General features: G+C 67.4%; 55 protein-coding genes (2 of these 55 running past the window's edge). 35 read left to right on the plus strand and 20 right to left on the minus strand.

What is annotated here, in order from left to right; all coding sequences use genetic code 11:
• Both FHS55_RS14355 and FHS55_RS14360 read right to left on the minus strand, forming a co-directional pair.
• Positions 1-761 carry the 5' end (the start) of a patatin-like phospholipase family protein gene (locus FHS55_RS14355; RefSeq protein WP_281379632.1) on the minus strand. The gene continues 904 nt to the left of window position 1, outside the view, so only the first 761 of its 1665 coding nucleotides appear in the window; the start codon lies at positions 759-761; the stop codon falls past the left edge of the window.
• A 21-nt stretch (positions 762-782) separates the two neighbouring features.
• Entirely contained in the window at positions 783-1562 is a 780-nt protein-coding gene (locus FHS55_RS14360) for a 3-hydroxybutyrate dehydrogenase (RefSeq protein ID WP_183190457.1), read from the minus strand.
• A gap of 183 nt (positions 1563-1745) precedes the next feature.
• On the opposite strand from FHS55_RS14360, the gene FHS55_RS14365 reads away from it, so the two are divergent.
• The 6 genes from FHS55_RS14365 to FHS55_RS14390 all read left to right on the plus strand — a co-directional run bounded on the left by FHS55_RS14365 (position 1746) and on the right by FHS55_RS14390 (position 7123).
• The gene (locus FHS55_RS14365) at positions 1746-2324 is read left to right on the plus strand and encodes a Fur family transcriptional regulator (protein ID WP_183190458.1); all 579 of its coding nucleotides are present in this window, start codon (positions 1746-1748) and stop codon (positions 2322-2324) included.
• A gap of 130 nt (positions 2325-2454) precedes the next feature.
• Positions 2455-3753, plus strand: coding sequence for a flavodoxin-dependent (E)-4-hydroxy-3-methylbut-2-enyl-diphosphate synthase (ispG, locus tag FHS55_RS14370; RefSeq protein WP_183190459.1), 1299 nt, complete (start codon positions 2455-2457; stop codon positions 3751-3753).
• A gap of 27 nt (positions 3754-3780) precedes the next feature.
• Positions 3781-4179 (plus strand): rhodanese-like domain-containing protein, encoded by a 399-nt coding sequence (locus FHS55_RS14375; RefSeq protein WP_183190668.1) that lies wholly within the window; start codon positions 3781-3783, stop codon positions 4177-4179.
• Between the two features lie 129 nt (positions 4180-4308).
• Complete coding sequence (locus tag FHS55_RS14380; RefSeq protein WP_183190460.1) at positions 4309-5346, plus strand: aspartate-semialdehyde dehydrogenase; 1038 nt, start codon at positions 4309-4311, stop codon at positions 5344-5346.
• Between the two features lie 182 nt (positions 5347-5528).
• The gene (locus tag FHS55_RS14385; protein ID WP_246340162.1) at positions 5529-6164 is read left to right on the plus strand and encodes a DUF1007 family protein; all 636 of its coding nucleotides are present in this window, start codon (positions 5529-5531) and stop codon (positions 6162-6164) included.
• Positions 6161-7123 carry a nickel/cobalt transporter gene (locus FHS55_RS14390; protein WP_343056155.1) on the plus strand — a complete coding sequence of 321 codons (963 nt, stop codon included), beginning with the start codon at positions 6161-6163 and terminating at the stop codon, positions 7121-7123. The genes FHS55_RS14385 and FHS55_RS14390 overlap by 4 nt, the downstream gene beginning before the upstream one ends.
• Before the next feature lie 20 nt (positions 7124-7143).
• On the opposite strand, the gene FHS55_RS14395 is transcribed toward FHS55_RS14390, so the two are convergent.
• Together FHS55_RS14395 and FHS55_RS14400 are read right to left on the minus strand one after the other, a co-directional pair.
• Positions 7144-7884 carry an acetoacetate decarboxylase gene (locus FHS55_RS14395; RefSeq protein WP_183190462.1) on the minus strand — a complete coding sequence of 247 codons (741 nt, stop codon included), beginning with the start codon at positions 7882-7884 and terminating at the stop codon, positions 7144-7146.
• An 83-nt stretch (positions 7885-7967) separates the two neighbouring features.
• The gene (locus FHS55_RS14400) at positions 7968-8963 is read right to left on the minus strand and encodes a WD40 repeat domain-containing protein (protein WP_183190463.1); all 996 of its coding nucleotides are present in this window, start codon (positions 8961-8963) and stop codon (positions 7968-7970) included.
• A 141-nt stretch (positions 8964-9104) separates the two neighbouring features.
• On the opposite strand from FHS55_RS14400, the gene FHS55_RS14405 reads away from it, so the two are divergent.
• Complete coding sequence (locus FHS55_RS14405) at positions 9105-9980, plus strand: bifunctional helix-turn-helix transcriptional regulator/GNAT family N-acetyltransferase (RefSeq protein WP_183190464.1); 876 nt, start codon at positions 9105-9107, stop codon at positions 9978-9980.
• Between the two features lie 52 nt (positions 9981-10032).
• Here the strand turns inward: FHS55_RS14405 and FHS55_RS14410 are convergent, their stop codons facing one another.
• The 5 genes from FHS55_RS14410 to FHS55_RS14430 all read right to left on the minus strand — a co-directional run bounded on the left by FHS55_RS14410 (position 10033) and on the right by FHS55_RS14430 (position 14232).
• A complete protein-coding gene (locus FHS55_RS14410; RefSeq protein WP_183190465.1) occupies positions 10033-11022 on the minus strand; it encodes a CobW family GTP-binding protein in 990 nt (329 codons plus the stop codon).
• Positions 11023-11166: 144 nt separating this feature from the next.
• A complete protein-coding gene (locus FHS55_RS14415; protein ID WP_183190466.1) occupies positions 11167-12186 on the minus strand; it encodes a metal ABC transporter substrate-binding protein in 1020 nt (339 codons plus the stop codon).
• Positions 12187-12204: 18 nt separating this feature from the next.
• Complete coding sequence (locus FHS55_RS14420) at positions 12205-13074, minus strand: metal ABC transporter permease (RefSeq protein ID WP_183190467.1); 870 nt, start codon at positions 13072-13074, stop codon at positions 12205-12207.
• Positions 13071-13829: a zinc ABC transporter ATP-binding protein AztA gene (gene aztA, locus FHS55_RS14425; RefSeq protein WP_183190468.1), complete on the minus strand. Its 759-nt coding sequence runs from the start codon at positions 13827-13829 to the stop codon at positions 13071-13073. The genes FHS55_RS14420 and aztA overlap by 4 nt, the downstream gene beginning before the upstream one ends.
• A gap of 46 nt (positions 13830-13875) precedes the next feature.
• Positions 13876-14232 (minus strand): hypothetical protein, encoded by a 357-nt coding sequence (locus FHS55_RS14430; protein ID WP_183190469.1) that lies wholly within the window; start codon positions 14230-14232, stop codon positions 13876-13878.
• 256 nt (positions 14233-14488) lie between these two features.
• On the opposite strand from FHS55_RS14430, the gene ppa reads away from it, so the two are divergent.
• Together ppa and FHS55_RS14440 are read left to right on the plus strand one after the other, a co-directional pair.
• Positions 14489-15016 (plus strand): inorganic diphosphatase, encoded by a 528-nt coding sequence (gene ppa, locus FHS55_RS14435; RefSeq protein WP_183190470.1) that lies wholly within the window; start codon positions 14489-14491, stop codon positions 15014-15016.
• Between the two features lie 117 nt (positions 15017-15133).
• Positions 15134-15853, plus strand: coding sequence for a phosphoribosyltransferase (locus FHS55_RS14440; protein ID WP_183190471.1), 720 nt, complete (start codon positions 15134-15136; stop codon positions 15851-15853).
• Between the two features lie 6 nt (positions 15854-15859).
• Here FHS55_RS14440 and FHS55_RS14445 read toward each other — a convergent pair whose 3' ends face one another.
• Genes FHS55_RS14445 through FHS55_RS14455 form a run of 3 tightly spaced genes read right to left on the minus strand, consistent with a single transcriptional unit; the run spans position 15860 to position 18145 of the window.
• A complete protein-coding gene (locus tag FHS55_RS14445; protein ID WP_183190670.1) occupies positions 15860-16900 on the minus strand; it encodes an Ldh family oxidoreductase in 1041 nt (346 codons plus the stop codon).
• A complete protein-coding gene (locus FHS55_RS14450) occupies positions 16900-17718 on the minus strand; it encodes a creatininase family protein (RefSeq protein ID WP_183190472.1) in 819 nt (272 codons plus the stop codon). The genes FHS55_RS14445 and FHS55_RS14450 overlap by 1 nt, the downstream gene beginning before the upstream one ends.
• Before the next feature lie 37 nt (positions 17719-17755).
• Positions 17756-18145, minus strand: a complete 390-nt coding sequence (locus FHS55_RS14455; protein ID WP_183190473.1) for a RidA family protein — start codon at positions 18143-18145, stop codon at positions 17756-17758.
• Positions 18146-18268: 123 nt separating this feature from the next.
• Here FHS55_RS14455 and FHS55_RS14460 point away from each other — a divergent pair, with 123 nt between their 5' ends.
• From FHS55_RS14460 to FHS55_RS14500, 9 genes are all read left to right on the plus strand, one after another.
• Positions 18269-19285, plus strand: a complete 1017-nt coding sequence (locus FHS55_RS14460; protein WP_183190474.1) for an ABC transporter substrate-binding protein — start codon at positions 18269-18271, stop codon at positions 19283-19285.
• A gap of 140 nt (positions 19286-19425) precedes the next feature.
• Positions 19426-20253: an ABC transporter ATP-binding protein gene (locus tag FHS55_RS14465; protein ID WP_183190475.1), complete on the plus strand. Its 828-nt coding sequence runs from the start codon at positions 19426-19428 to the stop codon at positions 20251-20253.
• Positions 20254-20279: 26 nt separating this feature from the next.
• Positions 20280-21059: an ABC transporter permease gene (locus FHS55_RS14470; RefSeq protein WP_183190476.1), complete on the plus strand. Its 780-nt coding sequence runs from the start codon at positions 20280-20282 to the stop codon at positions 21057-21059.
• A gap of 4 nt (positions 21060-21063) precedes the next feature.
• A complete protein-coding gene (locus FHS55_RS14475) occupies positions 21064-22395 on the plus strand; it encodes a cytosine deaminase (RefSeq protein ID WP_183190477.1) in 1332 nt (443 codons plus the stop codon).
• Between the two features lie 26 nt (positions 22396-22421).
• Positions 22422-23837 carry an FAD-binding oxidoreductase gene (locus FHS55_RS14480; RefSeq protein WP_183190478.1) on the plus strand — a complete coding sequence of 472 codons (1416 nt, stop codon included), beginning with the start codon at positions 22422-22424 and terminating at the stop codon, positions 23835-23837.
• A 5-nt stretch (positions 23838-23842) separates the two neighbouring features.
• Positions 23843-24436 (plus strand): NAD(P)H-dependent oxidoreductase, encoded by a 594-nt coding sequence (locus FHS55_RS14485; protein ID WP_183190479.1) that lies wholly within the window; start codon positions 23843-23845, stop codon positions 24434-24436.
• Positions 24437-24554: 118 nt separating this feature from the next.
• Positions 24555-25052 (plus strand): MarR family winged helix-turn-helix transcriptional regulator, encoded by a 498-nt coding sequence (locus tag FHS55_RS14490; RefSeq protein ID WP_183190671.1) that lies wholly within the window; start codon positions 24555-24557, stop codon positions 25050-25052.
• 89 nt (positions 25053-25141) lie between these two features.
• Complete coding sequence (locus FHS55_RS14495) at positions 25142-26125, plus strand: 2-hydroxyacid dehydrogenase (RefSeq protein WP_183190480.1); 984 nt, start codon at positions 25142-25144, stop codon at positions 26123-26125.
• A gap of 11 nt (positions 26126-26136) precedes the next feature.
• Positions 26137-26931 (plus strand): protease inhibitor Inh/omp19 family protein, encoded by a 795-nt coding sequence (locus FHS55_RS14500; protein WP_183190481.1) that lies wholly within the window; start codon positions 26137-26139, stop codon positions 26929-26931.
• Between the two features lie 32 nt (positions 26932-26963).
• Here FHS55_RS14500 and FHS55_RS14505 read toward each other — a convergent pair whose 3' ends face one another.
• The 4 genes from FHS55_RS14505 to FHS55_RS14520 all read right to left on the minus strand — a co-directional run bounded on the left by FHS55_RS14505 (position 26964) and on the right by FHS55_RS14520 (position 30983).
• The gene (locus tag FHS55_RS14505; RefSeq protein WP_183190482.1) at positions 26964-27902 is read right to left on the minus strand and encodes a DMT family transporter; all 939 of its coding nucleotides are present in this window, start codon (positions 27900-27902) and stop codon (positions 26964-26966) included.
• Positions 27903-28038: 136 nt separating this feature from the next.
• Positions 28039-28803 carry a RadC family protein gene (gene radC / locus FHS55_RS14510; protein WP_183190483.1) on the minus strand — a complete coding sequence of 255 codons (765 nt, stop codon included), beginning with the start codon at positions 28801-28803 and terminating at the stop codon, positions 28039-28041.
• Positions 28804-28819: 16 nt separating this feature from the next.
• A complete protein-coding gene (gene map / locus FHS55_RS14515) occupies positions 28820-29650 on the minus strand; it encodes a type I methionyl aminopeptidase (RefSeq protein ID WP_183190672.1) in 831 nt (276 codons plus the stop codon).
• Positions 29651-29810: 160 nt separating this feature from the next.
• Complete coding sequence (locus tag FHS55_RS14520; protein ID WP_183190484.1) at positions 29811-30983, minus strand: GNAT family N-acetyltransferase; 1173 nt, start codon at positions 30981-30983, stop codon at positions 29811-29813.
• Positions 30984-31118: 135 nt separating this feature from the next.
• Here FHS55_RS14520 and FHS55_RS14525 point away from each other — a divergent pair, with 135 nt between their 5' ends.
• From FHS55_RS14525 to FHS55_RS14545, 5 genes are all read left to right on the plus strand, one after another.
• Entirely contained in the window at positions 31119-32324 is a 1206-nt protein-coding gene (locus FHS55_RS14525) for a pyridoxal phosphate-dependent aminotransferase (protein ID WP_183190485.1), read from the plus strand.
• 78 nt (positions 32325-32402) lie between these two features.
• Positions 32403-33071, plus strand: a complete 669-nt coding sequence (locus tag FHS55_RS14530) for a lysozyme inhibitor LprI family protein (protein WP_183190486.1) — start codon at positions 32403-32405, stop codon at positions 33069-33071.
• 163 nt (positions 33072-33234) lie between these two features.
• Positions 33235-33996 carry an SDR family NAD(P)-dependent oxidoreductase gene (locus FHS55_RS14535; RefSeq protein WP_183190487.1) on the plus strand — a complete coding sequence of 254 codons (762 nt, stop codon included), beginning with the start codon at positions 33235-33237 and terminating at the stop codon, positions 33994-33996.
• Positions 33997-34171: 175 nt separating this feature from the next.
• A complete protein-coding gene (locus FHS55_RS14540) occupies positions 34172-35080 on the plus strand; it encodes a sugar kinase (protein WP_183190488.1) in 909 nt (302 codons plus the stop codon).
• Positions 35081-35230: 150 nt separating this feature from the next.
• The gene (locus tag FHS55_RS14545) at positions 35231-36118 is read left to right on the plus strand and encodes a cation diffusion facilitator family transporter (RefSeq protein ID WP_183190489.1); all 888 of its coding nucleotides are present in this window, start codon (positions 35231-35233) and stop codon (positions 36116-36118) included.
• 70 nt (positions 36119-36188) lie between these two features.
• Here FHS55_RS14545 and FHS55_RS14550 read toward each other — a convergent pair whose 3' ends face one another.
• Positions 36189-37421: a lytic murein transglycosylase gene (locus FHS55_RS14550; RefSeq protein ID WP_183190490.1), complete on the minus strand. Its 1233-nt coding sequence runs from the start codon at positions 37419-37421 to the stop codon at positions 36189-36191.
• Between the two features lie 120 nt (positions 37422-37541).
• Here FHS55_RS14550 and FHS55_RS14555 point away from each other — a divergent pair, with 120 nt between their 5' ends.
• Together FHS55_RS14555 and FHS55_RS14560 are read left to right on the plus strand one after the other, a co-directional pair.
• Positions 37542-38246, plus strand: coding sequence for a DJ-1/PfpI family protein (locus FHS55_RS14555; RefSeq protein ID WP_183190491.1), 705 nt, complete (start codon positions 37542-37544; stop codon positions 38244-38246).
• On the plus strand, positions 38243-38677 hold the full coding sequence (locus FHS55_RS14560; protein WP_183190492.1) for an NUDIX hydrolase: 435 nt from the start codon (positions 38243-38245) through the stop codon (positions 38675-38677). The genes FHS55_RS14555 and FHS55_RS14560 overlap by 4 nt, the downstream gene beginning before the upstream one ends.
• A gap of 94 nt (positions 38678-38771) precedes the next feature.
• Here FHS55_RS14560 and oxlT (FHS55_RS14565) read toward each other — a convergent pair whose 3' ends face one another.
• On the minus strand, positions 38772-40109 hold the full coding sequence (oxlT, locus tag FHS55_RS14565; protein WP_484477012.1) for an oxalate/formate MFS antiporter: 1338 nt from the start codon (positions 40107-40109) through the stop codon (positions 38772-38774).
• Between the two features lie 665 nt (positions 40110-40774).
• Positions 40775-42076: an oxalate/formate MFS antiporter gene (oxlT, locus tag FHS55_RS14570; protein WP_183190493.1), complete on the minus strand. Its 1302-nt coding sequence runs from the start codon at positions 42074-42076 to the stop codon at positions 40775-40777.
• Between the two features lie 536 nt (positions 42077-42612).
• On the opposite strand from oxlT (FHS55_RS14570), the gene FHS55_RS14575 reads away from it, so the two are divergent.
• The 6 genes from FHS55_RS14575 (at position 42613) to frc (FHS55_RS14600) (ending at position 49708) form a co-directional block, all read left to right on the plus strand.
• Positions 42613-43314: an FCD domain-containing protein gene (locus FHS55_RS14575; RefSeq protein ID WP_183190494.1), complete on the plus strand. Its 702-nt coding sequence runs from the start codon at positions 42613-42615 to the stop codon at positions 43312-43314.
• Positions 43315-43849: 535 nt separating this feature from the next.
• Positions 43850-44575: a GntR family transcriptional regulator gene (locus FHS55_RS14580; RefSeq protein WP_183190495.1), complete on the plus strand. Its 726-nt coding sequence runs from the start codon at positions 43850-43852 to the stop codon at positions 44573-44575.
• A gap of 43 nt (positions 44576-44618) precedes the next feature.
• Positions 44619-46358 carry an oxalyl-CoA decarboxylase gene (gene oxc, locus FHS55_RS14585; RefSeq protein ID WP_183190496.1) on the plus strand — a complete coding sequence of 580 codons (1740 nt, stop codon included), beginning with the start codon at positions 44619-44621 and terminating at the stop codon, positions 46356-46358.
• 102 nt (positions 46359-46460) lie between these two features.
• Positions 46461-47738: a formyl-CoA transferase gene (gene frc, locus FHS55_RS14590; protein WP_183190497.1), complete on the plus strand. Its 1278-nt coding sequence runs from the start codon at positions 46461-46463 to the stop codon at positions 47736-47738.
• 97 nt (positions 47739-47835) lie between these two features.
• The gene (locus FHS55_RS14595) at positions 47836-48276 is read left to right on the plus strand and encodes a PAS domain S-box protein (RefSeq protein ID WP_183190498.1); all 441 of its coding nucleotides are present in this window, start codon (positions 47836-47838) and stop codon (positions 48274-48276) included.
• A gap of 181 nt (positions 48277-48457) precedes the next feature.
• Positions 48458-49708, plus strand: coding sequence for a formyl-CoA transferase (frc, locus tag FHS55_RS14600; protein ID WP_183190499.1), 1251 nt, complete (start codon positions 48458-48460; stop codon positions 49706-49708).
• Positions 49709-50150: 442 nt separating this feature from the next.
• Here frc (FHS55_RS14600) and FHS55_RS14605 read toward each other — a convergent pair whose 3' ends face one another.
• Complete coding sequence (locus tag FHS55_RS14605) at positions 50151-50972, minus strand: IclR family transcriptional regulator (RefSeq protein ID WP_183190500.1); 822 nt, start codon at positions 50970-50972, stop codon at positions 50151-50153.
• A gap of 368 nt (positions 50973-51340) precedes the next feature.
• Here FHS55_RS14605 and gcl point away from each other — a divergent pair, with 368 nt between their 5' ends.
• The 4 genes from gcl to FHS55_RS14625 all read left to right on the plus strand — a co-directional run.
• A complete protein-coding gene (gene gcl / locus FHS55_RS14610) occupies positions 51341-53107 on the plus strand; it encodes a glyoxylate carboligase (protein ID WP_183190501.1) in 1767 nt (588 codons plus the stop codon).
• 199 nt (positions 53108-53306) lie between these two features.
• Positions 53307-54092, plus strand: a complete 786-nt coding sequence (hyi, locus tag FHS55_RS14615) for a hydroxypyruvate isomerase (protein ID WP_183190502.1) — start codon at positions 53307-53309, stop codon at positions 54090-54092.
• A 77-nt stretch (positions 54093-54169) separates the two neighbouring features.
• Positions 54170-55060: a 2-hydroxy-3-oxopropionate reductase gene (locus FHS55_RS14620; RefSeq protein WP_183190503.1), complete on the plus strand. Its 891-nt coding sequence runs from the start codon at positions 54170-54172 to the stop codon at positions 55058-55060.
• Between the two features lie 371 nt (positions 55061-55431).
• A protein-coding gene (locus FHS55_RS14625) for a 2-dehydropantoate 2-reductase (RefSeq protein ID WP_183190504.1) crosses the window boundary here: on the plus strand, positions 55432-55745 show its 5' end (the start). 664 nt of this gene lie beyond the right edge of the window; 314 of the gene's 978 nt are visible here — the first part of the coding sequence; the start codon lies at positions 55432-55434; its stop codon lies off the right edge, out of view.

Raw genomic sequence — 55745 nt, forward strand, 5'->3', positions numbered from 1 at the left:
CCGGCGCTGGTGCCGGAAATCCCCTCGACGACGATGCGCCCATCTTCCAGCAGCCGGTCGAGCACGCCCCAGGTGAAGGCGCCATGCGCGCCCCCGCCTTGCAGCCCCAGATTGATCGGCTTGAGCTGCGGTCCCTTGGCGCCGGACGCCGCCTTGGCCTCGGCCGCGGGGCCGGGCGTGTGCCGGACCTCGCCCTTGCCGGTCGGGGTCGCCAGCGCCGCGGCGACGGTTTCGACCGGCGGGCTCGCCGCCTTCGCGGCCCTGCGGGCGGCGGGCTTGCCGGTAGCGGGCTTGCGGGCAGCTGGCTTGCTCTCGGCCGGCGCGCTTGTCGCAGGCGCTGTCTTGGTCCGCGCATTCTTGGCGGGCGCCGTAGCGAGGGGCGCGGGCTCTTCCGTCGCGGTGGCCACGGCGGCGGCCGGCTCCACGCCCTCCCCGGAGGACGCGGGGTCGGCAACCACCGTTTTCGCGGTGGGCCGACGCCCCCGCCGAGGCGCGGGTGTCGCCACGGGCTCGGGAGACGCGGCGACCGGCGCGTCGGCCGCCGGCTCACGCGGCACGGCCTCCCCGGAACCCGCCTCCAGCGCACCGGCCTCGACCGGCGCCGTCACCTCCGGTGTGACCGGCGCCAGCGCGGGCGGCTCGGCGGCCAGCTCGCGGGTGGCGGCGGTCTGCGTCGCCGGGCTGGCGACGCTGTCGGCGGGAGAGTCGGCGGCGGCTTTGGCGCGGCCGCGCCGTACCGGCTTCTTCGGGGTTTCGGCCATGCGGCGTCTCCGTTCCCAGGCTTATTCGGCGACCCAGCCGCCGTCGATCTGCTGCAGCGAGCCGGTGATCGACCGGGCACTGTCACCGGCGAGGAACACGGCCAGCGCCGCCACCTGATCGACCGTCACGAATTCCTTGGTCGGCTGCTCGGCCAGCAGGAAGTCCTTCACCTGCTCCTCGGTGATGCCGCGCGCCTTGGCGGTATCGGGGATCTGCTTCTCCACCAGCGGGGTCCAGACATAGCCGGGGCAGATGGCATTGACGGTGATGCCGAAGGTGGCGGTCTCCAGCGCCACGGTCTTGGTCAGGCCGGCAATGCCGTGCTTGGCCGAGACATAGGCCGACTTGAACGGCGAGGCGACCAGCGCATGCGCCGAGGCGGTGTTGATGATGCGGCCCCATTTGCGCGCCTTCATGCCCGGCACCGCCGCCTTGATGGCGTGGAAGGCGGCGGACAGGTTGAGCGCGATGATGAGGTCCCACTTGTCGTCCGGGAAGTCCTCGACCGGCGAAACGTGCTGCACGCCGGCATTGTTCACCAGGATATCGACGGAGCCGAGCGTGTCCTCGGCGAACTTCACCAGGCCCGCGCATTCCGAGCCCTTGGTGAGGTCGGCGGCGGAATAGATCGCCTTGACGCCGAATTCGCTCTCGATGCCGGCACGTTCCTTCTCGATCGCCGCCGCATCGCCGAAGCCGTTCAGCGTGACATTCACGCCTTCCGCAGCGAGCGCGCGGGCGATGGCGAGGCCGATCCCGCTGGTGGAGCCGGTGACGACGGCGTTCTTACCCTTAAGCATCGAAGGCGCTCCTGCACATGTGTCGAGGCCGGCCGAGCCCCCCGGGCCTCGCGCCATGCCATTGGAATTCCCACATCAACTAGGCTAGCACGGTCGCATGGCGTGCAAAGCTTTTATCGCGGTGCATCACATGGATGCGCCCGCGTGGTTTTCGCATCCCTAGCCGCAGGTTAAGATGACGGTATGACACCTTCCCGCGACCCCCCTCGTCCGCACCCCTCGGGGCATGACGGCCACCACGACCACGACCATGGCGCCTGCGTCGCCGTCGCGCTGGCGCGGGCGGAGGCGAGCTGCGGCGAGCGCGGCGCGCGCCTTACCCCGCTGCGGCGCCGCGTGCTGGAGGGCCTTGCCGACAGCCATGTGCCGCTTGGCGCCTATGAACTGGTCGAACGGCTCGGCAGCACGGGCGACAAGCCGCCGCCCATGTCGGTCTACCGCGCGCTCGACTTCCTGGTCGCGGAAGGGCTCGCCCATCGCATCGAGAGCCGCAACGCCTATATCGCCTGTGGAAGCACCCACGGCGCCGATGACGTGATCGTGTTCCTCATCTGCGAGAGTTGCGGGCTGACCTCCGAGGTCGCGTCGCACGCCATCGGGCGCGACCTGGCCTGGGCTGCGCGCGCCGCCGGCTTCGCGCCGCGCGCCTCGGTGATCGAGATTCCCGGCACCTGCGCGCGCTGCCGAGCCACGGCGGCGGCGGGGATCGAGCCCCCCGCCGGGCAACAGGCATCGGAACCCGCCCCGGAATCGGCCCGTTGACGCGGCCGGGCACCCGGCTTAACCCGATGAAGCTGCGGGGCGCGGCGCCGATGGCGCGGGAGCGCAGGACCGATCGCCGCGCTGCAGCCAGATGCTCGCCCGCAAGATGCTCGCCGCCGAGAGATCCCGCATGGATGCCCTGACCGCCGCCCCCATCGTCGCCCCCGGACTGGAAGCCGCCGGCCCCGCGCCGCGCCGGCAGACCATCGCCGTGCGCGTGGGCAACGTCACCGTCGGCGGCGGTGCGCCGGTGGTCGTGCAGTCCATGACCAATACCGACACGGCGGATGCGGAGGGCACCGCCCGGCAGATCGCCCAGCTCGCCCGTGCGGGTTCGGAGATCGTGCGCATCACGGTGGACCGCGAGGAAGCCGCCGCGGCGGTGCCCGCGATCAAGGAGCGCCTGCTCCGACAAGGGCTCGACACCCCCATCGTCGGCGACTTCCACTATAATGGCCATCTGCTGCTGTCGAAGTTCCCGAACTGCGCGGCCGCGCTCGACAAATACCGCATCAACCCCGGCAATGTCGGCTTCGGCCAGAAGCGCGACCGGCACTTCGCCACCATCGTCGAACTGGCGATCAAGCACGACAAGCCGGTGCGCATCGGCGCCAACTGGGGCTCGCTCGACGACGACCTGCTCACCGCGCTGATGGACGCCAACGCGAAGCTTCCGCAGCCGGCGAATGCCCGCGCCGTGACGCGCGAGGCGCTGGTGCGCTCGGCGCTGCTGTCCGCCGCGCTGGCCGAGGAGATCGGCCTGCCCAGGACCAAGATCATCCTCTCCGCCAAGGTCTCGGCGGTGCAGGACCTGATCACCGTCTATGCCGAGCTGGCGCGGCGTGCCGACTATGCGCTGCATCTGGGCCTCACCGAGGCCGGGATGGGCACCAAGGGCGTGGTGGCCTCCGCCGCCTCCATGGGCGTGCTGTTGCAGCAGGGCATAGGCGACACCATTCGCGTCTCGCTCACCCCGGAGCCCGGCGGCGACCGCACCCGCGAGGTGACGGTGGCGCAGGAAATGCTGCAGACCATGGGCCTGCGCACCTTCGTGCCGCTGGTGGCCGCCTGCCCCGGCTGCGGGCGCACCACTTCCACCACGTTCCAGGAACTCGCCTTCGAGGTGCAGGACTTCATCCGCACCTCCATGCCGGAGTGGAAGAAGCGCTATCCCGGCGTGGAGACGCTCAACGTCGCGGTCATGGGCTGCATCGTCAACGGGCCGGGTGAGTCGAAGCACGCCGATATCGGTATCTCGCTGCCCGGCACCGGCGAATTCCCCACCGCCCCGGTCTATCTCGACGGCAAGAAGGCGATGACCCTGCGCGGCCCGAGTCTGCGCGAGGACTTCAAGAAGATCGTCGAGGACTATGTGGCGAAGCGTTTTGGCGTGGGCCGGCCGGCGGCCGGAGCCGATGCGGCGGAATAGGCAGCGCCTCGGGAGGGAGTGGCGATGATGAAGAAGGGCTACAAGCAGCTTCTCGCCGAAGCGGAGGCCGAGATCACGGCGATCGACGTGCCACAGGCTCAGGCCCTGCAGGGCCGGGACGACGTGGTATTCGTCGATCTGCGCGACCCGCGCGAGCGCGAGCGCGACGGTTCGATCCCGGGGGCATTCTCCTGCCCGCGGGGCATGCTGGAATTCTGGCTCGATCCGGAAAGCCCCTATGCCAAGCCGATTTTCCAGCAGGACAAGCGCTTCGTGTTCTTCTGCGCCAGCGGCTGGCGTTCCGCCCTCGCCACCCGCACCGCGCAGGAGATGGGTCTGGCGGATATATGCCACCTTGCCGGCGGCTTCAGCGCCTGGAAAACGGCGGGCGGCGCGGTGGAGCCTCTGGCGGGCACGCGCCCTTAGCACACGCCCTTCGCACGCAGCGCCGCAACCGTTCGCCGGCACCCGCGCACATTGCGTTGCGACGCCTTATCGCGTAAAAGCCCGCGCTCGCCCGAGCCTGTGAATGGCAGGGCCTTCAGGAGAATGATCATGGGCTACAAGGTCGCCGTCGTCGGTGCCACAGGCAATGTGGGCCGCGAAATGCTCGACATCCTCGCCGAACGGGGCTTCCCCGCCGATGAGGTGGTCGCGCTCGCTTCCCGCCGTTCGGTCGGGACGGAGGTTTCCTTCGGCGACAAGACGCTCAAGATCAAAGCTCTCGAGAATTACGACTTCTCCGACACCGACATCTGCCTGATGTCGGCCGGCGGCGACGTGTCCAAGGAATGGTCGCCCAAGATCGGCCGTCAGGGCTGCGTGGTGATCGATAATTCCTCGGCCTTCCGTTACGACAGTGACGTGCCGCTGATCGTGCCGGAAGTGAATGCCGACGCGGTGAAGGGCTTCACCAAGAAGAACATCATCGCCAACCCGAACTGCTCGACCGCCCAGCTCGTCGTGGCCCTCAAGCCGCTGCACGATCTGGCGACGATCAAGCGCGTGGTGGTGGCGACCTATCAGTCCGTCTCCGGCGCCGGCAAGGATGCCATGGACGAGCTGTTCTCGCAGACCCGTGCGGTGTTCGTCTCGGACCCGGTGGAAGCGAAGAAGTTCCCCAAGCGCATCGCCTTCAACGTCATTCCTCACATCGACGTCTTCATGGAAGACGGCTACACGAAGGAGGAATGGAAGGTGATGGTGGAGACCAAGAAGATCCTGGATCCCAAGATCAAGCTCACCTGCACCGCCGTCCGCGTGCCCGTGTTCATCTCGCACTCGGAAGCCGTGAACGTCGAGTTCGAGAAGCCGATCACCGTCGAGGAAGCCACCGAGGCGCTGCGCGCGGCGCCGGGCGTGCTGGTGGTCGACAAGCGCGAGCCCGGCGGCTACATCACGCCCTATGAGGCGGCCGGCGAGGACGCCACCTATGTCTCGCGCATCCGCGAGGACGCGACGGTGGAAAACGGCCTCTCCTTCTGGTGCGTGTCGGACAACCTGCGCAAGGGCGCCGCGCTCAACGCGGTGCAGATCGCCGAAGTGCTGGTGAACCGCAAGCTGCTGCTGCCGAAGTCCCAGAAGGCGGCGTGAGCCGGCTTCCGCTGTCTCCTGCGAGGCGGCGCGAGCCATCGCTCGACCGGCGAAGCACCGGAACGTGATGCATCTTTGACGGCCGCCTTCGGGCGGCCGTTGTCGTTTCACGAATAGCTGTCACCTTTCCGCCGAACTGCACCGCCACGAATCCCTCAATGCGATCTGCTTCGGTGACACGGATGCTCAAACGATTTCTGGCGGCGGCCTTCGCCCTCGCCGCCCTGATGGGCCCGGCCCTCGCCCATCCCCATGTCTGGGTAAGCGTGCAATCCCGCCTCGATTACGCGCCCGACGGCACGCTCACCGGCATCCGCCACGACTGGACCTTCGATGAAAGCTTCTCCAGCTACGCGCTGCAGGGGCTCGACAACGGGCCGGACGGCAAGCCGACCGAGAAGACCCTCACGGAACTGGCCCAGGTGAACATCGATTCCCTCAAGGAATTCGACTATTTCACCTACCCCAAGCGCGGCAAGGATGCGCTTTCCCTGCTGCCGCCGAAAGACTATTCGCTTACCTATGACGGTACGTCGCTGACGCTTCACTTCACCCTGCCCTTCGCCCAGCCGGTGGCGAAGAAGGGGACAATGACGCTGGACGTCTACGACCCCACCTATTTCGTCGCCTTCCAGCTGGCCGACACCGATCCGATCAAGCTCGCGGGCGCGGCGGGCGGCTGTACGCTCACCCTGCATCGGCCCGACCCGGCGGCGGTCAACACCACCAACCTGACCGAGGGCTTCTTCAACGCCCTCACCACGGCGAGCAATTACGGCTCGCAATTCGCCAACCGCGTCACGGTGAGCTGCTCGTGAACCGCCGGCTCCTCCTGTCGGCCCTCGCCCTGGTCATGGGCGCCGCCGCGCTTCACCCGGCCCTGGCGCAGAGCCCGTTCGGCGTCGGCGCCCCCTCCCCTCCGGGCGATGTCGGTGGCATTGCCGGCTTCATCCTGGCCAAGCAGGCGGAATTCTACCGGCTGCTCACCAGCGCGGTGCGCCAGTCCCGGCAGGATGGCCACGCGCTCGCCCTGCTGGGGGGCATCTCCTTCGCCTATGGCATTTTCCACGCCGCCGGCCCCGGCCATGGCAAGGCGGTGATTTCCTCCTATCTCCTGGCCAACGAGGCGACGCTGAAACGCGGCATCGGCCTCGCCTTCGCCAGCGCCTTCGCGCAGGCGCTGACCGCCATCCTGGTGGCCGGCATTTTCGCGGTGGTGCTCGGCGCCACGGCGGCGACCATGAGCCGCGCGGTCTATCTCATCGAGCTGACTGCCTATGCGCTGATCGTGCTGATCGGCCTGCGCCTCGCCTTCATCAAGGGCCGCGCGCTCCTCGCCACCTGGCGCGGCACGCCGGGCCATCTTCATGGCGCCGATTGCGACTGCGGGGACGACCACGCCCACATGCTGGCGCCGCAGGACCTACCCAAGGGCAGCGGCTGGCGCGAATGGTGGGGGGCGGTGCTCTCGGTGGGCCTGCGGCCCTGCTCGGGCGCGATCCTCGTGCTGGTTTTCGCGCTGACGCAAGGCATCTTCTGGGTCGGCGCCGCCTCGACACTGCTGATGGGCGTGGGCACGGCCATAACCGTGAGCGCCATTGCCGCCATCGCGGTCTTCGCCAAGCGCACCGCGGTGCGACTGGCCGCCAACCGTCCGGGCTCAAGCCGGGCGGTCCTGCTGGTGGGCGTGGAATTCCTCGCCGCGCTGGCGCTCATTGCCTTCGGGCTGGCGCTCACCTTCGGCTTCATGGCGAGCGAGCGGCTGAGCCTCGGGTGAGGCCCAGCCGGCCGGCCGGATCAATCCTTCAGATAGTCGTGCACCACCTTGCCAAGGCCAAGGGTGAGGTCGGTGCGGAAATGCGCCGCCGACAACACCTCGAGCACCGGCAGCTTGGCGACATCCGCCAGCGCGTGCGGGAACAGGCCGAGCGCGGCCGGGCCGGTCCAGGCTTCCTTCACGACGAGGTTTTCCAGATAGTACTCGACCAGTTCGAGCACCCGCGCCGAGCCGTCGACATGGGGGATGATCTTGAGCATCCAGTTCGGCGCCAGCAGCGACTTGTGCAGGGCGTCCTTGTCCAGCTCGACATATTTGTAGCCCATGGTGGCGCTGGTGCAGAGCACGCTGCCGTAATGCAGCGTCCCGACCAGGGTGTCGCTCTCCACGCGCAGGCTGGGCTTGGCGAACTTCTTGGGGAAACCCCACAACTCACGCCCGCCGGCGGTCGGCGCCTCGTCGTCGAGATACATGGAATGGACGTAGCCGCCCTTCACGCCGTTCAGCTCGACCGGGATCACCTGCCCCGTTTCGGTATAGTCGCCGAAGCCGGTCGAATCCGGCATGCGGATGAACTCATACTTGACGATCGGCTCCACCACCTTCAGCGGCTCGGGCACCACCTTCTGCAGCGCTTCGAGGTCGGTGCGATAGGTGATGACGAAAAATTCGCGGTTGAAGAAGCGGTACGGACCCCTGGGATAGGACGGGTTGGTCAGCGGCATGGAATAGGCGGTGCGGCGGACGTCCTCGATCTTCATGGCGAATACCTCGTGGCTGACAGATGCCGGGAGCCTAATCGAGGATGCCGCGCCGCAACAGCACGAACCGCGTCACCATACCTTCACAGCACGATGAGCCCGCCCGCGCCGTCTTCCGTGCCGATGGCGAGCGCTCCGCCATCGGCCCGCCAGGCCAGCGCGCTCACGGGCCCGCCGGCGGGCGCGCGGGCGAGGATTTCCGCCCCGTCCGAGATGCGCGCCAGCAGCACCATCCCGTCCTCGTAGCCGCAGGCAATGACCTCGTCCTTGGGATGAGCGGCCACCGCCGAGACCCGCACGTCGCGCGGGGCGAGCATGGTCGGCTGCTTGCCCATCGGGCCCTCCTTGGCCATGAACGGCCACAGGATGACCTCGGTCGAGCCGGAGGTGGCGAGATAGCGCCCGCCGGGCGTGAATTCCATCGAGCGCACGCGCGAGGGATAGCCCGACATGCGCATATGCGCGCCGTCCGGCAGCCGCCAGCCATGCAGCGCGGCCTCCTGCATGGTGGTGACGATGAAGCGCGCTTCCGGGTGCCACAGGATGCCGCGATGCGAGCCCTTCCATTCCAGCACTTCGGGCTTGGCCTGCGCGTTGGGGAACCACAGCGTCGCGCCGCCATAATGGGCGATGGCAAGCCGCGTGCCCTTGGGCGCGAAGGCCAGTCCGCCGACGGTGGAGGGCAGTTCGAGCGATTTCCGCTCGCCCTTCACCGGCTGGAAATGCGCGCTCTTGCCGACCGAGAAGGCGAAGGCGCCGTCCATCGCCACCGCGACATGGTCGATCCAGCGGCCCTTCTGCTCGAACAGCGCCTCGCTCGACCCATCCAGCCGCGTCGCCACCACACGCCCGTCATCGCCGCCCGTCACCAGACGCTTGCCGTCGCCGGCGAGGGAGAGGATGGCGCCCTTGTGCGCGCCGACGCGCGTCTCCTCATTGCCGGCCAGCACCACGTCGCCCTCGCCCAGCGCGAAGGCGGCGGTGGCGCCGAGAAAGCGGACACCGACCACGCCGGACCCGAGATCGAGCGGGCGCAGCTTGGAGGTGATCGAGGAGGGCGTGGAGGACAGGGCGGCCATGGCACTACCGGCTTTCTGCGAGGATGGATCAGGGCGTAACCGAATTCGCGCGCCGCGTCACGACCCGCCGCACCGACGGTCCCCCCGGATGGCGAGAGGGACGGTTTGACAGAGATATTTATCTGACTTAAGTCAGACATCATGCCAATCGCCGCCACCGCCCGCTTTCGCCGCTTCAGCCGCGCCGTCACCCGCGAGGTCGGCGCGCTCGACACCTCGTTCCTTGGCCGCGGCCGGCCACTCGGCGCCGCCCGGGTGATCAACGCCATCGGCAGGGGTCGATCCGAGGTGGGGAGCCTGCGCGAGGATCTCGGGCTGGATTCCGGGCTGATGAGCCGGCTGCTGCGGGGGCTGGAGGAAGAGGGCCTCGTTCGCACGCACGCCCACCCCGACGACGGTCGCCGGCGCGTGGCGACGCTCACCGAGGAAGGGGAGCGCGAATTCCGCGCCTATGAGGAGCTTTCCGAGGCCCAGGCCGCCGCGATTCTCGCCCGCTATCCCCATCGCGAGGCGCTGCTGGCCGCGATGGACCTCATCGCCTCGGCGCTCGGGCGCGATCGGCTGTCGCTCAATGAGATCGACCCGCGCAGCGAGACCGCCCGCGATTGCCTCGGCCAGTATTATGCCGAGCTGGCGCGGCGTTTCGAAAGGGGGTTCGACGTCGCGCGGTCCCGCGATCCGGACGCCCTCGACATGATCCGCCCGCGCGGCGCGTTCATCGTCGCCCTGTCGGACGGGCTGCCTCTCGGCTGCGTCGGCGTGAAGGGAACGGGCGGCGAGAGCGCCGAAATCAAGCGCCTGTGGGTGGCGCCCTCGGCGCGCGGGCTCGGCATTTCCCGGCAGTTGATGACGGCCGCCGAGACCGCCGCGCGCGCGCTGTCGATCCGCGTCCTGCGCCTCGATACCAGCAGCGCCCTGCCGGAAGCGGTGCAGCTTTATCGCAAGACCGGCTGGAGAGAGATCGAGCGCTTCAACGACGATCCCTATCCCGACGTGTTCTTCGAGAAGCAACTCTGAACGCTCGGCAGCACCCGCCCCGGCAAAGGGAGGGCGCCGCCGGCGGAATGCCTCACGCCACGCAGGCGAGGAAGCCCTGCTCCAGCTTCATCGTGCCGAGCTGGCGGCCGATGAACACGATGCGGCTCACCTTCGCCTCGTCGGCGCGCCAGGGGCGCTGGTGATCGCCGTCGAGGATCATGTGGACGCCCTGGAACACGAAGCGGTCCGGGTCGTCCTTGAAGGCGAGGATTCCCTTCGAGCGCAGGATGTTCGGCCCTTCCGTCTGGGTCAGTTCCTGGATCCATGGGAAGAACTTGTCGGGGTCGAGCGGCTTGTCGGTGGAGAAGGACACCGACTTCATGTCCTCGTCGTGGAAATGCTTGTGGCCGCCTTCGAGGAAATCCGGGTCGAGCGCCTGGATGCGGTCGAGGTCGAACGCCCCCTGCCCCAGCACCTTGTCGATGGCGATATCCGACTTGAGGGTGCGGTGGACGCGCGCGAAGGGGTTGATGGCGCGGATGCGCATCTCGACGTCCTTCAGCTCGGTCTCCGAGACGAGGTCCGTCTTGTTGAGCAGGATGACATCGGCGAAGGCGATCTGGTTCTTCGCCTCGGGCGCGTCCTTCAGCCGGTCCTTCAGCCACTTGGCGTCGGCCACGGTGACGACGGCATCGAGCGTCGTCTTGGCGCCCACCGTCTCGTCGACGAAGAAGGTCTGCGCCACCGGGGCCGGGTCGGCAAGGCCGGTGGTCTCGACGATGATGCCGTCGAAATCGCCCTTGCGGCGCAGCAGGCCGTCGATGATGCGGATCAGGTCGCCGCGCACGGTGCAGCAGATGCAGCCGTTATTCATCTCGAACACTTCCTCGTCGGCGCCGACGACGAGGTCGTTATCGATGCCGATCTCGCCGAACTCGTTGACGACGACGGCGAATTTCTTGCCGTGCGGCTCGGAGAGGATTCGGTTGAGCAGCGTGGTCTTGCCGGCTCCGAGATAGCCGGTCAGCACGGTGACGGGAATCTTGGCGGGCTGCGTCTCGTTCGGCTTGGTCTCGGGCATCTGGGTCGCTCCAATCCTTGTCTTCCCTCGCCCCGTCGGGGAAAGGCCGCCCGCGAGGCGGATCGGTGAGGGGAACCAGCGCTGGACGCCAGCCCCCCTCACCCCAACCCTCTCCCCCTCAGCGAGAGGAAGCGATCGCCGCCCTCAGCTCGACAGCGCCGAGGAAAGCTCGCGGACGTTACTCTGTATCATGTCGATGTAGGTGCTCGCCGGGCCTTTGTCATCGGAGAGCGCATCGGAATAAAGCTCGCCGCCGACGCGCGCGCCCGATTCCTTGGCGATACGCTGGGCCAGCCGCGGATCGGCGATGTTCTCCAGGAACACGGCGGGAATCTTCTGCGACTTGATCTGCCGGATGATGCGGCCGACATCCTTGGCGGAGGCCTCCGCCTCGGTCGAGACGCCCTGCGGCGCCAGCAGCTTCAGCCCATAGGCATCGCCGAAATAGCCGAACGCGTCATGCGAGGTGATGATGCGGCGCTGCTTGACGGGAATGCCGGCCATGGCGGTGCGCACCTGCGCGTCCAGCGCCTTGAGCTTCTCGATATAGGCGGCCGCCTGTGCCTTGTAAGCCTCCGCGCCGGCCGGATCGGCCTTGATCAGCGCGTCGCGGATATTGGCCGCGTAGATCTCCACATTGGCCACGTTCTGCCAGGCATGCGGGTCGAGCGGGCCGTGGTCGTGGCCCTTGTGCGCGTCGGCGGGAGCGGCTTCGGCATGGTCCTGCCCGGCCGCGTCATGCCCCTCCTCCTCGTCATCGTCCTGCGGCTCGCTGGCTGTGCGGTAGCGCGGCGTCACGCCCTGCGTGACGGCCACGAGTTCCGCCTTGGTGCCCGACGCCTTGACCAGACGATCCATCCAGCCCTCCAGCCCGAGCCCGTTCTCGAACACGACGGCGGCCTGCGCCACCTCCTTCGCGGCCTGAGGGGTAGGCTGGTAGACATGTGTGTCGCCGTTGGGGCCGACCAGCGTGACCACCGAGATGCGGTCGCCGCCGACATTCTTCACGATGTCGCCGAGGATCGAGAACGTGGCGACAACCGGCAGGGGATGGGACGCGGCATCCTGCGCGAGCGCGGGGGTGGCCAGCGGGAGGCCGGCGGCCAGAGTTGCGCCAAGGCCGGCCAGAAGGGCGCGGCGCCGGGAGATGCGGACGGAACGCATGAGCTTCACTCTCCGAGTTCAGGCTTCGAGATGACGGCGCGGCGCGAGGCGGGGAAGGAGCCCGCCCACCGGGCCGAACAGGACCGACAGCGCATAGGCGCCACCGGCCACGAGGATGATGGCGGGCCCGGAGGGCACGCCCCAATGATAGGAAACCAGCAAGCCGATCACGCCGGAGGCGCAGGCGATCAGCACCGAGCAGCCGACCATCACGGTCAGCTCGCGGGTCCAGAACCGCGCGCTCGCGGCCGGCAGCATCATCATGCCGACCGCCAGAAGCGTGCCGAGCGCATGGAAGCCGCCAACCAGATTGAGCACCACCAGCGCGAGGAAGGCGAGATGGGTCGGCGCCCCCGCCCGGCTGACCGAGCGCAGGAAGCCGGGATCGACGCTTTCCAGCACCAGCGGCCGCCACAGCACGGCGAGCACGACGAGCGTGAAGCTGGAAATGGCGGTGATGAGCAGCAGCGTCGCGTCGTCCAGCGCCAGCACGGTGCCGAACAGCACGTGCAGCAGGTCGACATTGGAGCCGCGCAGCGAGACGAGGAGCACGCCGAGCGCCAGCGAGACGAGATAGAAGGCGGCCAGCGCCGCGTCCTCCTTCATCTGCGTGGCCCGCGCCACCGCCCCGGCGCCCAGCGCCACCGCGAAGCCGGCAACCAGCCCGCCGATGGTCATGGCGAACAGGTTCAGCCCGGCGGCGAGGAAGCCGACCGCCGCACCCGGCAGGATGGCATGCGCCATGGCGTCGCCGGCGAGACTCATGCGCCGCAGCATCATCAGCACGCCGACCGGCCCGGCGCCGAGGCCGAGCGCCAGCACGCCGACCAGCGCCCGGCGCATGAAATCGAACTCGGCGAAGGGGGCGATGAGGAGAGAGTAGATCATGCCGCCCGCTCCGCTACGGGCGAACCGGGCGCGCAGGCCGGTGCCCCATCGTCCCACGCCTCGCACATGCGGCGGGCCTCGATGAGATTGGCGGGGGTGAGCACCTCGCGGGTCTCCCCCCAGCCCACCGTCTCGCGCGCCAACAGCAGCGTCTGCGGAAAATGATCGCGCACCAGTTCCATGTCGTGCAGCACGGCGAGCACGGTGCGCCCCTCCCCGTTCCAGCGCTCGATGAGCGCGATGAGATCGGCCGTGGTGCCGGCATCGAGCGCGGTGAACGGCTCGTCGAGCAGGATCAGCCGGGCATCCTGCAGCAGCAGCCGGGCGAACAGCGTGCGCTGCATCTGCCCGCCCGAGAGCGTGCCGATCGGCCGGGCCTCGAAGCCCTCCAGCCCCACCGCGGCGATCGCCGCCTCGACGCGGGCGCGGTCGGCCTTGCCGATGCCGCCAAACAGCCCGGTGCGTCGCCACAGGCCGGTCGAGACCAGGTCGAACACCTCGATGGGAAAGGTGCGGTCGATCTCCGCCGCCTGCGGCAGATAGGCAACCTCGCGCTCCGGCACCCGGCACTCGATCCGGCCGGCAAGCGCGGGGAGAATGCCGACAATGCCCTTGAGCAGGGTCGACTTTCCCGCCCCGTTCGGCCCGCACACGGCGAGCAGCGCACCCTCGGGCACCACGCCGTCAAGGTGATGCACCGCCGGGTGGCGGTCATAGCCAAGGGTCAGATCGCGGAAGGCCAGCACGTTGCCCATGGATTTGCCTCCCGCTTTCGCTGCCTTGCTTTCCATCATCGCCCCCTCACGCGCCGCCGGCGGCCAGCACCACCAGCGCGAGCGCCCAGATCAGCGCGGCCAGCGGCAGCGCGATGGCGAGGCGCTGCATGGCGGAAAGGCGCAGCAGCGAGAAACCCGGCCGCGCCGGCGGATGACGCCGCCCGGGCCCGTGCGAATGGCGATGCGACGGGGAATGCGCATGCGCCGCTCCCGGGCGATGCGCGGGAACGGGCACGGTGGCGCCCTCGCCGCCATGATCGTGATCGTGGGAATGGTCATGATCGTGATCGCGCCCCTTGGCGTGGACATGCCCGTCGCCCGGGTCACGCCGCGTGGCGGGATCGAGCAGGGGCGGCGCGGTGGGGGCAGGCGAAGCAGGCATTGGTAAACTCCGTGGGTCGGAGTGATACAACATATCGGACGGCAGCGTCCACCCGTTCACGATACATTATATCGGGCCGATACCTCCCCGCCCGCGCTCCCTACCCGATTGCCGCCCTGGCGCGCAGGGGCGCCGTCTGCGACAGCGCGTCGGTCGAATTGATGGGGCGGCCTGTCTCGACGGCGCGCCCGCCGCGCCTTATGAGAAGGCGCCTTGCTCGCCGGCGACGCCGGCCTGTTCGTTCTGGAGCCCGTTCATGGACATTTCCCGCATTTCGGCCGGATCGAATCCGCCTGACGAAATCAACGTCATCATCGAAATTCCGGCCGGCGGCGCGCCGGTGAAATATGAGTTCGACAAGGAATCCGGCGCGCTCTTCGTCGACCGTTTCCTGCACACGCCGATGTTCTACCCCGGCAATTACGGCTTCATCCCGCAGACGCTCGGCGATGACGGCGATCCGCTCGACGTGATCGTCATCTCGCCGATCCCGCTGCTGGCCGGCTGCGTCATCGCCGCCCGCCCGGTAGGCGTGCTGATGATGACCGACGAGAAGGGCGGCGACGAGAAGATCCTCGCCGTGCCGGTCAACTCGGTCTACCCCTACCATGCGGGCGTGACCAACTATACGGACCTGCCGCCGATCATTGTCGACCAGGTCGCCCATTTCTTCACCCACTACAAGGATCTGGAGAAGGGCAAGACCGTCACCATCGCCGGCTGGAAGGACGCCGCCGGGGCGGGCGAGGTCATCGTGCGCGGGATCGAAGCCGCGAAGAAGTGAGGCGCGGCCGTTTATCGGCTGTCACACGACCAAAGTTCAGAAGCCGTCCGCGCCGCGCGGACGGCTTCTTGGCATCGCGCTTGCTGCGGACCGCGCGTATCGCGTTCCGGAGTTCCCATGCCGCTCAATTTCACCGATCGCGGTTGCTATCGCGACCGCCTCATCCCTGCCGCCGAACTTTCGAGCCCGGGCGAGCCGCCCTACACGGACAGCTACCCCGTGAAACTGCCGGACGGCGACTGGGCGGACCTGCCCTTTCTCGCCCTGCCGCCCGATTTCGACACGGCGATCGCCTATCTCTGCATCACCGAAAACTCGTTCGCGCTGGAAGACCGGCTGTCCTCGGCCATGGTCGAGGTGGTGCGCGAGCTTGAGCCCGAGGTGGTGGTCGGCATGCCGACGCTGGGCATGGTGCTCGCCGCCTCGGTGGCGAAGAAGCTCGGCCATCCGCACTACGTGCCGCTGAGCTATTCGCGCAAGTTCTGGTTTGAGGACGAACTGTCCATTCCCGTCATCTCCATCACCAGCCCGCTCAAGCCGAAAACCGTGTTCATCGATCCGCGCCTGCTGGAGCGGCTGGAGAACCGGCGCGTGCTGCTGGTCGAGGACGTCATCTCCACCGGCGGCACGGTCTCGGCCGAACTGGAGCTGATGAAGCGGATCGGCGCCAATGTGGTCGGCGTCGCCACCGCCATCCAGGAGACCAATGTCTGGCAGAAGACGCTCGGTGCCATCGATCCCGCCTGGCCGGGCCTCGTGCGGGCGCCGATCCGTTGCCCTCTGTTCCGCAAGGTCGAGGGCGGCTGGGCGCCGGACTGGTCGACGATGCCGGCCTGAACCCTCTCAGCCGGGAAAGCCCATCCCGGCCAGCACCTTCTGCAGGCTGGCGGCGAGCACCACGCCCTCGCGCGCCGCGCGCGCGCGGTTGACCAGCCGGCGCTTGCCCGGCAGGCGCGCGCCCGGCTCCTGCTCGATGGCGTGCGCCAGCCGTTCCAGATGATCGAGATAAGCGTCGCCCGCGACGACACCGGGATCGATGGCGATGACGACATGGCCGACCGCCGCCGGGGGGCCCTTGCCGTCGAAGAAGCTCGGCGCGTCGAAGGCGAAGGTGGAGGCGGTCAGCGCCGCCGCCATCACCTCGATGATAAAGGCCAGCGCCGTGCCCTTGGCCTCGCCCATCGGCACCATGGTGCCGGCAAGCCCCGCCTTGGCGTCGGTGGTCGGATTGCCGTCGGGATCGAGCGCCCAGCCCTCGGGAATGCTGGTATCGCCCCGCTGCACGGCCGCCAGCAGGTTGCCGCGCGCCACTTTCGCCACCGACAGGTCGACCAGCGCCGGCGGGCGCCCCTTCAGCGGCGTCGCGAAGGCGATCGGGTTGGTGCCGAACACCGCGCGCTTGCCGCCCCAGGGCGCGATGGAGGCGGCGGCATTCGAGAAGGCGAGCCCCACCAGCCCCTCGCCCGCCAGCTTTTCCACCGGCTGGCCGGCCACACCGAAATGGCTGGAGCGGCGGATCGCCATCATGGCGATGCCGGTCTCGCGCGCCACCGTCGCCAGCAGCGGCAGGCCCAGCTCGATGGCGGGATAGGCGAAGCCGTTGCCGGCATCCACCGCGATCACCGACGGCGCGACGCGCCGCAACTCGGGCACGGCATGGCCGTCGATCTTGCCGGACGCGACCATGGCGCCATAGCTCGGCAGCCGTGCGAGGCCATGCGTGCCGAGCCCGTCGGCCTCCGCCGCGACCAGCGCCTCGGCGGTCCGGCGCGCATTCTCGGGACCCGTGCCGAAATGGACGAGCGCCCGCGCCGCATGGGCGCGCGCCGCGTCAAGATCAAGGCGAAGGTCGTGGAAGGCCGGTGTGGCGATCGCCTCCTCCATCACGCCGCGCCGCCGCCGAGCGGCCCTTCCGCGAGGCGCTTGAGGTCGAAGCGGTGGACATCGGCGAGCAGCTCGACGAAGGCGCGCGCGCCATAGAGCGCGCAGGCCTCCCCCTTCTCGAGGCTCGCCTGCGTGGCGTCGCCCATCGCCCCGCTTTCCTGGATATCCTGCGCCATCCAGCCGAAGCCGGCCGGCGTGCCGGCGCGCAGGAAGGAGAATTCCTGCTCCATGGCGAGGGTGACGGGGGCGAAGTCGCGCACCTCGCTCTCCTTCACCGTGTCGGGGCGGAAGGCCAGCATGAGCGAGGTCTCGACCCCGGCGGCATGAATGCCGTGCTGGCGCTCCTGCGCGGTGAACAGCCCCTCGGGATAGCCGAAGCGGTGCCAGGAGATGGTCACGACGAGCATGCCGAGCCGCGCCCGCAGGTCGCGCGCCACGATGTCGAGAATCGGCACGTTGCCGCCGTGAGAATTGACGACGACAAGCTTGCGCACCCCCGCCCGGTGCACGCTCTCGCCGATCTCGGTCCAGGCGCGGATCACCGTTTCGGCAGAGAGCGTCAGCGTGCCCGGAAAGTCGATGTGCTCGTTGGACTTGCCGATCGACTGCACGGGCAGGAACACCGCCGGCGTCTCGGCCGGCAGCAGCCGGGCGACCTCCTTCAGGTAGCCCTCGGCGATGAAGCTGTCGACGCCGACCGGCAGATGCGGCCCGTGCTGCTCCACCGCCGCCACCGGCAGCACGGCGATCCAGTTTCCGACATCGCCCGCGGCGAAATCGGTCCAGCTCAGTTCGGTCCAGAAGCGTTTGGGCGGCATGGTGAGGCTCCGGGGCGGGAAAGTCGGGCTTTTAGGCTCAATCGCGCCGCGCCGCCAGCGCCTCGACCTCCACCTTGAACTCGGGACGGGTGAAGCCGGAGACGATCATCAGCGTGGAGGCCGGCGGCGGATCGGCGATGAAGCGGTCGCGCGCCGCCATGTAGCCGGCCATATGGGCACGGTCCGTGACATAGGCGTTCAGCCGCACGATGTCGGCCACGCCCATGTCGGCCTCGGCCAGGCAGGCCGCGAGGGCGGCGAAGCACAGATCGGCCTGCGCCTCCGCGCTTTCGGGAATGTCGTCCTGCGCGGAGATTCCAAGCTGGCCGGAAACCAGCAGCAGCCGCGCGCCGGCCGGCACCTCGACGGCGTGGCTGTAGCGGGCGAAGGGTCGCCGGATCGCGACGGGCAGTAAATGACGGAGCATGGCGAAGATCCAGACTGGGGGAATCTGCGTAGGAAACGTCAGCACATATGTGCATCGAGATTAAGCTCGCCTATCATGCCGGCAATCTCGCACACCGTTCATCGTCCCGCGATGGAGACATCGATGCGCCTTCGCCTTCCCTGCCTGCGCTCCTGCCTGCCCGCCCTGGCGGTCCTCGCCCTCACGGCTCTCGGTTTCACACCAGAGGCCAAAGCAGTGGACAAGGTCACCTTCGGCACCAACTGGGTCGCCCAGGCCGAGCATGGCGGCTTCTACCAGGCGGTGGTGGACGGCACCTATGCGAAATACGGGCTCGACGTGACCATCGTGCCCGGCGGCCCGCAGGCCAATAACCGCCTGCTGCTGCCCGTCGGCAAGATCGATTTCTACATGGGCGCCAACATGCTGCAGGCCTTCTCCTCCGTGGTGGAAGGCATTCCCACGATCATCGTCGCGGCGATGTTCCAGAAAGACCCGCAGGTGCTGATCGCCCACCCGGATGTGGCGACCTTCGAGGATCTGAAGACCCGGACCCTGTTCATCTCCAAGGAAGGGCTGGCGAGCTACTACCAGTGGCTGGTCGCCGATTTCGGCTTCAGCGAAAATCAGGTGAAGCCCTACACGTTCAACGCGGCGCCGTTCCTCGCGGACAAGAACAGCGCCATGCAGGGCTACATCACCTCCGAGCCCTATGCGGTGGAGAAGCAGGGCGGCTTCAAGCCCAAGCTCTTCCTGCTCGCCGATCAGGGCTTCGACACCTATTCCACCACGATCGAGACCCGCACCGAACTGGTGAAGCGCAATCCCGACCTCGTGCAGCGCTTCGTCGATGCCTCGATCATCGGCTGGTACAATTATCTCTACGGCGACAACACCAAGGCCAACGATCTGATCAAGCGCGACAATCCGGAAATGACGGATGAGATGATCGCCTTCTCGATCGACAAGCTGAAGGAATTCGGCATCGTCGATTCCGGCGAGGCCAAGACGCTCGGCATCGGCGCCATGACGGATGCCAAGATCAAGAGCTTCTTCGACAAGATGGCGCGCGCCAAGGTAGTCGACCCGACCATTGACTACACCAAGTCCTATACGCTGCAATTCGTCGACAAGGGCGTCGGCAAGGAACTGGCGAAATAGCCGGCTGTGACGAGGGCGAAGCCGCAGACGGCGGCCTCGGGCATACCCATGTTGCGTTATCCCGGACGGCCGCACCGCCGATCCGGGTTGGCTCGCAGGTGGAGAGCGATCCTGGCTCTTCGGCCGGAATGACACGTAGAATGACACCGCCTGCCGACGAGATCCTTTCCACCACAGGCGCCCCCCTCCTTGCCCTGCGCGGGGTCGGCAAGCGCTTCGCCAATGCCGTCACCGCGCTTGACGGGCTCGACATGGAGGTGCGCCAGGGCGAGTTCCTCTCGCTGCTGGGCCCCTCCGGCTGCGGCAAGTCGACCGCGCTGCGGCTCATTGCCGGCCTGTCCGAGCCCACCGCCGGGCGCATCGACTGGAACGGCGCGGATGCGCCCCGGCGCGCGGGTGGCGCGGGGGCGAGCGGCGCGGGCGCCATCAGCTTCGTGTTCCAGGAACCGACGCTGATGCCCTGGGCGAACGTGTTCGCCAATGTCCATCTGCCGCTGCGCCTTTCCGGCGTCTCCCGCCGCGAGGCCGAGCCCGCCATCCTCGAGGCGCTGGAGATGGTCGGGCTGTCCGCCTTCCGCGAGGCCTATCCGCGCGAGCTCTCCGGCGGCATGAAGATGCGCGTCTCCATCGCCCGCGCGCTCGTCACCAAACCGCGCCTGCTGCTGATGGACGAGCCTTTCGCCGCGCTCGACGAGATCACCCGCTTCAAGCTGAACAACGACCTGTTGCAGCTATGGCGTCAGCTGGGCTGCACCATCGTGTTCGTCACCCATTCGGTGTTCGAATCGGTGTTCCTGTCCTCGCGCATCCTCGTCTTCCGCGCCCGTCCGGGCCGGGTCTTCGCGGAAGTGTCGATCGACCCGGCGCAGCCGCGCGACGATGCCTTCCGCACCTCGCCGGAATATGCCGGCCTGTGCCGCCAGACATCCACCGCGCTCGCCCGCGCGATGGATGCGGGCGCGGGCTGAAGGGCGCGGGCATGAGGAGCACGGCTATGGAACGCTCCCCCTTCCGCTGGCTGCTGCCCGCCGCCGTGCTGGCGCTCGTGGTGATCGCCTGGGAACTTGTGGTGCGCCTCAACCAGCTGCCGCCCTATATCCTGCCGAGCCCGGTATTGGTGGCGCAGACGCTGGTGAAGGACCGCGCCGTGCTGTTCCAGTCCCTGCTGGTGACGCTTAACACCACGGTCATGGCGCTGGCCTTCGCGGTCCTTGGCGGCGTGGGACTGGCGCTGGTCTTCGCCTCGGCGCGCATCATCGAGTTCTCGCTGTTTCCCATCGCGGTGATCCTGCAGGTGACGCCGATCATCGCCATCGCACCCTTGATGCTGATCTACCTCTCCACCGATACGGCGGTGCTGGTCTGCGCGTGGATCGTCGCCTTCTTCCCCGTGCTGGCTAACACCACGCTGGGGCTGAAATCGATCGATCCGAACCTGCGCGACCTGTTTCGCCTGTCCGGCGCCTCGGGCTGGCAGACGCTGGTGCAGCTGAAGCTACCCAGCGCCCTGCCCTATTTCCTCGGCGGCCTGCGCATTGCCGGCGGGCTGGCCCTGATCGGCGCGGTGGTCGGCGAGATTGCGGCGGGCTCGGCCGGACAGGGCTCGGGTCTCGCGTTCCGCATCGTCGAATCCGCCTACCGGCTCAATATCCCGCGCCTGTTCGCCAGCCTGCTGCTGATCTCCTTCGCCGGCATCCTGATCTATGGCGTGCTGAGCCTCGTCTCCTGGCTCGCGCTGCGGCGCTGGCACGAGAGCGAGCTGGGCGGGGCATGAACCGATGACCCCTGCGCCCGATCCGTGGCCTGCCGCCCATCTGCCCGCCTCTTATGTGCTCGCCGATGCGCGCGTCCCCGCCGGCCTGCTGGCACCGCCTTTCGGCCCGGCCGATGCCGAGGGCCTCGTGGCGCTCGACATCGCCATCACGGACGGCCGGATCGCCGCGCTCGCGCGCCCCGGCGGCGCACCGGACGGCTTGCCGCGCCTGCCCCTCGCCGGGCGCCTCGCACTGCCGGGGCTCATCGACATCCACACCCATCTCGACAAGGGCTTCATCTGGCCGCGCGCGCCCAATCCGGACGGCTCGTTCGAGGGTGCCGTGCGCGCCGTGCTGGCCGACCGGACGAACTGGAACGAACAGGATATCGCCCGCCGCTTCGATTTCGCGCTGCGCTGCGCCTATGCGCACGGCACGGTGGCCATCCGCACCCATCTCGATTCCGATGGGGAACCGGCCGAGGCGGCGTGGCGTGTGTTTGCGCAGATGCGCGACCAATGGGCCGGGCGCATCGATCTGCAGGCGGTGGGGCTGATGCCGATCGAACGCATGCTGGACGAGGCGGCGACGGACCGGCTGATCGCGCTGGTGCGCGAGCATGGCGGCCGGCTCGGCACCTATACCTATGTCACGCCCCATCTCGACGCCGGGCTGGAGCGCCTGTTCGACGCGGCCGAGCGCTTCGGCCTCGCGCTCGACCTGCATGTTGACGAGCGCGACAGCGAGGCCCGCGCGCTGCACGACATCGCCGCCATCGCGCGCCGCCGCCGCTTCGAGGGGCCCATCCTCGCCGGCCATTGCTGCGCGCTGGCGCTGAAGGACGATGCGGAAATCGACCGCACGCTCGACCTCGTGGCACAGGCCGGCATCGCCGTGGTCGCGCTGCCGCTGTGCAATCTCTATCTGCAGGACCGCATCGAGGCGCGCACCCCGCGCTGGCGCGGCATCACCCTGCTGCACGAGATGGCGGCACGCGGCATTGAGGTGATGGTGGGAAGCGACAATACCCGCGATCCCTTCTATGCCTATGGCGACCTCGACCTTGTCGAAGTCTGGCGTGAGGCCAGCCGCATCGCCCATCTCGACCACCCGTTCGGCGACTGGCCCGCGATCATCGCCCGCACGCCAGCGCGCCATATGGGCGTGGCGGCCGGCACGCTCGCCATCGGCGCGCGGGCGGACCTCATCCTGTTCACGGCGCGCAGCCTCAACGAGCTGCTCGCCCGCCCGCAGGGCGACCGTATCGTGTTGCGCGAGGGCAAGGCGATCGACCGCACGCTGCCCGATTATGGCGAACTCGACGACCTGATGGCGCCGAAAGGCGCAAGAGCCTGAGAACGAGGCTGAGAACGAGGCTGTACATGGCTCACGACATCGCCGCGCTGAAGGCACGGTTGGCGGGCATCGCGCTGGAGGACAACCCGGCGCTGGTGCGCCAGAAGAGCCGCGATTTCTTCTGGTATTCGCCCACGCTCAAGCGCCAGCTGGACAGCGTGGCCGGCGCGCTCATTGCCACGCCGTCGAGCGAAGGCGAGGTGCTGCGCATCTTGGAGGCCTGCTTCGCGCTCGGCATTCCCGTCACGCCGCGCGGCGCCGGCACCGGCAATTACGGGCAGGCCATGCCGCTGGCCGGCGGGCTGGTGCTGGACATGTCGGGCCTCGACAAGGTGCTGGAGGTGGCGCCCGGCCGGGTGCGGGCGCAGGCCGGCGCCATCATCGCCGAGATCGACACGGCCTGCCGCTCCTCGGGGCAGGAATTGCGGCTACACCCTTCCACCTACCGCACCGCCTCGATCGGCGGCTTCATCGCCGGCGGCTCGGGCGGCGTGGGCTCCATCACCTGGGGCGGCCTGCGCGATCTCGGCAACATCATCGGCCTGCGCATCGTCACCATGGAAGCGACCCCGCGCATCCTGGAGCTGACGGGCGAAGAGGTGGAGAAGGTCGCCCACGCCTATGGCACCAACGGCATCATCCTTGAGGTCGAGATGCCGCTCGCCCCGGCCTATGACTGGATCGAGGCGATCATCGGCTTTGGCGATTTCACGCGCGCCGCCGCCTTCGCCAATGCGCTGGGCGAACAGGACGCCATCCTCAAGAAGCTCCTGTCGGTGATATCCGCGCCCATCCCGCAGGACTATTTCCTGCGCCACCGCCCCTACCTGCCGGCTGGCGAGCATGTCGTGCTGGCGATGATCGCGCCGATCGCCAGCGCCGCCTTCGACAGCTTCACCGCGCGCTGGGGTGGACGGGTGCTGTTCCACTCCGACCGCACCGGCCCGGAAGAGGCCCGCGGCCTGCCTCCGCTCTACGAACTCGCCTGGAACCACACGACGCTACGCGCGCTCCGGGTCGATCCGGCCATTACCTATCTGCAAACGCTCTATCCCTTTCCCGACCAGCTCGCGCTTGTCGCCCGCATCCACGAGGAACTGGGCGACGAGGTGCCGGCTCACCTCGAATTCGTGCGCTTCGACGGCAAGATCACCTGTTTCGGCCTGCCGCTGGTGCGTTTCACCGACGAGACACGGCTGGAGGCGATCATCGCGCGGCACGAGGCGCTGGGCATTCCGGTGTTCAACCCGCACCGCTACACGCTGGAGGAAGGCGGCATGAAGCAGACCGACGCCGTGCAACTCGCCTTCAAGCGCGAGGCGGACCCGGCCGGCCTGCTCAACCCCGGCAAGATGATCGCCTGGGAGAATCCGGACTTCGACTTCAGCACCGGGCGGACCTATCTCTTTCCCGGCCTGTCGGCGCAGGCGCGGGAGGAATAGCGGCGATGCGCGTGCTGGTGGTCTACTGCCATCCGGTCGAGGAGAGCTTCACCGCCGCGGTGCGCGACGCGGCGATCCGCGGCCTCGCGCGCGCGGGCCACGAGGTGGACCTGATCGACCTCTATGCATCCGGCTTCGAGGCGGTGATGAGCCGCCAGGAGCGGATCGCCTACCACACACCCGGCGAGAACACGCGCGCCATCGCCGATCATCTGACGCGGGTGAAGGCGGCGGAAGCGCTGGTCCTCGTCGCGCCCACCTGGTGGTATGGGCCGCCGGCTATGCTGAAAGGCTGGCTCGACCGCGTTCTGGTGCCGTTCGAGACCTTCGGCATGCCGCAGCCTTTTCGGCCGCTGGAGCGTCGGCTCACCAATATCCGCGTCCTCGCCGCCGTCTCCACGCTCGGCTCGCCCTGGTATTGGTGGATGTGGGTCGGCCAGCCCGGACGGCGCATCCTGCTGGAAGGGCTGGGCGGCATCATTCATCCGCGGGCGCGCAAGCTGTGGCTGGCCTTGCACAGCATGGATTCGGCCAGCGAGGCCAAGCGCGCCGGCTTCCTCGCCCGGGTGGAAGCGAAATTCGCCGCGCTGCGTCCCTAAAGGGAAGCAATTTCCCAACACTTTGACGGCGAAGTGGATTACAGCCATGTTCCTGTCACGGCATCGCGCTTGAGTTGCAGCACCGAGTTGTCGTTGCGGCCACATGATGGGTACCCCCATGAAGGACGGCTATGAGAAGAGCATCGGCCATCGGCTTCACCATGCCGCTCGCCTGCAGCGCGCCCTAGCGGCGCGGCGGCTCCAGGAACTCGGCCTGTTTCCGGGCCAGGAGACCGCGCTGAAACTGCTCGTCGAATCGGACGGGCGGACCATGACCGAACTGGCCGCCGCGCTGCGCGTGCGCCCGCCCACCGCCTCCAAGACGGTCGGCCGCCTCTCCGCTCAGGGACTGCTGGAACGGCGTGCCTCGGATGGCGATGCCCGGCTGGTACGCGTGCACCTCACCGACGAAGGCCGCACCCGCGCCGGCGCCATTGATGACATCTGGGATTCGCTGGAAGACGTCACCGTCGCTGGGCTCGACGGCAAGGACCGCAAGCGCCTGCGCAAGCTGCTGCGCAAGATCGAGAAGAACCTGACGAGCCAGCTCGGCATCGCTCCCGAGGCCGAGACCGAGGCCGAGGATGAGCCCGAGCCGGTCGACGAAACCGCCTGAGAGGAAGGCGGGGGGCAGCGCGGCGGCGGGCTTGAAACCGCGCGCGCTTTGATGACGAATACGCTCCCTGCCGCCCAGGAGCATGTCCCATGGCCGATGCCGCCCGTCCCGAACTGCTGCAGACCGGCCCGATGATGCCGATGATCGAGGCGCAGCTGTCGCAGCATTTCATCGTCCACCGGCTCGATGCGCCGGACGCGGAGGCGCAGCTCGCCGAGGCTGGCGGGCGTATCCGCGCCATCGCCACCGGCGTCGGCTCGACGGCCGGCGGTGCCCGAAGGGTGACGCAGGCGCTGCTCGCCCGGCTGCCCAAGGTGGAGATCGTCGCCAATTTCGGCGTGGGCTATGATTCGGTGGAGGTCGCCGCCGCCGCCGCCCGCGGCATCGTCGTCACCAACACGCCCGGTGTGCTGGATGATGAAGTGGCCGATCTCACCATCGGCCTGCTTCTGGCGACCGTGCGGCGGATTCCCCAGGCGGAACGCTATCTGCGCGCCGGGCTGTGGCCGAAGGGTGGGTTTCCGCTGAGCCCGACCCTGCGTGACCGTTCCATCGGCCTCATTGGCATGGGGCGCATTGGCCAGGCCATTGCCCGGCGGCTTGCCGGCTTCGGGCGCCCCCTCGCCTATCACAGCCGGCGTCCGGTGGAGGGGCTTCCCTACCCCCATTACCCCGACCTCGTCGCGCTGGCGCGGGATGTCGACGTGCTCATCGCCATCCTTCCCGGCGGGCCCGAGACCCACCACCTGATCAATGCCGAGGTGCTCTCGGCGCTGGGCCCCACCGGCATTCTCATCAATGTCGCGCGCGGCTCGGTGGTGGACGAGGAAGCGCTCGTCCGCGCGCTGAAGGACGGCACCATTGCCGGCGCAGGGCTCGACGTGTTCGCCCATGAGCCGAACGTGCCGGCCGAACTGATCGCGCTGGACAATGCCGTGCTGCTGCCGCACATCGCTTCCGCGACCCATGTGACGCGCAACGCCATGGGCCAGCTGGTGGTCGACAATCTCCTCGCCTGGTTCGACGGGCGTGGCCCGCTGACGCCGGTGCCAGAGACACCGGTACCCGGCTGAGGAGGCACGCCATGCCGGACACCCACGGCCCGCTCTTCTCCTCCCGCGTGCTCGGGGAAATCGCCCCCGCGCTGTTCGCCGCCGCCCTGCTGGTCTCCACGCTCGGCTCCAGTGCACGGGCGCAGGGCGCGGCAGGCGGCACGCCGGCGGAGGCGGCCGCGCAGCTGGCGGACGTCTATCAGCTGACCAATGCCGATGGCGACCGCATCTGCCCGCTCACCCTGTCCGTCAAGCGGGCAAAGGAAGCGCCCAGGGGCGCTGCCGCGAGCGGGGCGGGCGCGGCCGCCTTCGCCATCGATTTCGACCGACCGGCCTGCGCCGCCACGATCCTGTTCAGCGCCGACATCGCCAGCTGGTCGCCGGGACCGGGCAATTCCATCCATCTCCTCAACGGCGCCGGGCAGCTGGTGGCCGAGTTCACCGAGGGCGTCGGCGGCAATTGGGAAGCGCTGCGCGAGGGGGACGGCGTCTATTTCCTGGTCAATCCGCGCCTTGCCGATTCCGCCGCCACCCAGCCGGGTGATCTGGTCGGGCTGTGGGAACTGGCCGGTGCCAACGGCACCCCGGCCTGCCGCGTGCAGCTGGCGGAGGAGACGGTGAAGCCCGGCATGTACCGCCTCGCGCCCGATGCCGCCTGCGCGGCCCTGCTGGGGCGCACCCTGCCGGACCGCTGGCGGCTCGATGGCGGCGATCTCGTGCTGGAGACCGCCGGTGGCGACCGCGTGCGCTTCGCTTCCAGCGAGGATGGCGCCTGGACCAAGGTGCCGGAGGACAGCCGCCCGCTTCTGCTCAGCCGCGCCCCCTGATCAGCCCCGCACCGCGCCTCCAGCGGGGCGGATCAGTGGCGCCGCCGCAGCACGATGGCAATGCTGGCGAGCACCACCGCCAGCCCCACCAGCGAGACGGCCGAGAGTTCCTCACCGAGAATCATCCAGCCGAGCAGCACGCCGACGATCGGGTTCACATAGGCGAAGGTGGAGGCGACCACCGGGCTGAAACTGGTCAGCACCTTGAGGTAGGAGCTGAGCCCGATCACCGAGGCAAACAGGGTGAGAAAGCCGAAGGCCAGCCATTGCCGGGGGCTCGGGTCGACCGGCAGCGGCGCGCCTTCGTACAGCGCCAGCGAACTGAGCACGATGGCGGCAACGAACATCTGGAAAGATGCTGCCCAGTCCGGCCGGATCCGCTGCATCAGCGGGCGCTGGATGATGGTGCCGAGCGACCAGCTGAGGCCCGCCGCGACCACAAGCAGGATGGTGAAACCGGCATAGCCCGGCTCGATGATGGCGCGGTGCGTCTCGAGCAGCGCCGGCGACACGACCAGGAACAGGCCGGCAAGGCCGAGCAGGATGCCGAGCACCACCCGCAGCGAGGGAATCGTCCGCCCGATGATAAGATCGAGCAGGCAGGCCCAGAGCGGGATGGCCCCCATCGTCATGACGATGAAGCTGGAGGAGGCGTGGCGCGCGGCGAGCGTCGCCAGCCCGTTTCCGCCCATCCACATGAACAGGCCGCTCACCGTGCACAGCGCGAGATCGCGGCGGTTGGGCAAAGGCGGCCAGCCATAGCGCGCCAGCGTGACCGCGCCGAGCAGAAGCGAGGCGCACCACAGGCGCGCGGACTGCAGCTGCAGCACGGTAATCGCCGCCGGCCCCGACAGGCTGACCTTCACCGCGAGATAGGAGCCGCCCCAGACCACATAGATGATGACAAGATGGATATAGGCGGAGAGCGGAATGGCCGGTGCGGGGCCGCGATCGGCCACGGAAGAAGTCATGAGGACGCGCTTACCTTCGGCGCACGGCATTCCCGCGGCGCGGTCTCCGGCAGGCCCTGCCATCCCACACCGCGTGCGGCGAGGCAATGGGATCCTATCCGCGCCCCGTCGCCCGCGCTCGGCCCCGCCCTCGGCCTCAGATCAGCCGCAGCCCCTTGAGGCTGGCATGCCCGTCCTTGCCCACGATGATGTGATCATGCACCTCGATGCCGAGCGGCTTGGCCACGTCGATGATCGTCTTGGTCATCTGGATATCGGCATTGGAGGGGGTGGGATCGCCGCTCGGGTGGTTGTGTACGAGAATGAGAGCGCTCGCCGCCACCTCCAGCGCCCGCTTCACCACCTCGCGCGGGTAGACCGGGGTGTGGTCCACCGTACCGCGCTGCTGAACCTCGTCGAGAATGAGCTGGTTGCGCTTGTCGAGGAACAGGATGCGGAACTGCTCCTGCTCGGCATAGGCCATCGAGGCCCGGCAATGGGCGATCACCGCGCTCCAGGAGGAGAGCACCGGGCGCGCGCGCAGCCGCTCCCGCGTCACCCGTTCCACCGCGGCGCCGATTACCTTGAACTCGGTGATGATCGCGTCGCCGACGCCCTTCACCTCGCGCAGCCGGCCGGGCGAGGCGGTGATGACCTCGGCGAAGGAGCCGAAGCGGTCGACCAGCGCCTTGGCAAGCGGCTTCACATCCGCGCGCGGCACGGCGCGGAACAGCACCAGCTCCAGCAGTTCATAGTCGGGCATCGCATCCGCCCCGCCCAGCCGGAACCGGTCGCGCAGCCGTTCGCGGTGGCCGACAAAATGCGATGTCGTCTCGCTGAAGCCGGTCACGCCGGGAGGCGGATCGGATTGACAGCCCTCCGGATCCGCGCAGCCCTCGGGCGTTGCCTTTTTCCGCGCCATGCGGGCCCCAAACCGTTCAGTCGTGATGTCCGAAGATCGGCTTGTGATAGCCCTTGGGCGACAGCGTGAAGATCTCGCAACCCGTCTCCGTCACCCCCACCGCATGCTCGAACTGCGCCGAGAGCGACCGGTCGCGCGTCACCGCCGTCCAGCCGTCGGAAAGCACCTTCACATGCGGCCGGCCGAGATTGATCATCGGCTCGATGGTGAAGATCATGCCCGGCAGCAGTTCCGGGCCTTCGCCGCGCCGCCCGACATGGACGATGTTCGGCTCGTCGTGGAACAGCTGGCCGACGCCATGGCCGCAGAAATCGCGCACAACGCTCATGTGCAGCGGCTCGACGAATTCCTGGATCGCCGCGCCGATATCGCCGACATGATGCCCCGGCTTCACTTCGGCAATGCCGCGCATCAGCGATTCGTAGGTCACGTCGAGCAGCCGCTCGGCGCGGCGGGGAATCTCGCCCACCGGGAACATGCGGCTCGAATCGCCGTACCAGCCATCGACGATCAGCGTCACGTCGACATTGACCACGTCGCCCTCGCGCAGCGGCTTGTCGTTGGGGATGCCGTGGCAGACGACATGGTTGATCGAAGTGCAGGTGGACTTGCGATAGCCGCGATACATCAGCGTCGCTGGCAGCGCGCCATGATCCATGGCGAACTCGAACACGGCGTTGTCGATCGCCTCGGTCGACAGGCCCGGCCGCACCATTTCGTGCACCAGGTCCAGCGCCTCGGCCGTCAGCCGGCCAGCCTTGCGCATGCCGGCGAAGCCCTCGGGCCCGTGCAGCTTGATATGGCCTGTCTTGCGCAGCGGCGCGGTGGCCGCCTCCACATAATTCATCATCACACGTCCAGTCCGAGAGCTTACCGAGAATGTAAGCAATCTGCCGCCACACGCAAGAAACGCAGGATAGGCGCCCTCCATGGCGCGTCCTGTGGCCTGCGCCAAATCCCGCTCGCCAGACCCCGCGAGCCAGACCCCGCACGCCGGTCCCGCGCCTTCAATCCAGTGCCTTCGCCAGGTGCACCAGCCGGCGGTCGGGCAGTTGTTCCACACGCTCGATCGAGTAGCCCTTGCGCCGGTACCAGTGAATGTTGGCCGAAAGCGGCTCGCCGGTATAGAGCCGCACCATGCGCCGGCCGAGCGCGCGGGCGCGTGCCTCTCCCGCCGCGAGCAGCAGGTTGCCGACCCCGCCGGCCTGCGCCTGCGGTGCCACGGCGAGGCTGTCGGTCAAGAGGTCGTCCGCCCGGTTGTGCAGGATCAGCACTCCATCGAGGCCGGGCGCGCCGGAGGCACTGTCCAGCACCCACACCTCGCGCTCGCGGAAGACGCGGGCATAGTCCCATAGCAGCGGCACCGGCTCGACGCCCAGCAGCAGGCGGTTGCGCGCATAGGCCCCCTGCTGCACCGCCTCGACTGCTGCCCGGTCCGCGAGGCTGGCCCGCCGCAGCGTGCGCGTGCCAACCTCCAGCCGCTCGGCATTGAGAAGGCCGAGCGGCACGACCTGCCGCCCCTCGGCGTCGAAATTCGCCGGCGCCAGCCAGTTCTCGAACGCCACCGCGATCTGCGGCCACTCCTCCTCCAGCATGGCGAACCACGCGGTGTCGCGGTTGCGGCCCTTGACGATCATGTGGTGGCGGAAAAGTCCCTCGAAGCGGAAGCCATAGCGCAAGGCCGCCCGGCGCGAGGGGGCGTTGAGCGCGTTGCACTTCCATTCGTAGCGCCGGTAGCCGAGATCCTCGAAGGCGTGGCGCGCCATCAGGTACATCGCCTCGGTGCCACCCGGCGTGCGCATCAGCGCCGGGGTGTAGAGGATGTGCCCGACCTCGATCGTCCGGTTGGCCGGGTCGATCCGCAGATAGGTCGCGTGCCCCACCGCGACGCCGGTCGCCTTATCGATGATCGCGAACATCAGCGGATCATCGCGCAGCGCGGCCGCCTGGTAATGGGCATCGAAGGCGGCAGGATCCTCATAGGGACCGTTGGGCAGATAGGCCCAGATCGCCTCTTTCTGCGCCCCGTGCGCGGCCGCGTAGAGCGCGGGGCCGTGCGCGGTCGCGTCGAACGGGACGAGATCGACATGCGAGCCGCAGATCGTCACGCGGGTGGGCCGCTGGGCCGGTGCCGCGTCGACCACGTCGCCGAGAGGATTTTGCGTGTCGACCGGCGGCATGGCTTTTCCCCTTTTTCGGCAGCGCGAAACGGCTTCCGCGCGGCCCTTGAACACCCACGCTGTCCGTGTGACAGCTTGGCCCAAACTACAAGCGATTTCTCGCTATCCGGCCGCAGAGCCAATCCGGAGGACCCGATGACGCCAACCGCCCGCTTCCGGCCCCAGCCGATCGCCGCCTTCAACCGCATCGGCGAGGAAAACGCCTTCGCCGTGCTGGCGCGGGCCGCCGCGCTGGCGGCGCAGGGGCGCGACATCATCAATCTGGGCATCGGCCAGCCGGACTTCGCCACGCCCGAGCACATTGTCGAGGCCGCGATAAAGGCGCTGCGCGACGGCCATCACGGCTACACCCCTTCCGTCGGCATCGAGCCGCTGCGGCTGGCGGTGGCGGCGGACGTCCACCGCCGCTTCGCGGTCGAGATCGATCCCGGCCGCGTGGTCATCGTGCCGGGCGGCAAGGTGACGATGTTCAGCGCCATCCTCATGCTGGGCGAGCCGGGGGCGGAAATCCTCTATCCCGACCCCGGCTTTCCCATCTACCGCTCGATGATCGAGTTCACCGGCGCCACCCCGGTGCCGGTGCCGATCCGCGAGGCGAACGGCTTCGCCTTCTCGGCGGAAGAGACGCTGTCCCTCATCACCCCGGCTACGCGGCTGCTCATCCTCAACTCGCCCGCCAACCCCACCGGCGGCGTCACGCCCAAGGCCGAGATCGACAAGCTGGTGGCGGGGCTGGCAGAGCATCCGCAGGTCGTCATCCTCTCCGACGAGATCTACGACCAGTTCCTGTTCGACGGCGAGGCCCACACCACGCTGCTGGCCTATCCCGAGATCCGCGACCGGCTGATCCTGCTCAACGGCTGGTCGAAGACCTATGCGATGACCGGCTGGCGGCTCGGCTGGTCGCTATGGCCGGAGGGGCTTTACGATCCGATGCGCAAGCTGGCGGTCAATGCCTGGTCCTGCGTCAACGCGCCGGCGCAGTTCGCCGCGCTCGCCGCGCTTACCGGCCCACAGGATTGCGTCGGGGCGATGCTGGCCGAGTTCGAGCGCCGACGCCGGATCGTGGTCGAGGGGCTCAATGCGCTGCCCGGCATATCCTGTGCTACACCGCGCGGCGCCTTCTACGCCTTTCCCAACGTGGCGGGAACGGGCTGGAAATCGGCCAAGAAGCTGGCCTCGGCCTTGCTTGACGAGACCGGCGTTGCTACCATTGGTGGTCCTGATTTCGGCGTGCACGGCGAAGGGTATATCCGCCTCTCCTACGCCAACTCGGCCGAGAATATTCTCCGCGCCCTTGAACGCATGGGTCGCTTCCTCAATGAGCGCCCTATCGCCTGACGGAGTCGTGCCATGCACCGTGCCGCCAAGCGTCTTGTTCCCGGGCATGTCCCTTCCGGACATCCGCTTTGCGGACACTTGCTGTTCGGACACGGCATCGCCGCGGCGATGCTGGTCATGATGCTGGCGTTGTCCGGGCATTCCGCCGTCGCCGCGCCCGAGGGCGAATGCGTGAAGGGCAAGGATGCGCGCATCTATCTCGATTGCCTGAACCAGGTTCAGAAGGCAGGCGAGCAGCGTCTGGATCAGGCGGTGGCCGCCGCTCTGGCCGGGATCGAGGCGCGGCAGGAGTTGCAGCCGCCGCAGCGCAGGCGCTGGATCGCCCTGTTCAATGAATCGCAGAGCCGGTTCGTGAACTGGCGCAATTTCGAATGCCAGAGCATCGCCCCTTATGAGGGTGGCGCGGGCGAGAAGACGGTGGGCGGCCGGCTCGGCGGCACCGCGGTGATCGAACAGCGCATCACCTGCCTCACCAGCCTCAACGACACGCGCGCCGCCGATATCGAGCGGCGCTACCCGCTCCCCGCCGATGTGCCCCGGCTGGAGCCGCCGGCAAACAGTCCCGCGCCCACCACCCCGCCGGCAGCCGCAGCCACTCCGCCGGCGCCCGTGCGGCCCACACCGGCGGCGGCGCGCGCCGCATCCCCGGCTCCCCCCTCCGGCGGTGCGCTCCCCGTCACCGCGCCGGCCGAGGCACCGCGGGCAAGCGACACGCCGCCCGGCTCGGTGCGCATCATCCTGCCGTGAGCGTCCGCTCGCGCGGTCAAACCGCCCGGCCCGCGTCCGGCGCGGCGGTTCGCTGCCGATAATCGCCACGGGTGACTTGTAATCGCCACGGGTGACTTGCCGCGCCCGCTCGCTTGGGGGAATCATTCGCCAGCGAAATATCCCCCATAGAGGAAGACGAGACATGGACCTCGGACTGAAAGGCCTGCGCGCCATCGTCACCGGCGGCACCAAGGGCATCGGCCTCGCCATCGCCGAGACGCTAGCAGCGGAAGGGGCCAACGTCGCCCTGTGCAGCCGCAGCGCCGGAGACGCGGAAGCCACCGCCGCTCGGCTCGCCGAGAAAGGCGTGGAAACCTATGGGGCGGGCGTCGACGTCGCCGACGGGCCGGCACTCGCCGCCTTCGTCGAGAAGGCCTCCGCCCGGTTCGGCGGGCTCGACATCGTGGTCGCCAATGTCAGCGCGCTGGCCATCGGCAATGACGAGGAAAGCTGGAACAAGGGTTTCCAGACCGATCTGATGGGCACGGTCCGGCTGGTGGACGCCGCCCTGCCCTATCTGGAGAAGAGCGGCGCCGCCGCGATCGTCACCATCTCCTCGGTGTCGGGCCGCGAGATCGACTTCGCCGCCGGCCCCTATGGCGTGTTCAAGGCGGCGCTGGTGCATTACACGCAGGGCCTCGCCTTCACCCTCGCGCCCAAGAAGATCCGCGCCAACACCGTCTCGCCCGGCAACACCTATTTCAAGGGCGGCGTGTGGGACCAGATCGAGCAGGGCAACCCCGCGCTGTTTGAGCAGGCGCTGGCGCTGAACCCCACCGGCCGCATGGCGACCCCGCAGGAAATCGCCAATGCGGCGGTGTTCCTGGCGAGCCCGGCGGCCAGCTTCGTCTATGGCACCAACCTCGTGGTGGACGGGGCGCTGACGCGCGGCGTCCAGCTCTGATCCGCGCACCCGCGCAAGGCTGCCGGCGCCCGGGGCGGTCTTGCGCGGGGATGTCTTGCACGGGGCCGCGTATCGAACGCGCCCGGCCCACCACATTCGCCACCCAAACTTGCCCTCGCGCGCAAATAGGGTGACCCTCCCGCCCGAATCGCAGCGCGAACGGAGGGCAGGCGGCATGGCAAAGGTCATCTCGATCGGCGAGGTCATGGCGGAATTCGCGCGTGGCGCCGATGGCCGCTACGGCGCGGGCTATGGTGGCGACACGTTCAATACCGCTGTCTATCTCGCTCGAGCCGGGGTCTCCGTCGGCTATGCCACCGCACTCGGCGACGATACCTATTCCGAGGCGATCCGCGCCGCCGCGGAAGCCGAGGGCATCGACACGCGCACCATCGCCCGCGTCGCCGGCCGGACCGTGGGCCTCTATGTCATCGATACCGATTCGCGTGGCGAGCGCAGCTTCACCTATTGGCGCGACACCTCGCCGGCCCGTGAACTGTTCGAACTGACGGGCTGGGAGACGATCGCCGAGCAGGTCATCGAGGCGAGCATGGTCTATCTCTCGGGCATCACGCTGTCGCTCTATTCCAATATCGGCCTCGGCCGGCTGCTGGCGACGCTGGAATTCGCGCGCGAACGGGGCAGCCGCATCGTGTTCGACGGCAATTTCCGTCCCCGCGGCTGGGGCGGCGATGTCGCCCGCGCCCGCACGGTCTATGCTCAGGCGCTCAAGCGCTGCTCCATCGCCCTGCCCACCTTCGAGGACGAAGCGGTGCTGTGGGGCGACGGCTCGCCCGCCGCTACCGCCGAGCGCCTCGCCACGTTCGGCGTGCCGGAAATCGTGGTGAAGAACGGTGCGGAAGGGGCGCTGGTCTTGTCCGAGGGCGCCTCGCATCTGGTGCCCATCCCCGCTCCGGTGGAGCCCGTCGATACCACGGCGGCAGGCGACAGCTTCAATGCCGCCTATCTCGCCGCACGGCTGCAGGGCGCCCCCCCGGTGGAGGCGGCGCAGGCCGGCCATGCGCTGGCCGGGCGTGTCATCCGCCACCGCGGCGCCATCCTGCCCCGCACCGCCAATGCCTGACGCGGGTCCGCAGTGCGCCACTGGCGCGTGCATTTGCGAACGCTTCTGCGACTAACTTGCAAGTTATTGAGCTTACTTGATTTTCCCTGCCCGAGGCACTAGTGCTCCGCGGCAGGGGCGCGCGGCGCCGGAAACAGCACGGCGGCGCGTATGGGACTGTCCTCACGGATCGCATTAGTCAGTGTCGGCGTCAGCCTCGTGGTGCTGGGGCTGAAATATGTGGCCTATCTGCTCACCGGCAGCATCGCGCTCTATTCGGACGCGCTGGAAAGCATCGTCAATGTCGCGACCTCGGTCGCCGCCGTGCTGGCGCTGCGCGTCAGTGCCAAGCCGGCCGATGCGAACCATCCTTATGGCTATGCCAAGGCCGAGTATTTCTCGGCCGTCATCGTCGGCGTGCTCATCGTCGTGGCGGCGATCTCGATCTTCCGCGAGGTCTATCTCAACTGGTTCGAGGCCCATGCCTTCGATGCCTCGCCGCGCGGGCTGATGATCAATGCCGGCGCCGGCATCATCAACGCGGCGTGGTGCGTCGTGCTGTTCCGCACCGGCCGGCGCACGCGCTCGCCCGCACTGATCGCCGATGCCCAGCATCTGCTCACCGATGTGGTCTCCTCCGCCGGCGTGCTGATCGGCGTGGCCCTCGCCATGGTCTCGGGCTGGGAGAAGCTCGACCTCATCCTCGCCGGGCTGGTGGCGGTCAACATCCTGTGGTCAGGCTGGAAGGTGCTGAAGGAAAGCGTCGGCGGGCTGATGGACCAGGCCGTGCCGTCCGACACGCTCGGGCGCATCCGCACCGTCATCGCCGCCGAGGCGACCGGCGCCATCGAGGCGCATGACCTGCGCACAAGGCAGGCAGGCCGCATGATCTTCGTCGACTTCCATCTCGTCGTGCCGGGCGAGATGGCGGTGAGCGAGGCCCACGCCATCTGCGACCGGATCGAGGATGCGCTGGAAGCCGAAGTCGCCGACGTGCTCGTCAACATCCATGTCGAGCCCGAGGTGAAGGCCAAGCAGCTCGGCATTCCGGTTCTATAGCCGCCTTATCTCCCCTGACCGCCCGCCCCGGCCGCGGTGAAACCGGGGAAGGTGGGCTGGAGGCGCGCCCTCAGCGCCCCGCCTTCAGGGCGGCCAGAAGCTCCGGACTGGGATAGGAATCCGCCGGCAGGCCGAGCCGCATCTGCTCGACCTTGATCGCCTGCCGCGTGGCAGCGCCGGCAATGCCGTCGACCCGGCCCACATGATGCCCGCGCGCATTGAGCAGCCGCTGCAGCTCGACCACCTGCGCCTGCGACAGCACCGGGATCGCCTTGCCCTGCCCGCGACTATAGGCCCCCGCCCCCGCCACGCGCGCGGCGAGATAGGCCGCCGAGGTCGCGTAGGTGAGCGAATTGTTCCACTCGGTGAAGATGTTGAAATTGGGATAGACGAGGAAGGCGGGCCCGTTGCGCCCCATTGGCAGCAGCACCGAGGCGGTGAGGTTGTCGGCCGGAAGCGCCGACCCGTTGGCGCGCACCACGCCGAATCGCGCCCATTGCGCGCGCGGCAGCTTGATGGAGAGATCCGCCTGGTCCCAGGGCAGGTTCGCCGGCACGCGCACCTCTTCCAGCCAGGGCTGCCCGCGCTGCCAGCCGAGCGCCTTGATGTAGTTGGCGGCCGAGGCCAGCGCGTCCGGCGTGGAACGCAGCAGGTCGACCCTTCCGTCGCCGTCGAAATCGACGCCATAGTTGAAATAATGGTCGGGCAGGAACTGGAACTGCCCGAGTTCGCCGGCCCACGGGCCGCGCATGGTGGCGGGGGTAAGGTCGCCGCGATCGATGATCTTCAGCGCGGAGAGCAACTGCGTGCGGAACACCTCCGCCCGCCGGCAGTCCCAGGCCAGCGAGGCCACCGAGCGCAGCGTGTTCTTGTCGCCCATGAAGGCGCCGAAATCCGTTTCCAGCCCCCAGAAGGCCACCAGCACCGCGCCGGGCACGCCGAATTGCTGCTCGATGCGGTCGAACAGCGCCTGATTCTTCTGGATCAGCGCCCGGCCCTGCTGGATGCGATAATTGGCGACCATGCGGTCGGAAAACTCGAAGAAGCTCTGGCCGAACACCTTCTGGCCGCGATCGGTGCCGACGACCTGCGCATCATAGGTGATGCCGTTCAGCGCCGTCGCCACGGTACGCGCGGAAACGCCCTGCGCCACCGCCTGCCGCTTGAAGCCCTCCAGCCACTCGTTGAACCCGGCGCTGCTATTGCCGCAGGGCTGCGACTGGGCCAGCGCCGGGCCCGCCGCCACCGCCGTGCCGATGAGGAGGGCGATACCCGCCAGACCTGCCCTGCTGATCGTCGCCATGATGCTTCCTCGCCCTCGTTCCGGATTCGTTGGCACCACAATGGCGCCGAAACTCCGCCTTCACCAGAGGCGACGACCGGTGCAGGATGCCCCCTCGATCCTAGGGAGTCCGGATACGCGATGAACATCGTCATGCTGCTCTATCCCGGACTGACGCAGCTCGACCTGACCGGTCCGTTCGACGTCTTCGCCCGGTTTCCCGAGCTCCAGCGGCACCTTGCCTGGAAGACGCTCGATCCCGTCACCGACAGCGGCGGGCTCCGGCTGCTGCCGAGCGTCACGCTCGCGCAGTGTCCACCGGCCGACATTCTCTTCGTCCCGGGCGGACCCGGCCAGCTGGCATTGATGGAGGATGGCGAGGTGCTGGATTTCCTGCGCCGACAGGCCGTCGGCGCGCGCTACGTGACCTCAGTCTGCACCGGCTCTCTGGTGCTGGCGGCGGCCGGCCTGCTCGCGGGCCGCCGGGCCACCTCGCACTGGCTGTCGCTGGAGCAGTTGCGCCTGTTCGGCGTCGAGCCGGTCGATGAGCGCGTGGTTGTCGATGGCGCGGTCGTGACCGGCGCCGGCGTCACGTCAGGGATCGATTTCGCCCTCACCCTCGTGGCCCTGCTGTTCGGCGAGCCACGGGCCCGGCATGCGCAGCTCTTCATGGAATATGACCCCGCCCCGCCCTTTGCCGGCGGTACGCCACGCACCAGCGAACCCGCGCTTGCCGCGTTGATTCGCGCGGAGACGGCGCCCTTCCAGCAAAAGCGTCGGGAGGCGGCGCAGCGCGCGGCCGACGCGCTCGCGGCACACGCCGCCGGGGCGGTGTCCCTCACATGAGCGGGGTGCGCGCTATTCCCGCCGTGCTCGCCCTGGTCGTGCGTGCGGATGCCGTACTGCTGGTGCGGCGCGCCAATCCGCCGGATCAGGGCCTGTGGGGCTTTCCCGGCGGGCGCATGGAGAGAGGCGAGAGCCATCTCGCGGCGGCGCTGCGCGAGCTCAACGAGGAAACCGGCATTGTGGCGGATGCGCCACGGCTGATCACCGTGCTCGACTTCATCGAGCACGACGGGGACGGCCGGCTCGCCCATCATTTCGCGATGATCGCCGTGCTGTGCCGCTGGCGCGCGGGCGAGGCAGTCGCCGCCGACGACGCTCTGGAGGCGCGCTGGTTCGACATGGCGCAGATCCTCTCGCTGGGCCGGAGCGCCAGCGCCAGGGTCGCTTATCTCGCCGACCTGGCCCTGACCAGCCCCGAACGCGCCGATTGAGTATCGGATGGCACCCGCGGGTGGGGTGGCCACAAACAAAAATGCGGGCTTCCCAGGGAAGCCCGCATCCATGCTCGCCGAAGCGATATCAGGTTCAGGCGTGGGCCTGGGCCGCCCCCTTCGGGCCGAGCGGCGACGGCGGCGACGCCACCCCTCCGGACCGGGCGACATGAGCCTTGAACACACGCGGCAGCACCGCGATGGCGAGGAAGGCGGCGAACAGGTCCATGCCCGCGACCGTATAGAGCACGGTCGACCAGGTGCCGGTGGCCTCCATCAGGAGGTTGCCGACCGGCACGAACAGAGCGCCGATACCCTTGGCGGTGTACAGCACGCCGTAGATCTTGCCGATATGCTTGGTGCCGAAGGCGTCGCCGGCCAGCGCCGAGAACAGCGAGTAGACTTCGCCCCAGGCCAGGAACACGACGCCGGAGAGGATGAGGAACGCCCACGGATTGTGGCCGAAGGCGCCGAGCGCGATGATGCCGAGGCCTTCGAGGGTGAAGGCGATAACCATGGTCTTCTCACGGCCGATATGGTCGGAGATCCAGCCGAACAGCGGACGCGAGATGCCGTTCATGACGCGGTCGAGCATCAGGGCGAGTGGCAGGGCGGCCATGACGAAGAAGTACAGGTCAACCTTGAACTCCTTCACGCCGAGATCCTGCGCGATGACGCCGAGCTGGGCGACCGCCATCATGCCGCCGGTGACGACGCAGATGAACATCAGGAACATCAGCCAGAACAGCTTGGTGTTCAGCGCTTCCCTCAAGGTGTAGTCGCGACGGCTCTGGTTGAGCTTGTCGGACGCCTTCACCTGGCCGGCCTTGGGCGAGCGCAGGAACCAGGCCGCGACGAAGGCGAGACCGCCCTGCAGCAGGCCGAAGAAGAAGAAGGTCTCCTGGAAGCCCGACGATTCGATCATCGCCGCGATGGGCAGGATGGTGGCGGCGGAACCCGCGCCATAGCCGCCCGCGGTGAGGCCGACGGCGAGGCCGCGACGGTCCGGGAACCACTTCAGCGCATTGTTGATGCAGGTCGCGTAGATCGAGCCGACGCCGATGCCGCCGATCGCCGCGCCGACATAGAAGCCGAACAGCGTGGTGGCCTGCGAGTTGATCACCCAGGCGGTGCCGATGAACAGCGCGCCGAACGCCACCATGAGGCGCGGGCCGAACTTGTCGATGAAGAAGCCCTCGATGGGCGCGAGCCAGGTCTGCACCAGCACGAAGATGGTGAAGGCGATCTGGATCGAGGCGCGTTCCCAGCCGAAGGTCTGCTGGATCTCGGGAACGAACAGGGTCCAAGCGTACTGGATGTTGGCGGTCGCCACCATGCAGACGACGCCGACGACCAGTTGCAGCCAGCGGCGGCTTTCGGAAAAGTCCTTGCCGGGCCCGAGGGCCGCCGGCGTGGGGGTATACGTGCTCAAGGGCGCTCTCCTAATCCCTAATCAATATTCGCCGCGGATCGGCTTGTTGTTGCGGTCGCTGCAGCCCCCCGGGGGCCGTGCGCCGGCTGTTCGTTGGCCAGGGGCGGAACCTTCCCTCCCCCGGCGGCCGCTCGGGCGGCGTATCCGTTCCAAATAGGTTGTGCGGCTCCCTCGGCCCGCTCCGTCATCGCCCGCCCAAGGCGGCCTGGATTGACGCAGGGGCGTTGGACCCGACCCGCTTAATGCTGAAGCATAATCCACAATATTATGTATGCCAATCGCATTTGTGAAGGTTATACAGCAGCGTAAGGTAACGTATAAATATTCGGTATTGCAGCGCACAACATCGTTATCGGAGATCTAATCGCCGTTATTCGACAGCTTACGCTACGCGCCATCTGTGATTTCGACGAAAATATGAAAGTTAACCCAAAGGAATAATCGAGCAACGATCCCAGCGCGCACTGTTTCGCCGCATCTCTCCATCTGCACCCTGATCGCTGGGGGGCGCATTGGTCGCATGGAATTTACGTTCACGTTTCTATGAACGAGTGAAAAGCGGGCCGCGCGGCGCCCTTCGGACGAGCCGATCCGCGCCCTCCGGACAAACAAAAAGGGCGCGCCTCGCGGCGCGCCCTTGAAAGCTGGGGGATGGATCGGGCGGCTTATTCGGCCGCGACCGGCTTCGTCGCCCCCTGCGCGCGGGCACGCTTGCCGTGGGAGGATGCCAGCGGCTTGAGCACCGCCAGCGCCATGACGGCGGCCAAGATGTTGAGCGCGGCCGCGGTGATGAACACGGCGTGCCAGCTGCCCGTCATCGTGGTGATGATGCTGGTGAACGGCACGATCAGCGCCGCCGTGCCCTTGGCGGTGTAGAGCAGGCCGGCATTGGTGGTGGCGAACTTCGAGCCGAAGGCATCTCCGCACATGGCGGGGAACAGCGAGTAGATCTCGCCCCAGGCGAAGAACACGAGGCCCGTGAGGATGACGAACATCACCGGGTTATGGCCGAGCACGCTGAGCGCGTAGATGCCGACGCCCTCGATGGCGAAGGCCACGAACATGGTGTTCTCGCGGCCGATCTGATCCGACACCCAGCCGAAGAACGGGCGGGTGAGGCCGTTCAGCACGCGGTCGATCGCGGCGGCGAAGGTGAGCGCCGGCAGGGTGATGCCGATCAGGCTGACCGGGATGTCGGCGATGCCGAAATCCTTGGCGATCGGGCCGAGCTGGGCGGTGGCCATCAGGCCGCCGGCCGCCATCATGACGAACATCGCGTACATGACCCAGAAGAGCGGGGTGGTCAGCATCTCCTTGGGCGTGAACTCACGCACGGACTGCTTGACGCTGGCGGCGACCTTGGCCGCCACGGCCGCGATCTGCGCCTTCTTCGGCGCCATCAGGAACAGCGCCAGAACGGTGATCACGATGCCCTGGCCGAGGCCGAAATAGAAGAACGCCGCCTCGTAGCCCTGATTCTTGATCATGTTCTGGATCGGAATCACGGTCAGCGCCGAGCCCGCGCCGAAGCCGGCCGCGGTGATGCCGGCGGCAAGGCCGCGACGATCCGGGAACCACTTGAGCGAGTTACCGACGCAGGTGCCGTAGACCGCGCCCGCGCCAATGCCGCCCAGCGCCGCCGCGATGTACAGCGTCGTCAGCGAGGTGGCGTAGGAATTCAGCACCCAGGCAAGGCCGCAGAACACGCCGCCGAACAGCACGACGATGCGCGGGCCGTATTTATCGACGAACCAACCCTCGACCGGCACCAGCCAGGTCTCGGTGACGATGAAGATCGAGAACGCGACCTGAATCGCGGCACGGTCCCAGCCGTGGCGTTCCTGCATCGGGTTCACGAAGAACGTCCAGCCATACTGCATGTTCGCGATCATGCACATGCAGATCACGCCGAACACCAGCTGGAGCCAACGGGTCCTATTCAAGGATGACGTTGCGTCAGATGTCATTTTTTCCTCGCGCGTTTCCTGAGTAATGGATGTCAGTCTTATTGCTTTTCTTGATGGGCGCGCCCTCTGCGTGAACCGCACGCAAAGGCATCACCCCATGACCGTTGGGGAACATACTACGTTTTTCTGATTATGCAAAATTTTGCATACCAGCCATCCATAATTATGTGAACTGAATATTACGCAAGGTCAGCTTCCCCAAGGGAATACTTGAAGGTTGCTTACCTATGGGAAGATTGAGAGACGCGCCCGCGCCGACCGGCGGCCGGCCGGATACGGGCCGGCGCGGGCGCGAACCAGCCCGACGGCGCTCGGAGCGGAGAAAGAGGCGAGTGCGAGGCCCGAACGAGGGCCGGCGCGGCCGAAACGGCGGCGCGATGGACATCCAGTATATGTTATATAACGCTACAGAGCCGAACCGGGTGACCTGAGAATCACGCGAGAACGGCCATGCACCGCCTCGACGGACAGCCAGACCCGCTTCCGGCCGTGAGGTGCGTCAACAACAAGAATGTACTGGACCGACGAGGAAGCCCGTGGAAAGCGCCGATCCCCATACCCGCCTGAACATCGCGCCGCTCGCCGCGAATACCAGCCTGCGCACACTCGCCTATGACGCCATCAAGAAAGCCATCACCGAGATGGACATGTATGGCCAGGAGAGCGAGATCCGGCTGGACGAGCGCCAGCTGTCGCAGGACCTCGGCGTCAGCCGAACGCCTATCCGCGAGGCACTCACCGTGCTGGAGCAGGAGGGCTTCGTGCGCTCCGTGCCGCGGCGCGGCATTTTCGTGGTGCGCAAGTCCAAGCGCGAGATCATCGACATGATCATCGTCTGGGCCGCGCTGGAGAGCATGGCCGCCCGGCTGGCGGCCACCCGCGCCACCGATCGCGATCTGGCCAGCCTGCGCGACATGTTCCACGATTTCGAATCGGGCGCCCCGGCCGAGCACATGAACGAGTACTCGGACGCCAATATCCGCTTCCACCAGACGGTCATCCGCCTTTCCGGCTGCGCGATGATCGGCGAGATGACGGAAAACCTGTTCATCCATATACGCGGCATTCGCGCGGTATCGGTGCGTCAGGAAAACCGCTCCGAGCGCTCGCTGCAGGAGCACCGGGCGATCATCGCCGCGCTGGTCGGGCGCGACGTGGACCTCGCCGAGCGACTCGTGCGCGAGCACACGCTGGGCCTCGCCGCCCATGTGGAGAAGCACGGCCGGTTCCCCTCCTGAGCAGCCCTCCGCGGAAGGCGGCAGAGGCCGGCGCCCGTCAAAACGACGGGCGCGCGGATGGGCCTCGCTCGAGCGAGGCTGCCAGGTGCGGCGGCTCGACGGGACGGGAGGACGCTCATGGCGCCCTCGCCCGAACCCGATTGCACGCGCCACCATCCCCGTCGGCCGAAATAGCGCGAAGAAGGCAGGCGCCCACCCGGCCTCCATCCGGCGACGGCGAGCGGCGGCCGGCACAATTGAACCCGTCGCCGCCCCCCCCTCGCGCCGCCGCGACGCGATACGCGAACTTTTGATCATGACGTGTCGCAAACTGTTCAGTTGGTCTCGCCAAGCGACGGCGCATTGTGGTATATTGCATACGTAGGTTGGCGTACACGGTTGCAAAGCCTTCGGCAGTAAGGTGCGGTGCCAGTCTGGAGACGAGGGAGTGAGAAGCGCCGCGCCCCGACGACAGGGGCACCCGGATTGACATGTTGGTATTTGGTATGCCAAATTCCTCAGCATCCGCGGGCGGAGCTTCCGCAAAGGAGTGTCCGTGAGCAGCAAGGAAATTGTGAGCAAGCGCTGGCACGGTGGAGACCATGGTCTGACCATCGAACGCCTGCCAGCCAAGGAGAGCTTCAAGAGCAAGGCCTACGCCGCCCTCAAGGAAGCCATCACCAACATGAATATTTACGGCTCGGATGAGCCGATGCTGCTTGATGAGCGGGATATTTCCGAGCGTCTGGGCGCAAGCCGGACGCCCGTCCGCGAGGCGGTCGCGATGCTTGAGCAGGAAGGCCTGCTCCGCGCGGTCCCGAGGCGGGGCATAATGGTGGTTCGCCGCTCGAAAGCCGAGATCATCGAGATGATCGAGGCCTGGGCGGCACTGGAAAGTATGGCGGCACGCCTCGCCACTCAACGCGCAAGCGACGAGGCGATCGCCGAGCTGAGGGCCTTGTTCAAGGAGTTCGATCTCTCGCGGATCGAGCGTGACCGGTGCGACGAATATTCGGGTGCGAATATCGCGTTTCACCAGGCGCTGATCCGGTTGAGCGGCTCCAGCCTGCTCGCGGCGATGACGGACAACCTGTTCTTTCATGTACGGGCCATCCGCCATCGCACGATCTTCGAGATGGACCGGGCGCAACGTTCGGCGGCCGACCATCGCGAGATCATCTCGGCACTCGAGGCGCGGGACGCGGACCGCGCCGAGCGTCTGGTGCGAGACCACACGCTCCGGCTCGCGCGGCATGTCGAGAGCCACGTACAGTTAGATTAGGGCGGCAGAACACGCCGAAGGAATGTTTGGGAGGGAATACGGGATGTCCGCAGTCGCACAAGTGATCGACGTCAACGCAGCCGCCGAGACCGAGCAGGAGCTCACCGACGGCTTCCACCTCGTCATTGATGCACTTAAACTTAACGGTATCGAGACGATCTACGGCGTGCCCGGCATTCCGATCACGGATCTGGGCCGCATGGCGCAGGCCGAGGGCATTCGCGTCGTCTCGTTCCGCCACGAGCAGAACGCGGGCAACGCCGCCGCCATTGCCGGCTTCCTCACGAAGAAGCCGGGCATCTGCCTCACCGTGTCGGCGCCGGGCTTCCTCAACGGCCTGACCGCGCTGGCCAACGCCACCACCAACTGCTTCCCGATGATCCTCATCTCCGGCTCGTCCGAGCGCGAGATCGTCGACCTGCAGCAGGGCGACTATGAGGAGATGGACCAGCTCGCCATCGCCAAGCCGCTGTGCAAGGCCGCCTTCCGCGTGCTGCACGCCGCCGATATCGGCATCGGCGTGGCCCGCGCCATCCGCGCGGCGGTGTCCGGCCGTCCCGGCGGCGTCTATCTCGACCTGCCGGCCAAGCTGTTCTCGCAGGTGATGGACGCCGATGCCGGCGCCAAGTCGCTCGTCAAGGTGATCGACGCCGCTCCCGAGCAGATCCCCTCCAAGGCCGCCCTCGATCGCGCCCTGGACGTGCTGAAGTCGGCCAAGAAGCCGCTCATCATCCTCGGCAAGGGCGCCGCCTACGCGCAGGCCGACGAGGAAATCCGCTCCTTCATCGAGACGACCGGCATTCCCTTCCTGCCGATGTCGATGGCCAAGGGCCTGCTGCCCGACACCCATCCCCAGTCGGCCGGCGCTGCGCGCTCGACCGTTCTGAAGGATTCGGACGTCGTGCTGCTGATCGGCGCGCGCCTCAACTGGCTGCTGTCGCACGGCAAGGGCAAGACCTGGGGCGAAGCCCCGAAGAAGTTCATCCAGATCGACATCGAGCCGAAGGAAATGGACTCGAACGTCGAGATCGTGGCGCCGCTGGTTGGCGACATCGGCTCGGTGGTCGCCGCGCTCAACGCGGGCGTGTCTTCCGGCTGGCAGGCCCCCCCGGCCACCTGGATCGACGAGATCAAGGCGCGCAAGGAAGTGAACATCGGCAAGATGTCGCAGCGCCTGCTCAAGAACTCCACCCCGATGGACTTCCACTCGGCGCTCGGCGCGCTGAAGCAGGTCATCAAGGAGCGTCCCGACGCCATCCTCGTCAACGAGGGCGCCAACACGCTCGACCTCGCCCGCGGCGTGATCGACATGTATGAGCCGCGCAAGCGCCTCGACGTCGGCACCTGGGGCGTGATGGGCATCGGCATGGGCTACGCCATCGGCGCGGCGGTCGAGACCGGCAAGCCGGTTCTGGCGGTCGAAGGCGACTCGGCCTTCGGCTTCTCCGGCATGGAAGTCGAGACCATCTGCCGCTACGAGCTGCCCGTCACCATCGTCATCTTCAACAATAACGGCATCTATCGCGGCACCGACATCGACCCGACCGGCCGCGACCCCGGCACGACCGTGTTCGTGAAGGACAGCCGCTACGACAAGATGATGGAAGCCTTCGGCGGCGTCGGCTACCACGTTACCACCCCCGACGAGCTGAAGCGGGCTGTCGACGAGGCGATGGACTCGGGCAAGCCCGCGCTCATCAACGCGGTGATCGACCCGGCCGCCGGCAGCGAGAGCGGCAATATCGGCAGCCTCAACCCGCAGAGCATCGTCAAGAAGAAGTAAGTCACGGGGACGGGCGGGAGGTCTCCCCGCCCCGCCCGTCCCATTACCGCAGCCAACAAAAAAGCGACGGAAAAACGTCGAATCACCTCGAGAGGAAATGCCATGGGAAAGGCTTTGGACGGAGTCCGCGTCCTCGATTTCACCCATGTTCAGTCGGGACCGACCTGCACGCAGCTGCTTGCGTGGTTCGGCGCCGACGTGATCAAGGTTGAACGTCCGGGCGAAGGCGACGTAACGCGTGCGCAGCTTCGTGATGTCCCGAATGCGGACAGCCTTTATTTCACGATGCTCAACTCCAACAAGCGCTCCATCACGCTCGACACCAAGAATCCGGAGGGCAAGAAGGTCCTCGAGGATCTGGTGAAGATCTGCGACGTGATGGTCGAGAACTTCGCCCCCGGCGCGCTCGACCGCATGGGCTTCACCTGGGAGCGCATCCAGGAACTCAACCCGCGCATCATCCTCGCCTCGGTGAAGGGTTTTGGCCCCGGGCCGTTCGAAGACTGCAAGGTCTATGAGAACGTCGCCCAGTGCACCGGCGGCTCCGCCTCCACCACCGGCTTCCGCGATGGCCTGCCGCTCGTCACCGCCGCGCAGATCGGCGATTCGGGCACCGGGCTGCACCTCGCGCTCGGCATCGTCACCGCGCTCTACCAGCGCACGCTGACGGGCCGGGGCCAGAAGGTGCTCTGCGCCATGCAGGACGCCGTGCTGAACCTGTGCCGCGTGAAGATGCGCGACCAGCAGCGGCTCGATCGCGGTCCGCTGCGCGAATACAGCCAGTTCGGCGAGGGCATCCCCTTCGGCGACGCCGTGCCGCGCGCGGGCAATGATTCGGGCGGCGGCCAGCCGGGCCGCATCCTCAAGTGCAAGGGCTGGGAGACCGATCCCAACGCCTACATCTATTTCATCACCCAGGCCCCGGTCTGGGAGAAGATCTGCGATGTCATCCACGAGCCGGACTGGAAGACCAACCCGGCCTACGCCACGCCGGCCGCGCGCCTGCCGCACCTCAACGAGATCTTCACCCGCATCGAATCGTGGACCATGGCCCACACCAAGTTCGAGGCGATGGAGATCCTCAACACGTACGACATCCCGTGCGGCCCGGTGCTCTCCATGAAGGAGATCGCCGAGGATCGCTCGCTCTACGCCACCGGCACGCTGGTGGAGATCGACCATCCCACCCGCGGCAAGTACCTCACCGTCGGCAACCCGATCAAGCTGTCGGACAATGATGTCGAAGTGGAGCGCTCGCCGCTTCTGGGCGAGCACACCGAGGAGATCCTCGCCAACGTGCTCGGCCTCAGCGGTGCTGAGCTGGAGCGGGTCAAGGCGTCCGGCGCCGTCGGCCAGACGGTGCGCCTCGCGGCGGAATGAAATCGACCCGCCGGCGCGCAGCCGTGCCGGCGGGTCACGATCCACGTGCCTTTCCCGAGCCACCCGCCGCGTGCGGGCAGCGAAGTGAGTGAAGCCGATGCGGACCGAGGTCGATTGCGCCCAGCTCGTGGCGGCCATCGGCGATGCCGTCGTGGTGTCGGATGCCGAAGGACGCATCACGCTGTGGAACGCGGCGGCGACGCAGATGTTCGGTTTCGACGAGGACGAGGCCCTGGGCCAGTCGCTCGACCTGATCATCCCGGAGCGGCTGCGCAAGCGGCACTGGGATGGCTATGACGAGACGATGCGCTCGGGGGTGACGAAATACGGCACGCAACTCCTGCGCGTGCCGGCGGTGCACAAGGATGGGCGGGCGCTGTCGATCGCGTTCACGGTCGCCCTCCTGACGGATGAAGAGAATGCCGCCCATGCGATCGTGGCGGTCATTCGCGACGAGACAAGCCGCTGGACGGAAGAGCGCGAGCTGCGCCGACGTCTGGCGGAGTGTGAGGCCAGGGTGAGCGAAACGAAGTCCTGACCATGTCGGGAGTTCAAGACCAGAAGTTGATGCGCCACCTGGGAGTAGCCCCCGTCCCCCCAGGGGATACGGGGCTTGGGGAGAGTTAAGGCTTTCCATCCGAGAGGGATGGAAATTCTCAATCCGGCGGCAGGGTGAGCCTGCATCCGGACTGTTAACGCTGAAAAGGAAGTCGACCGAGATGTCCAAGCCGCTCGAAGGTATAAAGATCATCGATTTCACGCACGTTCAGGCGGGTCCCGCCTGCACGCAGCTTCTCGCGTGGTTCGGCGCCGACGTGATCAAGGTTGAGCGCCCCGGCGCGGGCGATGTCACGCGCTCGCAGCTGCGCCACGTCAAGGACGCCGACGCGCTGTACTTCACCATGCTGAACTCCAACAAGCGTTCGCTCACCCTCGACACCAAGACAGCCCAGGGCAAGGAAGTCCTGACCAAGCTGATCAAGGAGTCGGACGTGATGGTCGAGAATTTCGGCCCTGGCGCGCTGGACCGCATGGGCTTCACCTGGGAACACATCCAGGAGCTCAACCCGGGCATGATCCTCGCCTCGGTGAAGGGCTTCTCGGAAGGCCACGCCTATGAGGACCTGAAGGTCTACGAGAACGTCGCGCAGTGCGCCGGCGGCGCCGCCTCCACCACCGGCTTCTGGGATGGCCCGCCGACCGTGTCGGCCGCCGCGCTCGGCGACAGCAACACCGGCATGCACCTCGCCATCGGCATCCTCACCGCGCTTCACCAGAAGACGAAGAACGGCAAGGGCCAGAAGGTCGCCGTGTCGATGCAGGATTCGGTGCTGAACCTGTGCCGCGTGAAGCTGCGCGACCAGCAGCGCCTCGATGCGCTGGGCTACCTCGAAGAATACCCGCAGTACCCGCATGGCGAGTTCTCGGATGTCGTTCCGCGCGGCGGCAATGCCGGCGGCGGCGGCCAGCCGGGCTGGGTGCTGAAGTGCAAGGGCTGGGAGACCGACCCGAACGCCTATATCTACTTCACCATCCAGGGCCATGCCTGGGCGCCGATCTGCAAGGCGCTGGGCAAGCCGGAATGGATCGAGGACACGGCGTATAACACCGCCGAAGCTCGCCAGGACAAGATCTTCGACATCTTCGCCTTCATCGAGAGCTGGCTCGCCGACAAGACGAAGTTCGAGGCCATCGACATCCTGCGCAAGTTCGACATCCCCTGCGCCCCGGTGCTGTCGATGAAGGAAATCGCCAACGACCCGTCGCTGCGCAAGAGCGGCACCGTGGTCGAGGTCGATCACCCCAAGCTCGGCAAGTACCTGACCGTCGGTTCGCCGATCAAGTTCTCGGACGTCACTGTCGAGATCACCGCCTCGCCGCTGCTCGGCCAGCACACCAACGAAGTGCTCGCCGACCTCGGCTACAGCCAGGAAGAAATCGTCGCCCTGCACGACGCCAAGGCGGTCTGATTCCAGCGGTCTGATTTCAGCTGTCTGATTTCAGAGGGCTGAATCTCAACCCTTCGAGGCGGCGCGCCCGGCGCGCCGCCCTCCCCGCGGGCAAGCCCGCGAACCGTATCGACCCTTACCCGCTCCCGCGCCCGGCCTTGCCGGCAGGGGAGCGCGAGGGGTCTTCGAGCCTCCCGGAGCGGAACGAAGGGTTTGCCCGACGTTCGGTTCCTCCTAGGCGACTGATGCCGACGGACCCGGAGAGCGGGGCGTCGGCATTTTTTTGTAAGGATGAAGGCCGCCGACACAGAGCATGGAGCGCCCGCGCGCGGCGGCGTCCCGGCGAAATCAGCGCGGGGAGCATCGGGATTTCATACACCGGCCGCCGTATCGCAAGGCGCCAGCGATCCGGCCATTCGTCTTTCATGCCTAGCGGGTATGACGGCGCGGAGAAGCCGGAGCCTCACAGCCCCGAATAGCGCATGGTGAGCCGGCGCGCGGCGTCTATCACCTTTGCGCCGAGATCCACGATGCGCTCGGGCGACATGCGCACGGTGGGCGCGGAGATCGAGATCGCCCCGACCGGCTCGCGCCACTCATCCAGCACGGCGGCGGCGACGCAGCGCATGCCGGGCGTGTGCTCCTCGTCATCGATGGCGAAGCCGCGCGTCGCGATGTCCGCGAGATCGGCCTGCAAGGCCCGCCGGCTAACATGGGTATGCTCGGTATAGCGCGGCAGCTGGTCACCCCCGAGCCAGGCGCGCCGCGCCTCCGGGTTCATCGCCGCGAGGATCGCCTTGCCGCCGCCCGAGGCGTGGATCGGCAGATCGCCGCCGATGCGGAAGAAGGCGCGCACCGCCGCGTGGCTTTCCACCTGCGCCACGCAGATGAGATGCGGTCCGTCGATCAGGGAGAGATTCACCGTCTCGTCGACGCCGTGGGAGAGCTCGCGCAGCAGCACGCGGCCTATTTCCGGCAGCTTGCGGATGCGCAAATAAGCCGAGCCGACACGGAACAGGCCGAGCCCGACCATCCATTGCCCGGTCGAGGCATCGTGCCCCACCAGGCCGCGACGCTCCAGCGTGGTGAGCAGGCGGTGCACCGTGGAGGTCGGCAGTTCCGCCGCGCGGGCCACCTCGCTCAGCGTCAACCCATCGGACCGGGCGAGCACTTCCAGAAGCGCGATGGCGCGATCGAGCGATTGGACCTCGCCGCCCGTCTCGGCTCCCCCGCCGGAGGGGCGGCCACGGCGGCGTGTCGTCGAGACGGCGTCGGTGCTCGGCATGTCTTCTCCCGCGTCTTCCATCCCGCACCCTTCCTCCGTCCGCATGTTGCTTATGCCATCGGTCGTTCGGGAGGCCGCCTCAGCATAAAGGCGCATCTCCGATTTTTTCGCAAACCAGAAATATATCCCGTATTGCGGAAATGCGAGGAGCGTGGCATGTTTTCCGCGCTTTCGGAAATTCATCCCGCATTGCGGGAAGAACAATGCCGCTTTGCAGCATGCCGCGCAGGGAGCTTGCCTTCCCGCCCGCAGGCCGGCGGCCGCCGAAACCGGAGTTTGAACGAGATTCGAAGGCCGGTGCCGGGCACCGCCAGCCCCGGAGCGGGGCGACTGCCCGCGCCGGCGCCAACGACGCAGGAGGAAGTGCCATGGCCAAGATGCGTGCCGTCGATGCCGCGATCCGCGTTCTCGAGAAGGAAGGCGTGACCGTCGCCTTCGGTGTCCCGGGTGCCGCGATCAATCCGTTCTATTCCGCCATGCGTGCTCACGGGAAAACCCGGCACATCCTCGCACGCCATGTCGAGGCGGCCTCCCACATGGCCGAGGGCTATACCCGCGCCAAGCCGGGCAATATCGGCGTGTGCATCGGCACCTCCGGCCCGGCCGGCACCGACATGATCACCGGCCTCTATTCGGCCGCCGCCGATTCGATCCCGATCCTGTGCATCACCGGCCAGGCGCCGCGCGCGCGCCTCCACAAGGAGGATTTCCAGGCCGTCGACATCGAATCGATCGCCAAGCCGCTCGCCAAATGGGCCGTCATGGTCCGCGAGCCGGCTCTGGTGCCGATGGTGTTCCAGCAGGCCTTCCACGTCATGCGCTCCGGCCGTCCCGGCCCGGTGTTGATCGACCTGCCGATCGACGTCCAGCTCGCCGAAATCGAGTTCGACGAGGACACCTATTCGCCGCTGGAAGTCTACAAGCCCAAGCTCACCCGCAAGCAGGCCGAAAAGGCCATTGCCATGCTGAACGAAGCGGAGCGTCCGCTCCTCGTCTCGGGCGGCGGCATCATCAACGCGGACGCGTCCGACCTGCTGGTCGAGTTCGCCGAACTCACCGGCGTGCCGGTCATCCCCACGCTCATGGGCTGGGGCACCATTCCCGACGATCACGACCTGATGGCCGGCATGTGCGGCCTGCAGACCTCGCACCGCTATGGCAACGCCACCATGCTGGCCTCGGACTTCGTGTTCGGCATCGGCAATCGCTGGGCGAACCGCCATACCGGCTCCGTCGACGTCTACACCAAGGGCCGCAAGTTCATCCATGTCGACATCGAGCCGACCCAGATCGGCCGCGTGTTCGGCCCGGATCTCGGCATCGTGTCGGATGCCAAGGCGGCGCTGCAACTCTTCATCGAGGTGGCCAAGGAATACAAGGCCGCCGGCACGCTGAAGGATCGCTCGGCCTGGGCCGGGGAATGCCTGGGGCGCAAGCAGACCATGCTGCGCAAGACCCATTACGACAACGTGCCGCTGAAGCCCCAGCGCGTCTATGAAGAGATGAACGAAGCCTTCGGCCGTGACACCCGCTATGTCTCGACCATCGGCCTCAGCCAGATCGCCGGCGCGCAGATGCTCCACGTCTACAAGCCGCGCAACTGGATCAATTGCGGCCAGGCCGGCCCGCTCGGCTGGACCCTGCCGGCGGCGCTCGGCGTGCGCGCGGCGGACCCGGATGCGGAGATCGTGGCGCTGTCGGGCGACTACGATTTCCAGTTCCTCATCGAGGAACTCGCGGTCGGCGCCCAGCACAAGCTGCCCTACATCCACGTGGTGGTGAACAACTCCTATCTCGGGCTTATCCGTCAGGCGCAGCGTGGGTTCAACATGGACTTCGAAGTCTCGCTCGCCTTCGACAACATCAACGCGGCCGAGAATGCCGGCTATGGCGTTGACCATGTCGCGGTGGCCGAAGGCCTCGGCTGCAAGGCGGTGCGCGTGTCCTCGCCCAACGAGTTCAAGGATGCCTTCACCCGCGCCAAGGCGCTGATGGCCGAGCATCAGGTGCCTGTGGTGATGGAGTTCATCCTCGAGCGCGTCACCAACATCGCCATGGGCGTGGAGATCGACGCGGTCAACGAGTTCGAGGAAGTGCTCGACCTGCCGCTGCCCAGCGCCACCGAGCCGGCCTGAACACCGAGCCTGTGATGCCGGCGGGGCGCCCGGCTCCGCCGCAGCCCTCCGCGACGGAGCCGGGCCCGCGTCCTTTTTCGCCGCATCCTTCGCGTTTTCATGTCTTCGACAGGAAAACGCGCCCATATCGTCGCGAGGACCTGCCGCAAAAGGCAGGTCCCGCGTCCCATGAAAAACCCATTCAGCCCAGGAGCGGTCCATGCCCCGTTTCGCCGCCAATCTGACCATGCTGTTCAACGAGGTGCCCTTCCTCGACCGCTTCGAGAAGGCCGCCAGCGCCGGCTTCACCGGGGTCGAGTACCTCTTCCCCTATGACTTTCCGGTCGAGGAACTGGTCGCCAAGCTGAAGGACAACAATCTCGCCCAGGTGCTGCACAATCTGCCGGCCGGCAATTGGGGCGGCGGCGAGCGCGGCATCGCCATCCTTCCGGACCGCGTGGACGAATTCCGCGCCGGGGTCGACAAGGCGATCACCTACGCCACCGCGCTGGGCTCGCCCCAGGTCAACATCCTCGCCGGCATCGCCCCCGCGGGCGTCGAGCGCGAGGTGCTGCACAAGACGTTCATTGAGAACCTCAAATACGCCGCTCCGCGCATCCAGGAAGCTGGCCTCAAGCTGCTGATCGAGCCGATCAACACGCGCGACATTCCCGGCTTCTTCCTGAATTATACGAAGCAGGCCAAGGCGATCATCGAGGAAGTCGGCTCGGACAACCTGTTCATCCAGTACGACATCTACCACATGCAGATCATGGAGGGCGATCTCGCCCGCACCATCGAGGCGAACCTGCCGCGGATCGCGCACATCCAGCTCGCCGACAATCCGGGCCGCAATGAGCCGGGCACCGGCGAGATCAACTATCCCTTCCTGTTCCGCCACCTCGACGCCATCGGCTATGCCGGCTGGGTCGGGTGCGAATACAAGCCCAAGGGCGAGACCGCGGCCGGCCTCGGCTGGCTGAAGAGCCTCACCGACGCGGCGTGAGGCTGCGCAGGCCGAGGTTGCGCAGCCTCGACCTGCGCATTCCAAGAAACTCATTCTAGGAAAACGAGGAAAAGACGATGGCTAAAGTTGGATTTGTCGGTCTCGGCATCATGGGCACCCCCATGGCCGGCCACCTGATCGACGCGGGCCACACGCTCTATCTCTATGATATCAAGCCGATTCCCGCTGAACTGACGGGCAAGGGCGGCGTCGCCTGCGCCACCGGCACCGAAGTCGCCAGCCATGCCGACATCATCATCACCATGGTGCCGGATACCCCGCATGTGGCCGCCGCGCTGTTCGGCGAGAACGGCATCGCGGCCGGCCTCACGGCGGGCAAGATCGTGGTCGACATGTCGTCGATCGCCCCGGTCGAAACCAAGGAATTCGCCAAAAAGATCAACGATCTCGGCTGCGACTATCTCGATGCGCCGGTGTCGGGCGGCGAGGTCGGCGCCAAGGCCGCCTCGCTCACCATCATGGTCGGTGGCCCCGAGGGCGCCTTCGAGACGGTGAAGCCGCTGTTCGAGAAGATGGGCAAGAACATCACGCTGGTCGGCGGCAATGGCGATGGCCAGACCACCAAGGTGGCGAACCAGATCATCGTCGCGCTCAACATCCTCGCGGTGTCCGAGGCGCTGCTATTCGCCTCCAAGGCGGGCGCCGATCCCGCCAAGGTGCGTCAGGCGCTGATGGGCGGCTTCGCCAATTCACGCATCCTGGAAGTGCATGGCGAGCGCATGGTCAAGCGCACCTTCAACCCGGGCTTCCGTATCGAGCTGCACCAGAAGGACCTGAATCTGGCCCTGACCGGCGCGCGCCAGTTGCAGATGTCGCTGCCCTCCACCGCGCTGGCGCAGCAGCTGTTCTCCTCGGTCGCCGCCCATGGTGGCGCCGCGCTGGACCATTCGGCGCTGGTCAAGGCGCTGGAACTGCTAGCCAACCACACGGTCACGCCGGACGCCTGACCTCGCACCGCATTAGGCATTCAGATTGAGTTTCGGGGGCGCAATGCGCCCCCGATTCGTTTGGAAAGATAAGTAAGCCTTGCTGCCACGATAGTGGACTCTCGCCGCCACGACAGTCTTTTGCGTAGTCCGAGAGACAATTGTTCTGCCCTATACACCGTGGACAAACGGTCATCTGACGACGTAACCTGTCAGACATGTCGCAAACACGCCCCGCCTAGCTCGCGATGCGGCCTCACATGCGCGACGTATTATCACGCCCACCGCATACGCTCTTGACTAGGGCCCTTTCATCCCTAATCATGGCATACAAAATACCAAACAAGGTTCGCCCGGCGCGGGAGTTGGCGCGAACATAAGGAGGGAGTCCCATGAAGGTCTGCATCTATGGTGCCGGCGCCATCGGCGGCTATGTCGGCGTTCAGTTGAAGCGCGCCGGCGTCGACGTCAGCCTGGTCGCCCGTGGCCCCCATCTCGAGGCGATGAAGCGCAACGGCCTCAAGCTGCTGATCGACGGCGAAGAGCGCGTCGAGCACATCCCCTGTTCCGACAATCCGGCCGAGCTCGGCCCGCAGGATTATGTCATCGTCGCGCTCAAGGGCCATTCGGTGACGGGCGTGGTCGATGCCATGCAGCCGCTGCTCGGCAACGACACGGCGGTCGTCACCGCCGTCAACGGCGTGCC

The sequence above is a fragment of the Ancylobacter tetraedralis genome, from assembly GCF_014195655.1.
GTDB classification, from domain to species: Bacteria; Pseudomonadota; Alphaproteobacteria; order Rhizobiales; family Xanthobacteraceae; genus Ancylobacter; species Ancylobacter tetraedralis.

What these genes read in the sequence shown, in the direction of transcription:
- FHS55_RS14450 (WP_183190472.1), bottom strand. Translation starts at nt 17,718, where the DNA reads ATGCCGCCCAAACGCTTCTGGACCGAACTGAGCTGGACCGATTTCGCC.
- FHS55_RS14420 (WP_183190467.1), bottom strand. Translation starts at nt 13,074, where the DNA reads ATGATCTACTCTCTCCTCATCGCCCCCTTCGCCGAGTTCGATTTCATG.
- gcl (WP_183190501.1), top strand. Translation starts at nt 51,341, where the DNA reads ATGGCCAAGATGCGTGCCGTCGATGCCGCGATCCGCGTTCTCGAGAAG.
- FHS55_RS14395 (WP_183190462.1), bottom strand. Translation starts at nt 7,884, where the DNA reads ATGAAGATCGAGGACGTCCGCCGCACCGCCTATTCCATGCCGCTGACC.
- radC (WP_183190483.1), bottom strand. Translation starts at nt 28,803, where the DNA reads ATGGCGCGGAAAAAGGCAACGCCCGAGGGCTGCGCGGATCCGGAGGGC.
- FHS55_RS14535 (WP_183190487.1), top strand. Translation starts at nt 33,235, where the DNA reads ATGGACCTCGGACTGAAAGGCCTGCGCGCCATCGTCACCGGCGGCACC.
- FHS55_RS14490 (WP_183190671.1), top strand. Translation starts at nt 24,555, where the DNA reads ATGAAGGACGGCTATGAGAAGAGCATCGGCCATCGGCTTCACCATGCC.
- FHS55_RS14410 (WP_183190465.1), bottom strand. Translation starts at nt 11,022, where the DNA reads ATGCCCGAGACCAAGCCGAACGAGACGCAGCCCGCCAAGATTCCCGTC.
- oxc (WP_183190496.1), top strand. Translation starts at nt 44,619, where the DNA reads ATGTCCGCAGTCGCACAAGTGATCGACGTCAACGCAGCCGCCGAGACC.
- FHS55_RS14445 (WP_183190670.1), bottom strand. Translation starts at nt 16,900, where the DNA reads ATGGAGGAGGCGATCGCCACACCGGCCTTCCACGACCTTCGCCTTGAT.
- FHS55_RS14605 (WP_183190500.1), bottom strand. Translation starts at nt 50,972, where the DNA reads ATGCCGAGCACCGACGCCGTCTCGACGACACGCCGCCGTGGCCGCCCC.
- FHS55_RS14560 (WP_183190492.1), top strand. Translation starts at nt 38,243, where the DNA reads ATGAGCGGGGTGCGCGCTATTCCCGCCGTGCTCGCCCTGGTCGTGCGT.
- FHS55_RS14495 (WP_183190480.1), top strand. Translation starts at nt 25,142, where the DNA reads ATGGCCGATGCCGCCCGTCCCGAACTGCTGCAGACCGGCCCGATGATG.
- FHS55_RS14505 (WP_183190482.1), bottom strand. Translation starts at nt 27,902, where the DNA reads ATGACTTCTTCCGTGGCCGATCGCGGCCCCGCACCGGCCATTCCGCTC.
- FHS55_RS14400 (WP_183190463.1), bottom strand. Translation starts at nt 8,963, where the DNA reads ATGGCCGCCCTGTCCTCCACGCCCTCCTCGATCACCTCCAAGCTGCGC.
- FHS55_RS14485 (WP_183190479.1), top strand. Translation starts at nt 23,843, where the DNA reads ATGCGCGTGCTGGTGGTCTACTGCCATCCGGTCGAGGAGAGCTTCACC.
- ispG (WP_183190459.1), top strand. Translation starts at nt 2,455, where the DNA reads ATGGATGCCCTGACCGCCGCCCCCATCGTCGCCCCCGGACTGGAAGCC.
- FHS55_RS14365 (WP_183190458.1), top strand. Translation starts at nt 1,746, where the DNA reads ATGACACCTTCCCGCGACCCCCCTCGTCCGCACCCCTCGGGGCATGAC.
- aztA (WP_183190468.1), bottom strand. Translation starts at nt 13,829, where the DNA reads ATGGGCAACGTGCTGGCCTTCCGCGATCTGACCCTTGGCTATGACCGC.
- FHS55_RS14540 (WP_183190488.1), top strand. Translation starts at nt 34,172, where the DNA reads ATGGCAAAGGTCATCTCGATCGGCGAGGTCATGGCGGAATTCGCGCGT.
- hyi (WP_183190502.1), top strand. Translation starts at nt 53,307, where the DNA reads ATGCCCCGTTTCGCCGCCAATCTGACCATGCTGTTCAACGAGGTGCCC.
- FHS55_RS14525 (WP_183190485.1), top strand. Translation starts at nt 31,119, where the DNA reads ATGACGCCAACCGCCCGCTTCCGGCCCCAGCCGATCGCCGCCTTCAAC.
- ppa (WP_183190470.1), top strand. Translation starts at nt 14,489, where the DNA reads ATGGACATTTCCCGCATTTCGGCCGGATCGAATCCGCCTGACGAAATC.
- FHS55_RS14620 (WP_183190503.1), top strand. Translation starts at nt 54,170, where the DNA reads ATGGCTAAAGTTGGATTTGTCGGTCTCGGCATCATGGGCACCCCCATG.
- FHS55_RS14465 (WP_183190475.1), top strand. Translation starts at nt 19,426, where the DNA reads ATGACACCGCCTGCCGACGAGATCCTTTCCACCACAGGCGCCCCCCTC.
- FHS55_RS14440 (WP_183190471.1), top strand. Translation starts at nt 15,134, where the DNA reads ATGCCGCTCAATTTCACCGATCGCGGTTGCTATCGCGACCGCCTCATC.
- FHS55_RS14500 (WP_183190481.1), top strand. Translation starts at nt 26,137, where the DNA reads ATGCCGGACACCCACGGCCCGCTCTTCTCCTCCCGCGTGCTCGGGGAA.
- FHS55_RS14475 (WP_183190477.1), top strand. Translation starts at nt 21,064, where the DNA reads ATGACCCCTGCGCCCGATCCGTGGCCTGCCGCCCATCTGCCCGCCTCT.
- oxlT (WP_183190493.1), bottom strand. Translation starts at nt 42,076, where the DNA reads ATGACATCTGACGCAACGTCATCCTTGAATAGGACCCGTTGGCTCCAG.
- FHS55_RS14455 (WP_183190473.1), bottom strand. Translation starts at nt 18,145, where the DNA reads ATGCTCCGTCATTTACTGCCCGTCGCGATCCGGCGACCCTTCGCCCGC.
- FHS55_RS14595 (WP_183190498.1), top strand. Translation starts at nt 47,836, where the DNA reads ATGCGGACCGAGGTCGATTGCGCCCAGCTCGTGGCGGCCATCGGCGAT.
- FHS55_RS14550 (WP_183190490.1), bottom strand. Translation starts at nt 37,421, where the DNA reads ATGGCGACGATCAGCAGGGCAGGTCTGGCGGGTATCGCCCTCCTCATC.
- frc (WP_183190497.1), top strand. Translation starts at nt 46,461, where the DNA reads ATGGGAAAGGCTTTGGACGGAGTCCGCGTCCTCGATTTCACCCATGTT.
- FHS55_RS14385 (WP_246340162.1), top strand. Translation starts at nt 5,529, where the DNA reads ATGCTCAAACGATTTCTGGCGGCGGCCTTCGCCCTCGCCGCCCTGATG.
- map (WP_183190672.1), bottom strand. Translation starts at nt 29,650, where the DNA reads ATGAATTATGTGGAGGCGGCCACCGCGCCGCTGCGCAAGACAGGCCAT.
- FHS55_RS14460 (WP_183190474.1), top strand. Translation starts at nt 18,269, where the DNA reads ATGCGCCTTCGCCTTCCCTGCCTGCGCTCCTGCCTGCCCGCCCTGGCG.
- FHS55_RS14470 (WP_183190476.1), top strand. Translation starts at nt 20,280, where the DNA reads ATGGAACGCTCCCCCTTCCGCTGGCTGCTGCCCGCCGCCGTGCTGGCG.
- FHS55_RS14430 (WP_183190469.1), bottom strand. Translation starts at nt 14,232, where the DNA reads ATGCCTGCTTCGCCTGCCCCCACCGCGCCGCCCCTGCTCGATCCCGCC.
- FHS55_RS14555 (WP_183190491.1), top strand. Translation starts at nt 37,542, where the DNA reads ATGAACATCGTCATGCTGCTCTATCCCGGACTGACGCAGCTCGACCTG.
- FHS55_RS14380 (WP_183190460.1), top strand. Translation starts at nt 4,309, where the DNA reads ATGGGCTACAAGGTCGCCGTCGTCGGTGCCACAGGCAATGTGGGCCGC.
- FHS55_RS14360 (WP_183190457.1), bottom strand. Translation starts at nt 1,562, where the DNA reads ATGCTTAAGGGTAAGAACGCCGTCGTCACCGGCTCCACCAGCGGGATC.
- FHS55_RS14545 (WP_183190489.1), top strand. Translation starts at nt 35,231, where the DNA reads ATGGGACTGTCCTCACGGATCGCATTAGTCAGTGTCGGCGTCAGCCTC.
- frc (WP_183190499.1), top strand. Translation starts at nt 48,458, where the DNA reads ATGTCCAAGCCGCTCGAAGGTATAAAGATCATCGATTTCACGCACGTT.
- FHS55_RS14520 (WP_183190484.1), bottom strand. Translation starts at nt 30,983, where the DNA reads ATGCCGCCGGTCGACACGCAAAATCCTCTCGGCGACGTGGTCGACGCG.
- FHS55_RS14375 (WP_183190668.1), top strand. Translation starts at nt 3,781, where the DNA reads ATGAAGAAGGGCTACAAGCAGCTTCTCGCCGAAGCGGAGGCCGAGATC.
- FHS55_RS14415 (WP_183190466.1), bottom strand. Translation starts at nt 12,186, where the DNA reads ATGCGTTCCGTCCGCATCTCCCGGCGCCGCGCCCTTCTGGCCGGCCTT.
- FHS55_RS14480 (WP_183190478.1), top strand. Translation starts at nt 22,422, where the DNA reads ATGGCTCACGACATCGCCGCGCTGAAGGCACGGTTGGCGGGCATCGCG.
- FHS55_RS14405 (WP_183190464.1), top strand. Translation starts at nt 9,105, where the DNA reads ATGCCAATCGCCGCCACCGCCCGCTTTCGCCGCTTCAGCCGCGCCGTC.